Origin of the sequence: Pontibacter rufus, from assembly GCF_015694705.1 — a bacterium.
GTDB classification, from domain to species: domain Bacteria; phylum Bacteroidota; class Bacteroidia; order Cytophagales; family Hymenobacteraceae; genus Pontibacter; species Pontibacter rufus.
In genome coordinates this window covers 230687-288357 of the sequence record NZ_JADQDR010000005.1, presented here as the reverse complement: position 1 = coordinate 288357, position 57671 = coordinate 230687, and the positions used below count along the sequence as shown (strand labels likewise).

General features: G+C 49.4%; 45 protein-coding genes and 1 other RNA gene (2 of these 46 running past the window's edge). 19 read left to right on the top strand and 27 right to left on the bottom strand.

The features are described from left to right. From hemL to guaA, 3 genes are all read right to left on the bottom strand, one after another. Positions 1 to 982, bottom strand: partial view of a glutamate-1-semialdehyde 2,1-aminomutase gene (gene hemL, locus I2I11_RS10835; protein ID WP_196267721.1) — the 5' portion only. It extends 317 nt beyond the left edge of the window; 982 of the gene's 1299 nt are visible here — the first part of the coding sequence; it begins with the start codon at positions 980 to 982; its stop codon lies beyond the left edge, outside the window. 43 nt (positions 983 to 1025) lie between these two features. Then, a complete protein-coding gene (locus I2I11_RS10830) occupies positions 1026 to 2705 on the bottom strand; it encodes an ABC transporter substrate-binding protein (protein WP_196267720.1) in 1680 nt (559 codons plus the stop codon). Between the two features lie 101 nt (positions 2706 to 2806). Then, positions 2807 to 4336: a glutamine-hydrolyzing GMP synthase gene (guaA, locus tag I2I11_RS10825; protein ID WP_196267719.1), complete on the bottom strand. Its 1530-nt coding sequence runs from the start codon at positions 4334 to 4336 to the stop codon at positions 2807 to 2809. 250 nt (positions 4337 to 4586) lie between these two features. Here guaA and ffs point away from each other — a divergent pair. The 4 genes from ffs to I2I11_RS10805 all read left to right on the top strand — a co-directional run bounded on the left by ffs (position 4587) and on the right by I2I11_RS10805 (position 6559). Continuing rightward, positions 4587 to 4683: signal recognition particle sRNA small type (ffs, locus tag I2I11_RS10820), an RNA gene on the top strand. Between the two features lie 201 nt (positions 4684 to 4884). Further along, on the top strand, positions 4885 to 5541 hold the full coding sequence (fsa, locus tag I2I11_RS10815) for a fructose-6-phosphate aldolase (RefSeq protein WP_196267718.1): 657 nt from the start codon (positions 4885 to 4887) through the stop codon (positions 5539 to 5541). Positions 5542 to 5626: 85 nt separating this feature from the next. Next, entirely contained in the window at positions 5627 to 5830 is a 204-nt protein-coding gene (locus I2I11_RS10810) for a fructose-6-phosphate aldolase (RefSeq protein ID WP_196267717.1), read from the top strand. 6 nt (positions 5831 to 5836) lie between these two features. Next, on the top strand, positions 5837 to 6559 hold the full coding sequence (locus I2I11_RS10805) for a cell division ATP-binding protein FtsE (protein WP_196267716.1): 723 nt from the start codon (positions 5837 to 5839) through the stop codon (positions 6557 to 6559). A gap of 85 nt (positions 6560 to 6644) precedes the next feature. Here I2I11_RS10805 and I2I11_RS10800 read toward each other — a convergent pair whose 3' ends face one another. Further along, positions 6645 to 7301 carry a hypothetical protein gene (locus I2I11_RS10800; RefSeq protein WP_196267715.1) on the bottom strand — a complete coding sequence of 219 codons (657 nt, stop codon included), beginning with the start codon at positions 7299 to 7301 and terminating at the stop codon, positions 6645 to 6647. Positions 7302 to 7463: 162 nt separating this feature from the next. Here I2I11_RS10800 and I2I11_RS10795 point away from each other — a divergent pair, with 162 nt between their 5' ends. Continuing rightward, positions 7464 to 8579, top strand: a complete 1116-nt coding sequence (locus tag I2I11_RS10795; protein WP_196267714.1) for a DegT/DnrJ/EryC1/StrS family aminotransferase — start codon at positions 7464 to 7466, stop codon at positions 8577 to 8579. 125 nt (positions 8580 to 8704) lie between these two features. On the opposite strand, the gene I2I11_RS10790 is transcribed toward I2I11_RS10795, so the two are convergent. From I2I11_RS10790 to pseB, 10 genes are all read right to left on the bottom strand, one after another. After that, the gene (locus I2I11_RS10790) at positions 8705 to 10195 is read right to left on the bottom strand and encodes an oligosaccharide flippase family protein (RefSeq protein ID WP_196267713.1); all 1491 of its coding nucleotides are present in this window, start codon (positions 10193 to 10195) and stop codon (positions 8705 to 8707) included. A gap of 357 nt (positions 10196 to 10552) precedes the next feature. Further along, positions 10553 to 12490 (bottom strand): LamG-like jellyroll fold domain-containing protein, encoded by a 1938-nt coding sequence (locus I2I11_RS10785; protein WP_196267712.1) that lies wholly within the window; start codon positions 12488 to 12490, stop codon positions 10553 to 10555. A 99-nt stretch (positions 12491 to 12589) separates the two neighbouring features. Continuing rightward, positions 12590 to 13873: a hypothetical protein gene (locus I2I11_RS10780; protein ID WP_196267711.1), complete on the bottom strand. Its 1284-nt coding sequence runs from the start codon at positions 13871 to 13873 to the stop codon at positions 12590 to 12592. Between the two features lie 2 nt (positions 13874 to 13875). After that, the gene (pseI, locus tag I2I11_RS10775) at positions 13876 to 14919 is read right to left on the bottom strand and encodes a pseudaminic acid synthase (protein WP_196267710.1); all 1044 of its coding nucleotides are present in this window, start codon (positions 14917 to 14919) and stop codon (positions 13876 to 13878) included. Between the two features lie 13 nt (positions 14920 to 14932). After that, positions 14933 to 16402, bottom strand: a complete 1470-nt coding sequence (gene pseG / locus I2I11_RS10770; RefSeq protein ID WP_196267709.1) for a UDP-2,4-diacetamido-2,4,6-trideoxy-beta-L-altropyranose hydrolase — start codon at positions 16400 to 16402, stop codon at positions 14933 to 14935. Continuing rightward, positions 16399 to 17217: a cytidylyltransferase domain-containing protein gene (locus tag I2I11_RS10765; protein WP_196267708.1), complete on the bottom strand. Its 819-nt coding sequence runs from the start codon at positions 17215 to 17217 to the stop codon at positions 16399 to 16401. The genes pseG and I2I11_RS10765 overlap by 4 nt, the downstream gene beginning before the upstream one ends. Then, positions 17211 to 17990: an SDR family NAD(P)-dependent oxidoreductase gene (locus I2I11_RS10760; protein ID WP_230680066.1), complete on the bottom strand. Its 780-nt coding sequence runs from the start codon at positions 17988 to 17990 to the stop codon at positions 17211 to 17213. Before I2I11_RS10760 ends, I2I11_RS10765 begins: the two co-directional genes overlap by 7 nt. 8 nt (positions 17991 to 17998) lie before the next feature. Continuing rightward, positions 17999 to 18907 carry an aldo/keto reductase gene (locus I2I11_RS10755; RefSeq protein ID WP_196267706.1) on the bottom strand — a complete coding sequence of 303 codons (909 nt, stop codon included), beginning with the start codon at positions 18905 to 18907 and terminating at the stop codon, positions 17999 to 18001. After that, on the bottom strand, positions 18894 to 20096 hold the full coding sequence (gene pseC / locus I2I11_RS10750; RefSeq protein ID WP_230680064.1) for a UDP-4-amino-4,6-dideoxy-N-acetyl-beta-L-altrosamine transaminase: 1203 nt from the start codon (positions 20094 to 20096) through the stop codon (positions 18894 to 18896). The genes I2I11_RS10755 and pseC overlap by 14 nt, the downstream gene beginning before the upstream one ends. Positions 20097 to 20168: 72 nt before the next feature. After that, complete coding sequence (pseB, locus tag I2I11_RS10745) at positions 20169 to 21188, bottom strand: UDP-N-acetylglucosamine 4,6-dehydratase (inverting) (RefSeq protein WP_196267705.1); 1020 nt, start codon at positions 21186 to 21188, stop codon at positions 20169 to 20171. Between the two features lie 177 nt (positions 21189 to 21365). On the opposite strand from pseB, the gene I2I11_RS10740 reads away from it, so the two are divergent. From I2I11_RS10740 to I2I11_RS10730, 3 genes are all read left to right on the top strand, one after another. Beyond that, positions 21366 to 22469, top strand: a complete 1104-nt coding sequence (locus tag I2I11_RS10740; RefSeq protein ID WP_196267704.1) for a glycosyltransferase family 61 protein — start codon at positions 21366 to 21368, stop codon at positions 22467 to 22469. A 186-nt stretch (positions 22470 to 22655) separates the two neighbouring features. Further along, on the top strand, positions 22656 to 23120 hold the full coding sequence (locus I2I11_RS10735) for a DUF6680 family protein (RefSeq protein WP_196267703.1): 465 nt from the start codon (positions 22656 to 22658) through the stop codon (positions 23118 to 23120). A 444-nt stretch (positions 23121 to 23564) separates the two neighbouring features. Further along, complete coding sequence (locus I2I11_RS10730; RefSeq protein WP_196267702.1) at positions 23565 to 23933, top strand: DUF1622 domain-containing protein; 369 nt, start codon at positions 23565 to 23567, stop codon at positions 23931 to 23933. Positions 23934 to 24023: 90 nt separating this feature from the next. Here I2I11_RS10730 and I2I11_RS10725 read toward each other — a convergent pair whose 3' ends face one another. Then, positions 24024 to 24842 carry a murein L,D-transpeptidase catalytic domain family protein gene (locus I2I11_RS10725; RefSeq protein WP_230680062.1) on the bottom strand — a complete coding sequence of 273 codons (819 nt, stop codon included), beginning with the start codon at positions 24840 to 24842 and terminating at the stop codon, positions 24024 to 24026. Between the two features lie 158 nt (positions 24843 to 25000). Here I2I11_RS10725 and I2I11_RS10720 point away from each other — a divergent pair, with 158 nt between their 5' ends. The 3 genes from I2I11_RS10720 (at position 25001) to I2I11_RS10710 (ending at position 30004) form a co-directional block, all read left to right on the top strand. Continuing rightward, positions 25001 to 26350 (top strand): M23 family metallopeptidase, encoded by a 1350-nt coding sequence (locus tag I2I11_RS10720; RefSeq protein WP_196267701.1) that lies wholly within the window; start codon positions 25001 to 25003, stop codon positions 26348 to 26350. A gap of 229 nt (positions 26351 to 26579) precedes the next feature. Next, positions 26580 to 27479: a Ppx/GppA phosphatase family protein gene (locus tag I2I11_RS10715; protein ID WP_196267700.1), complete on the top strand. Its 900-nt coding sequence runs from the start codon at positions 26580 to 26582 to the stop codon at positions 27477 to 27479. 332 nt (positions 27480 to 27811) lie between these two features. Beyond that, a complete protein-coding gene (locus I2I11_RS10710; RefSeq protein ID WP_196267699.1) occupies positions 27812 to 30004 on the top strand; it encodes a glutamine synthetase III family protein in 2193 nt (730 codons plus the stop codon). Between the two features lie 215 nt (positions 30005 to 30219). Here I2I11_RS10710 and I2I11_RS10705 read toward each other — a convergent pair whose 3' ends face one another. The 7 genes from I2I11_RS10705 to I2I11_RS10675 all read right to left on the bottom strand — a co-directional run bounded on the left by I2I11_RS10705 (position 30220) and on the right by I2I11_RS10675 (position 39975). Next, positions 30220 to 31113, bottom strand: coding sequence for a Rieske (2Fe-2S) protein (locus tag I2I11_RS10705; RefSeq protein WP_196267698.1), 894 nt, complete (start codon positions 31111 to 31113; stop codon positions 30220 to 30222). Positions 31114 to 31337: 224 nt separating this feature from the next. Further along, complete coding sequence (locus tag I2I11_RS10700; protein ID WP_196267697.1) at positions 31338 to 31808, bottom strand: hypothetical protein; 471 nt, start codon at positions 31806 to 31808, stop codon at positions 31338 to 31340. Continuing rightward, positions 31805 to 33640 carry a glycoside hydrolase family 15 protein gene (locus I2I11_RS10695; RefSeq protein ID WP_196267696.1) on the bottom strand — a complete coding sequence of 612 codons (1836 nt, stop codon included), beginning with the start codon at positions 33638 to 33640 and terminating at the stop codon, positions 31805 to 31807. The genes I2I11_RS10700 and I2I11_RS10695 overlap by 4 nt, the downstream gene beginning before the upstream one ends. 383 nt (positions 33641 to 34023) lie before the next feature. Then, entirely contained in the window at positions 34024 to 34536 is a 513-nt protein-coding gene (locus tag I2I11_RS10690; protein WP_196267695.1) for an FKBP-type peptidyl-prolyl cis-trans isomerase, read from the bottom strand. A gap of 202 nt (positions 34537 to 34738) precedes the next feature. Next, positions 34739 to 36679 carry an AAA domain-containing protein gene (locus tag I2I11_RS10685; RefSeq protein ID WP_196267694.1) on the bottom strand — a complete coding sequence of 647 codons (1941 nt, stop codon included), beginning with the start codon at positions 36677 to 36679 and terminating at the stop codon, positions 34739 to 34741. Between the two features lie 414 nt (positions 36680 to 37093). Beyond that, positions 37094 to 37654 carry a hypothetical protein gene (locus I2I11_RS10680; protein ID WP_196267693.1) on the bottom strand — a complete coding sequence of 187 codons (561 nt, stop codon included), beginning with the start codon at positions 37652 to 37654 and terminating at the stop codon, positions 37094 to 37096. Between the two features lie 47 nt (positions 37655 to 37701). Next, positions 37702 to 39975: an efflux RND transporter permease subunit gene (locus I2I11_RS10675; protein ID WP_196267692.1), complete on the bottom strand. Its 2274-nt coding sequence runs from the start codon at positions 39973 to 39975 to the stop codon at positions 37702 to 37704. 177 nt (positions 39976 to 40152) lie between these two features. On the opposite strand from I2I11_RS10675, the gene I2I11_RS10670 reads away from it, so the two are divergent. From I2I11_RS10670 to thrC, 5 genes are all read left to right on the top strand, one after another. Next, positions 40153 to 40947: a thymidylate synthase gene (locus I2I11_RS10670; RefSeq protein ID WP_196267691.1), complete on the top strand. Its 795-nt coding sequence runs from the start codon at positions 40153 to 40155 to the stop codon at positions 40945 to 40947. A 331-nt stretch (positions 40948 to 41278) separates the two neighbouring features. Then, positions 41279 to 42043, top strand: coding sequence for an MBL fold metallo-hydrolase (locus tag I2I11_RS10665; RefSeq protein WP_196267690.1), 765 nt, complete (start codon positions 41279 to 41281; stop codon positions 42041 to 42043). Positions 42044 to 42484: 441 nt separating this feature from the next. Continuing rightward, positions 42485 to 44935: a bifunctional aspartate kinase/homoserine dehydrogenase I gene (gene thrA / locus I2I11_RS10660; RefSeq protein ID WP_196267689.1), complete on the top strand. Its 2451-nt coding sequence runs from the start codon at positions 42485 to 42487 to the stop codon at positions 44933 to 44935. A gap of 12 nt (positions 44936 to 44947) precedes the next feature. After that, positions 44948 to 45874 carry a homoserine kinase gene (locus I2I11_RS10655; RefSeq protein ID WP_196267688.1) on the top strand — a complete coding sequence of 309 codons (927 nt, stop codon included), beginning with the start codon at positions 44948 to 44950 and terminating at the stop codon, positions 45872 to 45874. A gap of 173 nt (positions 45875 to 46047) precedes the next feature. Continuing rightward, entirely contained in the window at positions 46048 to 47352 is a 1305-nt protein-coding gene (gene thrC, locus I2I11_RS10650) for a threonine synthase (protein ID WP_196267687.1), read from the top strand. A gap of 226 nt (positions 47353 to 47578) precedes the next feature. Here the strand turns inward: thrC and I2I11_RS10645 are convergent, their stop codons facing one another. From I2I11_RS10645 to I2I11_RS10635, 3 genes are all read right to left on the bottom strand, one after another. After that, entirely contained in the window at positions 47579 to 48739 is a 1161-nt protein-coding gene (locus tag I2I11_RS10645) for a Gfo/Idh/MocA family protein (RefSeq protein WP_196267686.1), read from the bottom strand. Positions 48740 to 48907: 168 nt separating this feature from the next. Beyond that, positions 48908 to 49750 carry a prephenate dehydrogenase gene (locus I2I11_RS10640; protein WP_196267685.1) on the bottom strand — a complete coding sequence of 281 codons (843 nt, stop codon included), beginning with the start codon at positions 49748 to 49750 and terminating at the stop codon, positions 48908 to 48910. Between the two features lie 98 nt (positions 49751 to 49848). Further along, positions 49849 to 50913: an oxidoreductase gene (locus tag I2I11_RS10635; RefSeq protein ID WP_196267684.1), complete on the bottom strand. Its 1065-nt coding sequence runs from the start codon at positions 50911 to 50913 to the stop codon at positions 49849 to 49851. Positions 50914 to 51169: 256 nt separating this feature from the next. Between I2I11_RS10635 and I2I11_RS10630 the strand changes: the two genes are divergently transcribed. The 3 genes from I2I11_RS10630 to I2I11_RS10620 all read left to right on the top strand — a co-directional run bounded on the left by I2I11_RS10630 (position 51170) and on the right by I2I11_RS10620 (position 55810). Then, positions 51170 to 52366 (top strand): MFS transporter, encoded by a 1197-nt coding sequence (locus tag I2I11_RS10630; protein WP_230680061.1) that lies wholly within the window; start codon positions 51170 to 51172, stop codon positions 52364 to 52366. Positions 52367 to 52479: 113 nt separating this feature from the next. After that, entirely contained in the window at positions 52480 to 55032 is a 2553-nt protein-coding gene (locus I2I11_RS10625) for a family 20 glycosylhydrolase (protein ID WP_230680059.1), read from the top strand. 187 nt (positions 55033 to 55219) lie between these two features. After that, positions 55220 to 55810 (top strand): hypothetical protein, encoded by a 591-nt coding sequence (locus I2I11_RS10620; protein ID WP_196267683.1) that lies wholly within the window; start codon positions 55220 to 55222, stop codon positions 55808 to 55810. A gap of 13 nt (positions 55811 to 55823) precedes the next feature. Here I2I11_RS10620 and I2I11_RS10615 read toward each other — a convergent pair whose 3' ends face one another. Together I2I11_RS10615 and I2I11_RS10610 are read right to left on the bottom strand one after the other, a co-directional pair. After that, positions 55824 to 56654 carry an aminotransferase class IV gene (locus tag I2I11_RS10615; RefSeq protein ID WP_196267682.1) on the bottom strand — a complete coding sequence of 277 codons (831 nt, stop codon included), beginning with the start codon at positions 56652 to 56654 and terminating at the stop codon, positions 55824 to 55826. A 198-nt stretch (positions 56655 to 56852) separates the two neighbouring features. After that, positions 56853 to 57671, bottom strand: partial view of a hypothetical protein gene (locus tag I2I11_RS10610; RefSeq protein WP_196267681.1) — the 3' portion only. It continues 45 nt past the right edge of the window; 819 of the gene's 864 nt are visible here — the last part of the coding sequence; its start codon lies off the right edge, out of view; the stop codon is at positions 56853 to 56855.

The following is a 57671-nucleotide window of genomic DNA, read 5'->3' as shown; positions in this document are numbered from 1 at the left end:
GCTGCGTGTATACTTCCGGGTGTTCCTGCAGGTAAGTCAGCATGGCCATACCTGCCGACATCGCAATCGGGTTGCCCGAAAGCGTGCCTGCCTGGTATACGGGCCCGGCGGGAGCCACATAATCCATCAGGTCCTTTTTGCCGCCGTAAGCACCAACGGGCATGCCGCCGCCGATTATTTTACCCAGTGTACTCATGTCGGGCGTTACGCCAAACAATTGCTGTGCACCGCCTGGCGCCAGCCGGAAACCCGTCATCACTTCATCAAAAATCAACACAATACCTTCTTTGTCGCAGAGGCTGCGAAGGCCCTGCAAAAAGCCTTCTTTGGGAACAACCAGCCCCATGTTTCCTGCCACCGGCTCCAGTATAATAGCTGCTACCTGGCCTTTGTTGGCATCTACCAATGTTTGCACCACCTCCAGGTTATTATAAGGAGCGGTCAGGGTATCTTTAGCGGTTCCTTCTGTTACGCCGGGGCTGTCGGGTACGCCCAGCGTGATGGCGCCACTGCCAGCCGCGATTAGAAAAGAGTCGCCATGGCCGTGATAGCAGCCTTCAAACTTAATAATCTTATCGCGCCCGGTATAACCACGCGCCACCCGTATGGCCGACATGGTAGCCTCCGTGCCCGAATTTACCATGCGCACCTTCTCTATACTCGGGACCATACTTACAATCAGCTCGGCCATTTCTATTTCTTTGCGGGTAGGGGCACCGAAAGAGAGCGAATCCGGAATTGCTTTCAGTACCGCCTCCTGCACCACCTCCGCGGCGTGGCCCAGCAGCATCGGACCCCAGGAGTTGATGAAGTCGATGTAGCGGTAGCCGTCTTCGTCGTACAGGTAAGGGCCGTTGGCTGATACCATAAAGCGCGGGTGGCCGCCCACAGCTCTGAAAGCACGGACAGGAGAGTTTACACCTCCCGGGATGCTGCTTTGTGCGCGCTGGAAAAGTTCGTTGCTGATAGGTGCCTGTAGCATAGTTTTAGTAGGTATGGGTTCGGATGAAATAGATTTTAAGCACTTAAAAAACAGGATTCACAACAGTCAGCTGCAGGTTTTCCAGTTTCGTGATGGGCACATATTGGTTGTCGGGCTGAGGCTCGTTACGCTTGTTGGTATAGCCGATACCGGGATAAAATACGCCATTGCTGATGCCTGATGCCGCAAGCTGCTGATTAAACTGCGGCCCATACTGCTGCAGCATGGTGCCAAAGTAATACAGCATTTCAAAGCCGGCATAAGCATATATGGATGGCGGCAGGTTATACCTGCTGATGTACTGCTGCCGGAACCAATCGTTTATAGGATTTTGCTTGTTTACATACTTGGGGCTGATGAAGTATACTTCCAGGTTGTCGAGCTGGCGCAGCGAAATCTGGTTGATGTCGAGCCAGTTTTCGTAGGTGATGAGCGGCAGGCTGAGCGCTTTGCCCTGCAGCAGGCTCACCGCGTTTACAGCAGCCGTCATCTTATCCGAAAAAACAGCCAGGTGGCCCACATCCAGCAGGTTAAGGCTGTTGAAAACGGTGGCAGTAGCAGTGGTTTGGCTGGAGCTGATTTTTTTATACACCTTTACCTTGCCACCCAGTTTGATAAACTGCCGGCGATAGTTGGACGCGAAAACGGTATCGTCTTTGGTGTTCTCGTAAAGTATAACGGCCGTTTTAGGGCTGAAATTCTGGTAAGCATATGTAGCCGCCTGCTTTGCCTGTGTCGCTACCGAGGGGGTAAACAAAAGCACATGATCGTTAGAAGCCATTTCCACGTCCTGCGACAGCGGATTGATAACGTTGATGTTATTTTGCGCCGCAAAGCGTGCTGCCACTTTAGCCGTCGATTTATAGATGGGACCAATCACCAGGTCCATGTGTTTCAGTTCGGGCATGTTCAGGATGCGGTTCACGCGCAGGGTGTCGGCACTGGCATCGTAGGTATACAGGTTAACGTGAATGCCCTGTTGCTGCAGCGAGTCCTGGGCCAGTTTCATGCCGGCATACATATCTGTTACAAACTGGTTTTTACGCGCTGCCTCAGACAGCGGCTGATCCAGCTGAAAGGGGAGGAGCAGGGCTACATCAAATCCCAGGTTGCTGAGCGCTTCTTCACTCAGGTAGCGGTTCCGGTCCAGGTGAAAGTGCGAAACAATATTTTCCAGTGCCTGCCGGTCTTCAGGGCGGTACCAGCCGCCAATCAGCTTGTCGGCATATACCTGTGCTACTGTTTTATCGGCACCGAAGCGCTTGAGTAGCTGTTCATAAGCTGTTCTGTCGTTCAGCTTTGTCAGGTAAAACCGCTTCAGCCCTTCCGCATCATTCGCTAGGGCGGTACCTTCCAGTTCCTTCAATTTGCCGAGTGCGCCTGGATAGTCGCCCTGCTCAAACAATACATTGGCCAGCAGGTAGTCCGCTTCGTCCATACCTGCCCAGTCCGGGTGCTGGTACTGCAGTTGCAGGAGCATCTGGTTCGCTTCGTCTGGCTTGTTGTTTTTTAAAGCTGCCAGGGCATACAGGTATGAGGCTTCCGGCGCATAGGCATTGTCTGAGCCGGTCAGGGGCAGCAGTTCTGCCATGGCCTGGTCGTACCGTTGCTGTTGCAGCAGCACTTTGCCATTGGTGTAGCTGGTGTCCTGCGCCTGCGCCGGTAAGGCCAGCATGCCAAGCAATGCCAGGGCTGCTATATTTTTCCAGAAGCTTCTGATCATACGTTGATTGGTTTTGAATTTTGAATGAGTGATTGAGTGAGTAGGTATAAAATTTTATTCACTCAATCACTCATTCAAAATTCACTCATTTATACTTATACTTATTCCCACTCAATAGTAGCGGGCGGCTTGGAGCTGATGTCGTACACCACGCGGTTTACGCCTTTTACCTTGTTGATGATTTCGTTCGAAACATCTGCCAGAAACTCATACGGCAGGCGGCTCCAGTCTGCTGTCATACCATCTACGCTGGTTACGGCCCGCAACGCCACCACGTTCTCGTACGTGCGCTCGTCGCCCATTACGCCCACCGACTGCACCGGCGTAAGGATGGCGCCGGCCTGCCACACGCCATCATACAAGCCAGTCTTTTTCAGGCTGCTGATGAAAATGTGATCCACCTGCTGCAAAACATGTACCTTTTCCGGCGTAATGTCGCTGAGGATGCGGATAGCCAGCCCGGGGCCCGGGAAAGGGTGGCGGCCAAGTATGGCATCATCAATTTTAAGCGTTTTGCCTACCAGGCGTACTTCATCTTTGAAGAGTGTTTTGAGCGGCTCCACAATTTTCAGTTTCATGTAATCCGGCAGGCCACCCACGTTGTGATGTGATTTTATGGTAGCAGACGGCCCTTTCACACTCATCGATTCGATTACGTCGGGGTAGATGGTGCCTTGGGCCAGCCATTTCACATCCTCAATCTGGTGCGCTTCGTCGTCAAATACTTCTATAAACACGCGGCCGATGGCTTTGCGCTTCAGTTCCGGGTCTGTTAAACCGGCCAGGGCCGTGTAAAACTTATTTTTGGCATCTACGCCCTTCACGTTCAGGCCCATGTGCTTGTAAGAGTCCAGCACCGTTTCAAACTCGTTCTGACGCAGCAAACCATTATCTACAAAAATGCAGTACAGGTTCTTGCCAATGGCATGGTGAATCAGCATGGCTGCCACGCTGGAATCCACACCACCCGAAAGGCCCAGTACTACTTTGTCATCGCCCAGTTGTTGCTGAAGTTCAGCTACCGTGGTTTCCACAAACTGCTCCGAGGTCCAGTCCTGCTGGCAGCCGCAAATGTGCACTACAAAGTTGCGGAGCAGCGTTTTTCCTTCATCCGAATGTGTTACTTCCGGATGAAACTGGATGCCGTATGTTTCCTGACCGCGCAGCTTATAGGCTGCCACGCGCACGGTTTCGGTGCTGGCAATTACTTCGATGTTTTCAGGTATTTCCCGGATGGTATCACCATGCGACATCCATACCACAGAACCCGGCGTGAGTTCTTTTAGCAGGCGATCGGCATTGTGCAGTTCGTTGAGGCGGGCACGGCCATACTCGCGGATGGTGGAAGGCGTTACCTCGCCGCCATGTTCCTGCGCGATGAGTTGGGCGCCGTAGCAAACGCCCAGTACCGGCAGCTTTCCGAGAAACTGATCCAGGGCAATGGTCGGATGTTCCGGATCACGCACAGAGCAGGGACTGCCCGAGAGAATGATACCCTTTACATCTTCTGTCAGGGCGGGAATGTTGTTGTAAGGGTATATTTCGCAATAAACGTTGAGTTCGCGCACCCGACGGGCAATAAGCTGGGTGTACTGCGATCCGAAATCGAGGATAAGAATTTTTTCTGGCATGTGCAAAGGTAAGGCGCTTTTCAGTTTTTGCCAATATTAATTAAGGATAAGGTAAAACATGGAAGAAAATGCAGGTAAGCTAAACGTTTGCAGCAGCTCATGCCGCAAGGGCTTTCACAGCAAAGGCGACTTTGCTGCCCGAAGATATTTTTATACTTCTGATAGTGAGTCAGCTACGTTTGCAGAGGCAAAATTTACCTTCTTGTGCTTTAAAAAATTTGCGCTTCCATTTAATCTTTATACCTTTGCAACGGCAAATCGGCACGGCCAGCTCCCGCCGAACTCCCCCAGGCACGGAAGTGAGCAAGGGTAGGCGGTTGAGCGGCGCGATGTTGGTTTGCCACTTTTTTTTGCCCTTTCCCCAAGTATAAATCTCTCCGGTTTTCTTTTCTTTTTTCCTTCAATCAAATAGCTGTATCACGTTCAGTTATACTTTGTTGGTTAACAACGATTAAGCAGTTCAACCACTAACTGCTAACCATTTTGCCGTACTTTCTTTTGTGTTAGTGCAGATTGCGTTAGCTTTGTGTATCAACATATCAGAAACTATGAAATTTTTTATTGATACCGCTAACCTGCAGGATATTCAGGAGGCACATGACCTTGGCGTACTGGACGGGGTAACTACCAACCCGTCGCTGATGGCCAAAGAAGGTATTTTTGGCCACGACAACGTGATTGCACATTATAAAAAGATATGCGACATTGTGGATGGCGACATCAGTGCAGAAGTTATTGCCGTTGATTTTGATGGTATGGTGCGCGAAGGAGAGTTTCTGGCAGAGCTGCACCCCAATATTGTCGTAAAAGTGCCGATGATTCGTGAGGGCGTAAAAGCTATCCGCCATTTTAGTGAGCGCGGCATCAAAACAAATTGCACACTGGTATTTTCGGCCGGACAGGCTTTGCTGGCTGCTAAAGCCGGCGCTACTTATGTGTCGCCGTTTGTGGGCCGCCTTGATGATGTGGGCACAGATGGTTTGCAGCTGATTGAACAGATTGTGCAGATATACGGCAACTATGGCTACCAGACACAGGTGCTGGCCGCTTCGGTGCGCCACGTAATGCACCTGATCCAGTGCGCCGAAATCGGAGCCGATGTGGTTACCTGTCCGCTTTCCGTAATCACAGGCCTGCTCCACCACCCGCTCACCGACAATGGCCTCCAGAAGTTTCTGTCAGACCACGCCAAGGGTAATGTGTAATTACGGATTTCGATTTAATCATGAAGTATGATTTCTTTCTTTTATCTATTCGTAATTCGGAATTATTAATTCATAATTGATAGAAATGTACATCATCAAAGTAAAGGGCAAGGCCAAAATTCCGGACTACATCCAGTTACGCGATGATAATTTTGTGCTGATTGCTTATTTTAGAGCCGACCGCCCGCTCAAGAACCTCGACCGCTATGGCCTGGAAGGCAAAGAAGAGGCCCTGGCTGCCCTGATTACGGCACTTGAGTTCGGCAAACTTCAGAAATTAGAGATTTAAGCTTTTATGGATTTTTCCTCTTCCCCCGTTGTTTCGCTGCGCGATGTTGCTGTTTACCAGGACGTAAATACAATCCTCAGCAATGTGAATTTTGATATTGAAAAAGGGGAGTTCGTCTACCTGGTGGGCCGTACCGGAAGCGGGAAAAGCTCGCTGCTGAAAACGCTTTATTCCGACCTGCCGCTGCTGTCGGGCAATGCCGCAGTAGCAGGTTTTAAGCTGACCAAGTTGCCACGCAGCCAGGTGCCCTACCTGCGCCGTAAAATCGGTATCATTTTCCAGGATTTCCAGTTACTCTTCGACAGAACCGTAGCCGAAAACCTGAGCTTTGTGCTGCGCGCTACCGGTTGGAAAGACAAATCCAAAATAAAGCAACGGATTTCGGAAGTGCTGATGCGCGTAGGCCTGGATGCAGCAGCCGGTAAAATGCCCCATCAACTGTCGGGTGGTGAGCAGCAACGCATTGTTGTGGCCCGCGCCCTGTTAAATGAGCCCGTTATACTTTTTGCCGATGAGCCGACCGGTAACCTCGATCCGGTGGTGGCAGACGGCATCATGCAGCTTTTCCTGGAAATCAACAACAGCGGAACAGCTGTGCTGATGGCCACGCATAATTACGAGATCATCAACCGCTACCCCAGGCGCGTGCTCAAATGCGAAAACGGAAAGGTGCTGGACTCACAGGTAGAGCAGTTTACGCTGATGAATGGCTTCGGGAACAACAGCTAAATAGCTTACCTGTAAGTATAAATTACGCGTTTTCAGCACACTCAAAAGCCTCTTTTCAGCCTAACGGCTTATGTCTTCCGGCTGGTTAGATGTGCGGCTTTATCAGCACCTGGTATTGTTGCGTCAGTTCTTCAATCGTTCTTTTATCTGCTACCGAAAGTGTATCCTCTACAGCGCGCCTGCGGTTGTTGAGTGTTACCCACCAGCCCTGCACCATTTCCCAGTCTCTGTTATCCAGCTGACTTTCCTGCTGCTGCAGTTGCTCTACAAACTGCCGGTAGGTTGAAGCTATATTTGCAGCCGTAATCTCACTCATATCGTCCTCGTTTACCTCCAGGCCCAGTAATTGGCGGCGCAGTTTATACCTGCGGCTCACCTCCGCATACTGCTGATCGCGTTTTTCAACTGTGGCTGCATAGCGTTGCTCCAGCCCCTGTATTTCCGCGCGCTGCGCCGGGCTGTAGCTTTCCTGGTTATCCTGGACATTGCTTTTCAGCTGTTCAAACTGCTGCTGCCTGTTCTGTTTCATTTTCGCCCAAGAAAGGCTGTCGCTTTCGGCTTGCTGCATGGCCCGCAGTTCCACTTCCGATAGCGAATCCTGCTCAAATTCTGTTACAAAATTTTCATAGTCCGTGAGCGCCTGATCGGGTTCCTGCTGCTGTGTTTCGCCGGAATCAGAACAGGAAGTAAAGGCACTTGCTGAGAAAAGGAGAAGGCAAACGTATAAAAAAGTATGTTTCATAGTAGGGTTGCGCTTGGTATACTATACTTTGTACTAGTGCTGTGCCGCATGGGTTACGAACAGGGCAGGAGGCTTATTTACCACATCAGGATGCCAATACCAGAACTTTGTGTAGGGTTGTGCTATATTTACCGGAAATAAAACAGGCTGTTACCTTAGCGTATGGAAGATATAAAAATGGCGGATCAGAAGGCGCAATATGCCTGGTTGAAATCCGAGCTGGATGCTGCCTTTCTCTCCGCAATGGGAAGTATGGGCACGGCTGAGGGTGAGGCCGCGCAGGTGCGGCGCTTTGCCGGGCGCCTGAAAGCAGACCTGCAGGTGAGCCGTGTTGTTGCGTGTGCCGGTGCTGCCGGTGCCCTGCAATTGGCTTTGCTGGCTTTGTATTTACCTGCCGGGGCCGAGGTAATACTGCCGGCCTTTGCAGATGCTCCCGCAACTGATTTGGTAAACAGATTGGGATTAAAGCCGGTTTTTGCAGATGTGCTTCCGGGAACTTTTACGCTGGACCCTGCGGCAACAGAGAAAGCCATTACAACAGCTACCGCGGCTGTTATGCCCGTACATTTATTTGGCCAGTGCGCCAACATGGAAGCGCTGCTGCAACTGGCCCGCAAGTATAAATTATGGGTGCTGGAGGACAATACGCAGGCCTTTGGAGCTGATTATATCCAAGCGGATGGGCACAGCCAAAAAGCCGGAACCATCGGCGACATAGGTATAACCTCTTTTTACCCGGCAAAGCCGCTGTATGATCAGGGAGAGGGAGCTGCCGTGCTGGTAAATGATCCGGCACTGGCGCTATCGCTGGAAAAAACTATGGCTGCACAGGTACAGGGTATCAAGGAGATAGATGTACTACAGGCGGCGATGCTGGAAGTAAAGGTGAAGCACATAGCTGAGTTTGTGGTGGCACGGCAGCGCATAGCTGCGTTTTATGACAGTGCTTTTGCTGATACGCCACAAGTGCAGACGCCAGAGCGGGCTCCCTACAGTTCACATACGTACCAGCAATATGCTATTACGGTGGCACCTGAAATCCGGGATGGTTTAAAAGAATATTTACGCGACAACCACATTCCCAGCATGGTGTATTATCCGCAGCCTTTGCACTTGCTGGAAGCTTTTTTATATCGTGGCTATGCACCCGGCGCCTTTCCGGTAGCCGAAAGCTTAAGCAAAAGTATCCTGTCGCTGCCGATGCATTCGGAACTGAAGGAGGACCAGCTCACTTATATATGCGGGCATGTGCTGGATTATGTGAGAAAGTATAGCTGATAAGTAGATTAGAAAATTTGAAGAGGTATAAGTGTGAAACGCTGGTATTCAGGGCTTCATCAAACAGGAGAATACCCTTTTAATTTAACTTCCTATGTAACAAATGTCATGTAAAAGCAGATGCCTCACCATTTTATACCTGTAAAGCTATAGAGAATCTTCTTCAGCCATACATTCATCTCCGGGAAAACCTTCAGTCCGAGTGCAAGGCTGCCATAAACGAGCACAATAAGGAATGAGCGCACCACGATATCGAGGTATAAATTACCCAGGTAAGGCAACAGGTACGACACGCCCAAAGCAACTGCAGCAATGACAGTAATGGTAACCGAACTCCAGGCGAAGGGCTGAATTTTATACACCCACTGCACAAAGAAAAGCCGCGCCAGGTTAATCAGCACGTACGACAGCATGGAGGCAAAAGCTGCTCCGTTGATGCCATAAAGCGGAATAAAATAATAGTTGGTAAAAACGGTGAGGCAGGCAAGCACGACATTAAACAGCAAATCCCACCTATATTTAGCAGAAGTGGCCAGAATGATGCCATTCAGGCCGGTAGCCAAATCCACGAGCCGTGCCATCGACAGGAATAGCACTACATACTTGCCGGCACGGTAGGTGTCCGGCATAAACGAGAAGAGGTTGTCGATGTTGGCCCAGATACCGATAAACAGCAGTAGCCCCACTATCAGGTTTACGAGGGTGATCTGCTTGTAGAGCTGCTCCATTTTGCCCATATCCTGATCTTTCCAGTATTCGGCCACCTGCGGAAAAGCAATTTTGAAGATGGACCGTGCCGGAATCATAATGGCACTCGTCATAAAAAAAGCCGTGGTATATACGCCATTGTCGCTGAGGCTGTAGGCACTGATCATCACCTGATCCACCGTCGCGATAATGGTAACCGAAATATTGCCCATAAACGTGAACAGGCCATATTGCATCATTTCGCGGAGAGGTATCATGCGCAGCCCGCTCCACGAAGGAAGTATAAATAACTGCCGCAGCCACAGCGTGTACACCACCAGCACCAGCGCGATAACGGAGTTGATAAAGATGTAAAGCAGCACAAATAAATGGAAATCCATCCAGCCGAGGGCATAAATGGCAATGAGCAGCGTGGTAAGCAGGCGCAGCAGGAAATCCTGTACAAAAGACGAGAAGATGGTTTTGAACAGCGAGCGCAGATAGGCGGTGAACAGGTTAAAGAGCAGCGTGAACAGCGACAGCGGGATAATGTAATAATAAAACTCCTGCAGCAGCGATGATTCCTCCGCGGCATAATACTGCATCACAAGCGGCTTAAACAGCAGAAAGAGCCCTGAAATAACGGCAAAGCCCAGCATTGGCACAGCCAGCAGCAGAAATAAGAAGCCATGGTGCCGTTTTTCCCTGTTGCGGAAGTATGGGAAGTAGCGCACGCTCATGTTCACGAAACCCAATGCCGAGAACTGCGCGAACATAGCCGAAATAGAAATCAGCAGGCGCGTGAGGCCCACCTGCTCGGGCTCCAGGATGTTGGGGAAAAGCAGGATGGTGTTTACGTAACCGATGACGATGCCGGCGTACGAAATGATGGTATTCCAGATACCTTCGCGCTGTAACTTTTTGCTCATAGGTTAAAATCGGAACGCAAAGGTAAGTTAAGTTAGAAAGTTAGATGGTTAAAAAATTAGAAAGTTGTGGCTTTATTAAGTAAAAGGACATAAGCATCAGGACACAAGGCTTTATTCTTTATACATGATAATCCGGCTCTTACGCCTGATAAGAAAATGCCTAAAATGCAGCATTTATTTTGCCCGGTTACGTATTTACGCATACTTTAACCAGCAGCACGCTCTGTTGCTGCGGTCCGTGTGAAGGAAATAATGCTCCCGGAGGCTAATAATGATTTATTCTCAGGCAGTAGGCTATTGCCGTACTTGTAACATGTCAGGGTAGTAGAAGCGATACAGGTTATAGTTGAATAAAGCTTATCTCAGGACTTCCAGCCAGCCTTTGTATACTTTATCGGTACGGCTGCTGGTTAACTGATAATAGTAAACACCTGCTGCCATCCCTGCAGCCGACCAGTTGTTGTCATAGTGCCCGTGTTGATATACAGGTTTGCCCCAACGGTTCATAATCTCTATGGATAAGGTACCCGGCTCTACGCCCAGCACTACAAACGTATCGTTTTTACCATCGCCGTTTGGCGTAATGATGTTCGGAATTTCAGGACACTCATCTGCGATTACTTCCACAGCTTTGCTGTAGCTGCAGCCATTTAGAGTATAAACCACTTCATAAATGCCTGGTGTGCCAACGCGAATAGTGGCGGTGGTCTGCCCGGAACTCCATTTGTAAGCAGCGCCCGCTACGGCAGTGCCAATCTCGACAGGCTGGCCGTAGCAAACTGCCACCTGGGCTGGCAGGTTTATGTCTGGTTCAGGCCTTACTGTCAGCGTCATCTCATCTCTGGAAACACAGCCGGCAGTGTTCGTAACTTCTACCCAATAAGTACCTGCAGCTGTTGCGCTGATGGTGGGAGAGGTAGCGCCGGTACTCCACTTGTAAGCAGCCATACCTGCCGGAACTGTTAATGTTAGCACCTCGCCTGCACAAACCACCTTATCTTCACCCAGATTGACTACAGCCGGTGCAGCTTCTGCTACATCTATAAAACCTGCTGAAGTGCAGCCCCCGGCAGTTACACTTACACTGTACCTGCCGCCTGTGGTTATCGGTATACTTTTGCCTGTAGCGCCATTACTCCAGACTATCTGCCCATCAGCTGCCGGTATACTTAGTGTTGCCTGTGAGCCGGTACAAAGTGTAGCCGGACCCGTTATGACGACAGCGCCAATGCCCTGACTTGTAGCAGCAAACTCACCATAATTCTGGCTGGCAGTATACTTTAGCACAGCAGCCTGTGCAGTATCAGCTATTGGTATCCAGGGCAGAGATGCATTATCCAGTCGATTGTAAAGTGTACTGGTACACGAAGCCTCTTTTTGCGTTAGCGCCAGTTTATATTCGTTGCCTTCGTCTCCTACCTTAAAAATGCCATAATATTCTTTAACCTGGCTCGGGTCACTTATTCCGGCTACAGCATTTGGGGCGGATGAGGTATGATAGATGTGGAATCCCTGGGTGGTGTTGTTCAGGCCGGATGCGGCAAAAACACTGTTGCTGCCATCTAATTCCACCTTCTTGCCTTGCCAGTTATTTGTATAGATGTATGTACTTTTATCACCGATAGGAGCTCCGGAGGTTGTCCAGGCTGTAGCCGGATTCATGTTACGGAAAGTACCGCTTATGCCAATGGAGCTATGGTCTTTTACCACGCTGCCGGCACCTTCATCAAATTTAAGATATACCACCAGATCTGTTGAAGTGGGTTTCGCGAACTGGCACATGCCCTGGCGTATCTCCTCCGCGGAAAGGGCGCGTTTCCATACTTTGATTTCTTCCACTTGCCCGTTATAGTTTTCATTGTCAGCCAGGTAATCTTTGCCAATAGCCATCATGGCGTTGCTTTTCAGGTCTGTATTAGTGTAACCCGTCGCTAATTGATTTTGTAGCACACCATCCACGTAAATTTGCCAAATGCCATTGTTACAGATACCAGCCAGATGATGCCAGTTATTGTCATTCACATTCGTTGTCGAATAGCCGGAGTTTCTGTAATTACCGGAGCCATCTCTACCTGCAAAGGCGGCCTTCCCATATTTTATAATGAGGTGATAACCACTCTCATTATATCGGTCATACTTCCCAAGTACCCAATGATATTTTGTTGAGCTTGTTTTAATCCAGGCTTCTACTGTTATGTTTTGGCTTACGCCCCGGTCAGAAGTTGACAATTCTACATAATCATCATAGCCATCCAGCTTTAGTGCATAGCGCGGCCCCTGTGCATAGGCATGCAATGTTGATAAAAGAATGAAAAGAAAGAAAAAGCACGGGAGCAGGGTTGTTTTCAAACAGGCGGATGAGGAGGTTAATTAATGATCCAAATATATATAATATCATGTATATAATACAACAAAATCATTGATAAGTTTGAGTGCCAGCTCACCGCTCTTCCCATCAAAAGCTGTTCCTACAGTGGCGTTATAGTATTTTGCCAGTAGAAATACATCCGGCTTGTGTTGCAGGTGCTGCCGGAGCCGCATTACCAGGGAGGCTGCGTCTGGAGCCGCATCTACCAGCCCTTGTTCTACAAAGCCATAGTAATCATGCAGTTTTTCCTGCGGATTAAAATTATAATAGATCGACCATACGTTGAGCAGCACGGCCTCCAGGTGGATGCCGGAGTTGCCGCTGATTTGCACATCCAGCCGCTTCAGGTATTCAAAAACGGGCTCGTCAACTCCTGTGGAAAAGCTTATGCGAGAGGAAATATTTTGCAGAAAGGTGAAATCGCGCTTGTCGCGGGGGTGGGGGCGAAGTATAAAATAAAGATCCGGAAAACTGCTCGCCAACTCCCGCAAAAGCTGCTCGATGGCTGCCAGATCGTCCATTAGGTTACAACCTAAACCTATGGTTTGGATGCTGCTGTTATGATTACGAAATGGTACAAAAGCATCCGCTTTGGGCATTCCCACCAGTTCAACTTTTCCTGTTATGGGGCCGCATAATTTATACTTATCCAGCGTGTCCTGGCCTTCCAGCAAGCTCAAATCAAAAGAAAGCGGCGGAAAAATAGGGCTGACACTGGCATGCTGGATATAAGCTGTTTTGATGCCCAGGGTTTTGGCTGCCAGCAACATCGCCCGGGCGTCGGCATTATGGTCGTTGGCAAAAACAATGGCTGCGGGTTTATACTTCTGCAGCTTCCGCAGGTATACTTCATAAAAGCCCACGGCATCATACAGCACATCAGAAAAGCGCAGTGTGCTTTGCCTGTTATGTTTCAGAAACTGAAAGTATAGCGGCAGAAACTTATAGTAGTATAATATCTTTCGCCGTAGCGAAAGTCTCCTGACCATCCCATTATACCTGCCAATGTCTTTGCTTTGACCAGCCACAAAAACAGCATCTGGCAGGCCTTCCTGTATAAATTTAAGGCTGTCGTAGTTGTTCTGGCTCACCACATACAGCCATACTTTGCTCCGCAGTTTATGAGGATGTTCTACGGATGCAAAGAGGTTACCAAGCAGCCGGACTATGGTATAACCGGCTACTTTCAGCAGGCGTTTCCAAGGACTTGTGGGCGATACAGCATTTTTGGCGCTTTCCGGGAGCTGGTAAAAGCCCTCCGAAAAGTGCAGGTATACAATATTGCTGTAGAGCTTGTACCACTGCTTCATACTTACACCAAATCCCAGTTAAGCGGTGTGCCAGCTTTGATGTCCTGTTTGGCGGCTTTGCCCAGCAGTTCTTCGTAGTGTTTCGGAGCGAGTCCCAGCCCCGGGCGAATGACGCGGATGTTCTCTTTGGAGAAAGTCTCGCCGGCTTTTATATCCTGCGCTGCAAACACAGAGCGCTTGAACAGGCGGCTCTTTTCCTCGGCCCGCTGCACACCATACTGTACCTGCCCCAGCGCCAACTGCGCTCTTTGGGATTCGATGACCAGCGATTGCAGTTCCGCAGGTTCCAGCGAGAAGGCCGAATCCACACCGCCATCGGCGCGGCTCAGGGTAAAATGCTTTTCTATCACCGTTGCACCCAGCGCCACGGCAGCCACCGAAGCCCCTACGCCCATGGTATGATCAGAGAGCCCCACCTGCGCCTGAAACAAATCGCGCATGTGCGGAATAGTGGCTAGGTTGGTGTTTTCGGGCGAAGCGGGATACGTGCTGGTGCATTTAAGCAGTATAAGTTCGCGGCAGCCTGCCTGCCGCAATACGCGCACCGCTTCATCCAGTTCTGCAATGGTGGCAGCGCCGGTACTCATAATCACAGGTTTGCCGGTGGCAGCTACTTTGCGCAGCAGCGGATGATCAGTGTTCTCAAACGATGCAATTTTATATACGGGCGCGCCCAGCTCTTCCAGGAAATCTACAGCCGTTTCATCAAAAGGAGAGGAGAAAGCAATAAGTCCCTGCTCGCTGGCCCGTTCAAATATGGCTTTGTGCCACTCCCAGGGCGTATAAGCTTCTTTATACAAGTCGTAGAGTTCGCGGCCTTTCCAGAGTGATTTGTCGTCGGCAATGGTGAAAGCGCCGGGCAGTGTCATGGTATCGGCGGTGTAGGTCTGCAGCTTAATAGCGTCGGCACCGGCAGCGGCGGCGGCGTCTACAATGGCCAGCGCCCGCTCCAGCGACTGGTTGTGGTTGCCCGACATTTCGGCAATGATGAAGGGTTTGTGGTCTGGCCCAACCAGCCGGCCGGCAATATTTATATCCTGTATCATGAGGTAATAAGTGTTAAAGCGCGAGCACAAAACGATGTGCCTGCGGATGTTGGGGGTCTGGTGCGGCATAGGCAAAACCTGCTTTTTCAAACGCCCGTACAGAGGCGATATTTTCCGGCTGCACCAAACCATGCACCTGCCGAATCTCAGGTTGCTCGTCTTTTAATTTATTTACACCTTTGAGCAGCACTTTGTGGCCCAGGCCTTTCCCTCTGTAGGCTTCCGCGATAAGGTAGCTGATGGTGGCCTGCTTCTCTTTCACTTCGAACCTGATTTGGGCAGCCGGTTCACCGGCCACTTCTGCAATATAAAATTTACAGGCTGCATCAGCAAGTTTGGCCTGAAACCAGCGGGTGTGGTGCTCCGGCTTTATGGGTTCCGGGTTAAAAGAATGGCGGCGCACTTCCGGGTCATTGTTCCACTTATATACCAGCAGCAGGTCAGTTTCTGTGGCTTCGCGGAGGCTCAGGCTGGCAGCCAGGCTAAGTTGCCCGAATACCTGGCGAAGCCTTATATCACTTTGTCCGTCAAAATACTGCCGCTGCGCCTGCAGGTATTCCTGAAAGGCCTGATTTATACTTTGTTTTAAGCATTTTTGTCCCGGCTCATACTTTCCGGCGATACCGCTATCGGTCAGAAACTCAAATAAAGCCTGCTGGTTATCTGCCGTTTTTAGCACAAATAAGGCACCGCCTACTGCGGCATATTCATAAGCCACGCCACTGGCGGATGTTACCGCTATGGCGCATTCCTGCATTAGCTGGCACATCTGTGTGGCATCGAGGTTCTGGTACAGTTTATACTTTGGCTTGTATGTCAGCCATCTCTCCAGCGCCTGCTGGTGCTTGTATGCCCCGCCGGTTACAATTTCGATATGATTTATACTTTCAACTCCGGCCAATTCTGTTGCTACCTGCAAGGTATAATTTTCTGGGTCAGCGCCGCCCATATTCAGCAGCAGTTTCAGAGGACTCGCCGGCATACTTCTTCCGGATTTAGAAGCCTGCAGAAAAGGTGGGCGGAGCAAAGCATAGGCCGGACCTAAAAGCAGTTTGGTATATGGGGCTGTTTTATACTTTTCAGGTGCCACGCCGCCAGCCTGATTCAGCACCGCATCGGCTATAAAAGTATAGCGGTGGATATCGTCGATGCAGAAAAACGGGCAGCCTTTCGCTTTGATACTTTCCTGGTAAGCTGTTTCAAAATGGTAGCCGTCCAGCACAACGATTTCTTTTTCTGAAAGGTAAGCGTCCAGTTCATGTCGGAAGCGTTCTGCTTCCGGCGTGCAGAAAGGCAGCAGAATAAGGCCATGGCATACCTGCTTTATTTGCTCCTGCAGGTTCTTGTCTGGCGACTGTATGGCAAATACGCATTCAAACTCTTCGCGCAGCATACTGGCCAGCGCCAGTGACCGCACCACATGGCCCAGTCCTATTTTGCTGTTGCCATCGGCACGGAAGATGATGCGTGTTTTATTGGTCATAAGTTTTCCTCCAGCTTTTGCAGCACACGGCTAAATCCTCCTGCCTTCAGCATTTGCTTTGCTCTTTCCAGTTCTTCAGCCTCACTGGCAAAAGCTTTGCGCTGCGTATTATCGGCATTTATGGCTGACAGCCACCTGTTCTCCTGCAATACCTGTGCTATTTCTGCAAAATCAAAAAGACTGTTTTGGTGGTACAGCCGGCCATATAACAGCGAAGCTAAAGCATAATCAGTCGGGTAATCGACCGTCAGGCGCAGGAATTTAACGGGAGAGGCAAGCAATAAAGCCTGTGTTTTAAAACCTTCTACGCGGCGGATATAGGGCGTAACGTGCTCCCGGTCGGTTAACTCGGTTGCCGACGAAGCTGCTTTTTGCAAGGCAGCAAAAGAAACAACCTCCACATTGGTTCCCAGCGGCAAACCCTCGGTAATGCTGTAATCAACACGGGCTTCAGAGTGCTTCTGTACCGCATAGTCAATCGTTTCAGGCATGATGAAAGGATTATCGCCGGTTAACCTGACCACCACATCCAGCCTATACTTGTTTGCCGCCTGAAAAAACCTGTCCAAAACATCTTCTGCTGCGCCGCGGAAACAGGGCAGTCCTTTACGTTGGCAAAATGCAGCAATGGCATCATCTGAAGGCTGATCGGTAGTGGCAACAATTACCTGCTGAATAGCTTTTGCTTGTTGCGCCCGGGCAACTACATGCTCCAGCATACTTGGGCCGCTGCTGAAGGGGAGCGGCAGGAGCGCTTTGCCTGGCAATCGTTCCGAGCCGGAGCGTACCTGGATAACAGCTCCTGCATTTACCATGCTGTCCAGCCTCCGTCCAGCACTAAATTCTGACCTGTCATGTAAGCCGAAGCATCAGAAGCCAGGTATACAAACGCCCCTTTCAAGTCTGCAGGGGAACCGATTCTGTTGAGCGCAGTTTTCTTTTTCAGGCGTTCTATAAAGCCTTCATCCTGCTGCACCTCTTCATTTGGGAAAGGTCCGGGCGTAACAGTATTTACATGAATGCCATACTTGCCCAGGTAGCAGGCAAAATATCGCGTTAGTTGCAGTACGCCGGCTTTAGCTGCGCCATAGTGTGGCGGGTTAAGGGAAGCAGGGCTTTCGTCGTAAATGCTGAAATCAGGCGAAACCATTCCATACATTGAAGATACGTTGATGATTTTGCCACTTTCCTGCTGTTTCATATAGGGAATGGCTTCCCGGATGCAGCGGTACACACTGTTCAGGTTACCATCTATACCGAGTGCCCATTGTTCATCTGTGAGCTGCTCCGGGTCCTGACCGGCAGAGTAATAAGCATTGTTTACCAACACATCCAGCCGGTTGTGCCGGGCATGTATATACTTAAAGGCTTCAGCTATACTTTCTGTGCTGGAAATGTCGGCTTGCTGAAAGTATAAGTTTGGTAATTTATCCTGCCCGAAAGCCTCCCGGAACTTTGCTTCGCTTCTGCCCAGCACATATGTTTCAGCGCCGGCCTGCGCAAGTGCGACAGAAATGGCGCTGCCCAGGTATCCATAGCCACCCGAGACCAGCGCTACTTTGTCCTGCAGGGAAAATAAACTATTCAAAGCTTCATTCATGAAGTTTTCCATTTATAAGGCAGCAGGATATCTTCGTCTGTAACCTCATACCTTTTAAGCTCCGGCAACAGATACTGTATAGCTGCCTGGTATTCGCTAGTTGCTAAGTTAGCCTTTAATGCCTTCAAACTATTCACACCAATTACCAAATTATTAATTCCGGGTACCTGCAGCACAAAATGCATCAACAGGGCCTCTAAGGGTATGTTCGCTTTTTGGGCTAATTGCTGCAGCGCAGCGATTTTGCCGGCTACTTTGCTGAAATACGGCGGAAGCTGAGCAGCTTCAATAAAAAAGAGGCCTTGTAAAAAAACAGAGCGCACATGGGTTTCTATACCGGCTGCCTGCAATTTATCCAGCACCAAATCAAACCTTCTGTCAAAAATATTATAGGGAAATTGTGTGAGTCCGAAGGTAATATTTTTATCAAGTAGTTCCAGGGCTTCAGCAGGATGATAAAGCGAAAAACCTACTTGCGCAATCAGGCCTTCTTCCTGTAGCAAGCATAATTGCTCCAGAACCGCGGGATGTTCTTTGTAAGAGTTAAAGCTGTGAAACAAATAACCGTATAGCTTATCAGCTCCCAGCTTTTCGAGCGAGGCTTCTACTGTCCGGCGCACGTCCCTGGCAGTAACAGTGGGTGGAAGTTTGGAGATAATCTGGAAACTTAATCCGGTTTCTTGAAGCGACTTACCCAGCACCGTTTCGCTGTCGCCATAAGCTGCGGCCGTGTCCAGCATAGTTACGCCCTTCGCGTGAGCATAAGCCAGTATACGGCATACTTCCTCCAGTGGTACTTTCCCGGCTGTATTGCTGATACCGTAGTCCAGCCCGAACTGCACTGTACCAAGCACTACACGGTTGGTAGCAAAGCCTGAGGCTATATTGGATTTAGCGGCTGACAAACTCCTTCACTTTTGCTATTACAAATTCCTGTTCTTCCTGCGTCAGGCTTGGGAACATGGGCAGGCTCAGGCATTGGCTGTAATAATTTTCGGCCTCCGGGAAATCGCCCTGGTTGTAGCCAAGGTTGCGGTAATACGGCATGGTGTGGGCCGGAATGTAATGCACCTGCGCGAAGATATTGTGCTGACGCAGGAAATCGTACAATCCTATTCTGTCCTGTACTTTGATAACATACAGGTGGTAAGCATGGCCGGTTTCTTTGTCAGGACCAAGCGCAGCCGGGTTGGTTTGCAGCACTTCTATACCTTCTGCCTCTGCAAAAGCCTTGTCGTATATTTTAGCGATTCCTCTGCGGCGCGCTAGGCCGGCATCGGCGCGCTGCAGCTGCGAAAGGCCGAGGGCGCAGAGCATGTCCGGAATACGGTAGTTGTAGCCTAATTCCTGCATCTCCATGTACCAGCCGCCATGGTTTTCTTCCAGCAGTTCCGGTTCGCGCGTAATGCCATGGGTGCGCAGTTTCAGCAGCTTCTGATAAAGCTCCTCGTTGTTGGTGGTTATCATGCCGCCTTCGCTGGTGGCGATGTGCTTAACCGGATGAAAAGAAAAGATGGCCAAATCAGCAAATACCCCGTTCCCGCAAAGCTGTTTGTTGCCCTGGCTGTCGTAGAAGTAGCCGCCGGGCGCATGGGCTGCATCTTCCATTATCCAGAGGTTATATTCGTCGGCCAGCTTCCGGAACTCCTCCAGGTTTACCGGGTTTCCGGCAAAATCAACAGGTATGATACCGCTGTAGTACCCTTGCGGCTTACGCTCCAGCAGCTGCCGTACCTTGTCGATGTCCAGCAAAGCCGTAGCAGGGTTGATGTCCGCAAACTCTACCGTGCCGCCGCAATAACGCACGCAATTGGCCGACGCTACGAAGGTAATGGGCGTGGTAATGACGCGCGAAGTTTCGTTTACATCCAGCGCCAGCGCGCCCAGGTGCAGGGCCGCGGTGCCGTTGCTTACCGCGACGGCATATTTGGCTCCCACATAGTTGGCAAATGCCTGCTCAAATGCCGCTACCTTTGGTCCCTGCGTCAGAAAATCAGATTGCAGGGTTTCTATCACCGCGTCAATATCGTCCTGCGTAATGTGCTGGCGGCCGTAGGGTATAGGTTTCTGAGGACTGAAGGCTGCGTTCATCATGGATTAGAAATGAGAAATTACAAATTGTTCAACTACCTGTAATACTACCGGCTTCTGATTTCTAATTTTAATTTAAACAGTAAAATCAGCGTCTACGTGCCGGCGGATTTGTTCGCGCAGCTGCGCTGCATCCAGCCACTTGGAGTTGGTACCGGAATTATACTTAAAACCCATTTCCACCATTTTTCCATCATGCGCCTTCAGGAATTCTTCAGTTGTCCAGGTGGGGGTGGAGGGTAGGATGACGTAATACTTGTCCAGTTCCACAGTGTTGAGCGAGTCGGTTTCGGTAATCATTTCCTCGTGCAGTTTCTCGCCCGGGCGAATGCCTACAATTTCCTGTTTGCAGTCGGGGCAGATAGCTTCAGCCAAATCCGTAATCACGTATGAGGGAATCTTGGGCACAAAAATCTCGCCGCCCCAGTGATTTGCCAGTGCATGAAAGACCAGTTCCACACCTTCTTCCAGTGAGATATTAAAGCGCGTCATTTCCGGATGCGTAATCGGCAGAACGCCTTCTGCACGCTTCTTTAAAAAGAACGGCACCACCGAACCACGCGAGCCGATGACGTTGCCATAGCGCACCACCGAAAAGCGGATGTCGCGCTTGCCCTTCATGTTGTTAGCGGCTACAAAGAGCTTGTCGGAGCAGAGCTTGGTAGCGCCGTACAGGTTAATGGGGGCAGCAGCTTTGTCGGTTGAGAGCGCCACCACATCCTTTACGCCACAATCCAGCGCCGCATTGATGACGTTTTCGGCGCCCAGCACATTGGTTTTGATGCACTCCATCGGGTTATACTCGGCGGCAGGCACCTGCTTCATGGCGGCGGCATGCACAATAATATCGATGCCCTCGCAGGCACGCTTAAAACGGTCGCCATCACGCACATCGCCGATAAAGTAGCGGATGGATTTATACCTGCTGTGTGGAAAAACCTGCGACATTTCGAACTGCTTGAGCTCATCGCGCGAGTAAATCACCAGGCGTTTTACATCGGGAAAACGTGCGTACACCATCTCCACGAACTTTTTGCCGAACGAGCCGGTGCCGCCCGTTATCAATATAGATTTATGATTAAGATCTAATGCCATGCTTTATTTTATACTTTAACGCCGGGCTAATTGAGCCTGCCCGCCTGTTTGGTGTGCAAGTTAATTATTTAATTGCTGATTGTTGGACGGTTGATTTGCTAAATTGCTGGGGGTTATATGCATCACTCATAACTCTCAACTATAAATACGTACCTTTCGGTTTATACTTGTTCCTGTATGTTAAAGAAAGCGATCTTCCGGCTGATGCACCTGGCCGGCTATTATTTCCGCTATACGTCGGTGCTGCACCATCCTGCCAAAAAAGCAATGCTGCCAGGCTATGTGGTAACATTCGATGCGGCAGAAACGGCTTTCCTGGAGCAGTCGGCGGCCAGCTTTAATTATAGTATAGATTATAGTTTAGGCTACCGGCAGAAAGCGCTGTACCTGGTGCGGCTTAAAGACGTGGAATTCTTGGGCAACTCCGGTGCGGTGGTACAACAGGGAAACGTGGTTGTGGAATCGGTATTTGATATAAGCCGGCTGGCCAAATCGCATGCCTTTAAAACGCCTGCGCTCTTGCTGCCGAAGTATAAACGCGGGCTTTATACCTCCGTGCTGCACCTGCCCTGGGCCGGAAACAACACCTATCACTGGTTTTTCGACAGCCTGCCGCGGCTATACTTTGTGCTGCAAACGGTGCAGGAACCCATTCAAGTTATCATGCGCCGCGATTTGCCGGCATACCAACTCCAGACGCTGCAATTTATACTTGAGAATTATCCGAATGCCACCATCGTGTTTATTGGCAGGTATGAAAAGTGGCAGGCAGAGGAGTTTATACTTCCCACGTTCGTCTCGAATGCGCAAAGCGGCTATTTGCCTGCCGACATCAGCGTCTGGCTGCGGGAGAAAGTATGGCACGGCTACAAGGTGCAGCGCAGTAGCCGGAAAAGAAGAATTTACATCAGCAGGGCCAATGCCAGAATCCGTCGCGTACTGAACGAGCCGGAGCTGTTGCCCATACTTGCCCGGTATAATTTTGAAGTGGTGCATGCCGAAGAACTAAGCTACGAGCAACAGGTACAATTATTCTATGAGGCCGAAGCCGTGATTGCCCCACATGGCGCCGGTTTGACAAATCTGCTATTTTCGGAACAGTGCCGGGTGCTGGAATTTCATCCTGCTAACCGCATCAAAACGCATTACTTCCTGCTCTGCAAAGGTCTTGGATTTGCATATTCGGCTGTAATCGGCTCACCAGGAGATGCGCAGGAGAATTATGTCGTGGATGCGCGTGAAGTAGAGGAGTGGCTGGAGCACAATATAGGAGTTTCGTAATAAATGCTTATCTTGAAAAGCTATCAAATCATTAATGAAAATCGGAAGACTGCTATCCTGTTTAACGTGCAGAGAAGCCGAATAAAATTCCGGTTATCTGTTATATTTAGCGTATAGACGGAATAATTCCGTTTATACTTTAGTGTAAGCACCATAAAATACTCGATATATTTCAAATCAAGCTCAATGACCATTTTAGATTTATTAGAAAAAATAGTTATTCCATTAATTGCTGCTTGTATTGGAGCGATTTTGGCTTTTAGATATCAGCACAATTTCGAACTTAATAGAGACAAACGAGCGATTATTCAAAATCTAATGATATATCGAAACGTCGGAGCATACGAACTTGATTGGATAAAAGCTTTGAATGCAATAGACATCGTTTTTAGTAATGACCAAAGGGTAAGAGAGCTTTACCATACTTTTTTAGCTCAAACAAAACCACCAACGTTTAACAACCTTCAATATATAGAAACATTTTATCAATTAGTTCACGAGATGGCTCAATGTAGTGGTTATAAAAAATTAACTATGCATGATATCAGAGATTTTTATTCTCCAGGAGCGTTAGTGCAACATTATCCTAATATGAATGTAGGAAGCGAACCCATTCCTCCTACAACAATCACTGAGTCCGAGAAGAATTAAAATGGCTTCTTATAACACTATATTTGAATGGTAGGTTTAAAGAAGTAATACTACCGTTTAAATTATGTCTAGGCGACGCGTTTCTCGAACTTTCTACTTTAAAGTACTTTAGTGCAGCCCGACATGGCAGTGCTTTTAATCGGGTATAATATAAACACCAACCGTTTGTAAATCAATAAAGCTCTTCAGCATAAATTTTTTGTACATTTATTCCATAAACCTGATAGACCAGACAAATTGTTAAAAATCCTGTGCTGCACAAGTAAATCGATAAGCACAAAAACTTGATCTATGGACGAGCAGGTAGGAAAGTCCAGCATTTGTGTGAGATGCTGTAACAGCACAATTTCTCTGCCTTAGAGTATAAATAAGCAGATGCAGACTTATCGGGCAGGTTTCTCGTAGAATACCAGGATTGTAAAACAGAAAAGAACAACTACTACAATGGAGAACACCAGGGTATACATTGAGTATATTGCCCGCAGCTTAGAGGCAATAGGGGTTATCACCATTGCCATCGGTGCGCTCATTGCTCTGGTAAGGTTTCTTTTCTCGGTGCAGAACATCACCCCCCGATCTTACAAGATCCTGCGGCAGGAATTAGGCAAAGCCATCCTGCTGGGGCTGGAAATACTGGTTGCCGCCGACATTATCGCAACGGTGGTTACGCAGCCCACCATGGAGCAGGTGCTGATATTAGGGGTGGTTGTGCTGATACGCACCTTTCTGAGCCTCTCGCTGGAAGTGGAGCTGGATGGGAAGTTTCCGTGGCAGGCAAAAAAGGTAAATGAGCAAAGCCCTGCTATAAAATAAAAGATGCCTGCAGCTATCCGGCTGCAGGCATCTTTTATACTTGCTGTACTGCTTTAATGGGAAGGCGCCTCAAGGCCTGGCGCTATACTTCTAAATGCTTGCTATAGCTTTGTTTTCTTTCACAAGTTCGGAGAGTGCGGAAATGTGGTCGAGGTAATGCGATGTATAGGCATCGTTGGCAGCATGTATGTAAAGTGTAGTACCGCCCTCCACGGCATTGATGATTTCCTCGTGATGCTCCATCGGGATGGCCGGGCAACCGAGGCTGCGGCCCAGGCGTCCTGCCTGTGCGATAAACTCCTGCGAGGCATACTCCGCACCGTGCATCACAATACACCGGTCGCGGGCATTGGTGTTAAACCCTTCGTCCAACCCATCCAGCCGCAGCGACAGGCCATGCTTGCCGGTATATGTGCTGTTGGTTACATAAAAACCGATGCTGCTCATGTATGATTCGTTCTGGTTGGAGAAATGCTCCGCATAATCTTCACCCGATCCGCGGCCGTGGGCCACATATGTGTTAAACAGCACTTCTTTTTTCTCCAAATCCAGCACCCACAGCCTTTTCTGCACCGATGATTTAGAGAAATCCACGATGGTGATAACGGGTTTTTCAGACACTACACCATCCCGGCGCATGTTGTAGAAACCTGCCAGCGCCTTATCGAATACATCAAAGCGCAGGCCCTGCTGCTGCAGCCCCATTTGCTGGTATAAACTATAGGCTACCTGGTTGAATTGCATTATTTTTAAATCAGATATGCGCTCCTGCAACTGCTTGCTGCTGGGCTTAGCCGTAATATGCGTCATAGGCGTAACAACCGGCAGCAACACAAGTGGCGCGAAAACCGGCAACAGCTTTCGCGTCATCTTTTTCCTTCTCCGGCGGCTCAGAACTGGCTTTCTCATAGGTACACACTTTAAGTTGTATCAGCTTATTGTACGTGCTGCGCTGTGCCTTGTTCAGAAAGACATCTTGTTAAGGTTAAATTTCTCCGCAGGGCATCATTTTTAAATAAAATACTGTTATACCTTCAGAACCTGCTTTTTATAACCTTTATACTTGTATGAAACAATCCAGCATTCTTTCTATTATACTTTATACAGGCCTTGTCCTGCTGCTGGCCGGTTGCGGCGGCCGGCAAACCCTGCGCGGCGTATTCCAGAAGCAGACACCTTACGAGCGGTATGTTGCCAGGCTGAAAGATGCGAAACTTGACAATACCGCCCTGGGGCAGGACTGGCTGGAAGCCGGTCAGAAAGCCCTTACAGATTCTATCAGGGTAACCTTGCCGTTCAGGGAAATAGGTTACTTTTCGGCGGACGCGCCCAAAGCGCTGGGTTATCGGATAGAAGCTAAAAGGGGCGAGCGCCTGGTGGTGAACCTGGAAATGAAAGCACGCGAAACGGCACAGGTTTTTATGGATTTGTTTGAAGTGCCGGACAACCCTGCGGATGCGCCGGAACTGGTGGCCTCGGCAGATACAGCCGCTACTTCACTTACCTACGAAGTAGAAGATGACCAACAGCATTTGTTGCGCGTGCAGCCTGAATTGTTGCGCAGCGGGCAGTATACCATCACCATTCAGGCGGAGCCCACACTGGCTTTCCCGGTGCCGGGCAAAACGAGCCGCAACATTGCCAGCGTTTGGGGAGATGAGCGTGATGGCGGTGCGCGGCGGCATGAAGGCGTGGATATTTTTGCAAAGCGTGGCACACCGGCACTGGCCGCCTCCGATGGCTTTATCACACGCGTCAGTACAACCCCGATTGGCGGGAAAGTGGTCTGGCTGTCGGATATGGATCACCGGCAAAGCTTATACTATGCGCACCTCGACAGCCAGCTGGTAGCGCCGGGACAGCGTGTGCAGACAGGCGACACGCTGGGCCTGATTGGCAATACCGGCAATGCCATCACCACCAATCCGCACCTGCATTTCGGTATTTACCGCGCCGGCCGGGGCGCTACCAATCCTTATCCTTACCTGCACGAAGACACTGCGCCTGTGCCTCCCCTAAAAATAGACGCTGCCAACATCGGCAACTGGATCAGGGTATCTGCAAAGGTGGCCAATGTACGCTGGCAGCCTTCCACAAAATCCGGCGTATACCTTACCTTGCCCCGTTACACGCCGCTGCAGGTAACAGGCGGCACCTCCGATTGGTACCGCGTGGCTTTGCCCGACGGCGCCGAAGCCTACATTGCCGCTGCCGTAGTAGAAGCTGCCACCAAGCCTGTAAAGTATGCGAAGCTGAAAGCTGATACAGATTTGCTGGACGAAGCACAACCCGGCGCCGCAGCCAAAGACAGCCTTGCCTCCGGCAGCAGTGTAGCCGTGCTGGGCATATACAGCCAGTTTAACCTGGTGCGGAACGATGCCGGCGCTATCGGCTGGATAAACACAGACGCCCGTTGAAAACAGCTGCCGGTAAGTATAAACAAGATGGAGAAGTATAAACAAAGTTTGAAAGGATAAGCTGCCAGGCTCCATAGTTGGAGCCTGAAAATCATTTTTTATACTTTCTTTCACTTGCTTATGGATTCTGTCAAAGCGTTTCCCTTGGCTGCCGTAGGTATGTAAACCATGTGGTTTGCGCTATTTGTTTATCTTTACGCGTATTAGCAACCTGTTAACCACTAAAAATTTGAAGTTAGCTGCCATAGATATTGGTTCTAACGCGGCCCGGTGCCAGATATCCACCGCACTGAACCAGAACGGGAAAGTAATCTTTAAGCGTTTGGAATATATCCGCTATCCTATGCGCCTGGGCGACGACGTGTTCAGCCAGGGCTACATCAGCGAAAAAAAAGTACAGAAGTTTATCAAGCTGATGCATGCCTTCAAGTTGCTGCTGGAGGTGCATGAGGTAGACCACTACATGATCTGCGCAACGTCGGCCATGCGTTCCTCCCGGAATGCGCCGGAAGTGTTGCAGCAGGTGCAGGACACCTTAGGTATGGAAATACAGGTGATTGACGGTGATACAGAAGCAGATCTGGTGAACCGCGTGATTGTCAGCTTCCTGGATGAGCGCAATTATCTGCACATTGATGTGGGCGGCGGCAGCACAGAGTTTAACATTTATGTAAACCGCGAAAAAGTGGCTTGTCAGTCATTTGAGCAGGGATCTATCCGGCACATGCAGGGCCGCGATTCCAAAGTGCTCTGGGACAGCATGCGCCGGTGGACAGAAGAGAATGCCAGGAAGTTTAACCTGACCCGCGCTATTGGTACGGGCGGTAACATCAACAAGATTTTTGAAATGGCGGGTAAAACTACCGGCAAACCTATCTTCCGGAAGCAGATAGAGGAGGTATCCGCCCGCATAGCCGCCATGAGTATGGAACAGCGCCTGACCGAGCTGTTGCTGAATCCCGATAGGGCTGATGTCATTCTGCCAGCGGCCGAAATATATTTATCAGCTATGAAATGGGCCAGACTGGAAAGTATGCTGGTGCCCAATGTAGGCCTGAAAGACGGCATGCTGCACGCCCTTTATGAGCGCAACCATCCTGATCGCTTTACCATCAGCAGTATAAATTGATGATTGCTCATAGTATGCATGTATGAATGCTTGCTTCAGGCTTTCCAAAACCCCGGCCTCTCACGTAAAGCCAGGATTTTTGTAGGGGTTTAAACTATTTTTCTGATGGTAAAGCAATTTAGACAGGCACAAAAGTGTAGGGCCTGATAAAAACAGGGGTATTATCGGTTTTTATAGTTGATGATAACTGTTATGGTGGTTTATGATAGGGGGTGTTTATGAAATTTATATATTTTTTTTACATGACCCCACATAAAAATAGCTTATTTAGTTTGTAAATGAATTTTCATCTCTATATTTGCTGCAGTTAAACCTAACTCTTTCCAGCATATATGGCTATACTTCGTTTTAAAGCGCTTGAATTCGCAAATCAGCGTAAAGTCGGGGAGGTGACGCTGCCTTCTTGCAAAATTTCTGATTTTTTTGGCGAAAACGTATTTGGCGAAGAGGCCATGCGTGCCACCATGTCGTCTGATTATTTCAAGCGCCTGCGCAAGACGGTTGTATCCGGCGAGAAAGTAGATCGCAACCTGGCTGATGCGGTGGCGGCTGCCATGAAGACCTGGGCCATGAGCAAAGGCGCCACGCATTATACGCACTGGTTTCAGCCCCTGACCGGCTCTACTGCTGAAAAGCATGACTCCTTTTTTGATCTGACATCTGACGGCGATGCCATTGAAAGCTTTAAAGGAAGCTCGCTGGTGCAGCAGGAACCTGATGCCTCTTCTTTCCCGAGCGGCGGTATCCGCAACACCTTCGAAGCCCGCGGCTATAGCGCCTGGGACCCCTCATCACCTGCTTTTATCATTGAGAATGCCGGTACCAACACGCTCTGTATCCCGACCATATTTGTGTCTTATACAGGTGAGGCACTGGATTATAAAACACCGTTGCTAAAATCTTTAAAGTTACTGAATGATGCGGCGGTGCCTGTTTCGCAGTATTTCGACAAAGATGTAACCAAGGTAAACACCACACTGGGCATCGAGCAGGAGTATTTTCTGGTAGACCGTGCTTTGTTTGAGGCGCGTCCTGACCTGGTATTTACGGGCCGTACGGTGTTTGGCCATGCACCCGCCAAAGGGCAGCAGCTGGAAGATCATTACTTCGGCAGCATTCCGGCACGTGTGCATGCTTTTATGGTAGATTTTGAAAAAAATGCACTTCGTTTAGGTATTCCGCTGCGAACGCGCCATAACGAGGTAGCACCGAACCAGTTTGAATGCGCACCAACTTTTGAGGACGCCAACCTGGCCGTTGATCATAACCAGTTGCTCATGGATATTATGGATCGGGTAGCTGAGCGCCATGACTTTAAGGTGCTGTTACACGAAAAGCCTTTTAAAGGAGTAAACGGTAGCGGCAAGCACAACAACTGGGCAATGAGCACCAGTACGGGCACCAACCTGCTATCGCCGGGCAAAAAGCCAAAAGAGAACCTGCAGTTCCTGACCTTTTTCATCAACACCATTAAGGCCGTATACACGCACGCTGATTTGCTGCGCGCCAGCATTGCCTCTGCCAGCAACGATCACCGCCTGGGCGCCAACGAAGCGCCGCCGGCTATTATGTCTGTGTTTGTTGGCCAGCAACTCACGGCTGTGCTCGATGAACTGGAGCGCACCGCCAAAATACCCATGGAGAAGGGCGACAACATGTACCTGAAGCTGGGCATTGATAAAATCCCGGAAATCCTGCGCGACAACACCGACCGTAACCGCACCTCGCCTTTTGCTTTTACCGGCAATAAGTTTGAATTCCGCGCTGTGGGTTCGTCTGCCAACACCTCCTCACCAATGACCGTGCTGAACACGATTGTAGCTGACCAACTGATTCAGTTCCGCACAACGGTGGATGAGTTGATCGATGAGAAAGGGATGAAGAAAGAGCTAGCCATTATACAGGTGCTGCGCGAATATGTGGGCGACTCTAAAGCAATCCGGTTTGAAGGCAACGGTTACTCTCAGGAGTGGGAGGATGAGGCAGCGCGTCGCGGCCTGTCAAATGTTAAAGCCACGCCGTTGGCACTGGATGTGTATAACCGGCAGGAGGTAAAGGATTTGTTTACCCGGCACGGCATTTTCACAGAGGTGGAGCTGCATGCACGCCACGAGATTTTGCTGGAGGAATACATCAAAAAGATTCAGATCGAGTCGCGCATCATGGGTGACCTGGCTGTGAACCACGTTATACCAACGGCCATTGCATACCAGAACAAGCTCATCCAGAATATCCGCGGCCTCAAAGATTTAGGTCTGGAAGAAACTTACACGCAGCCTACCCTGGATAGTATCAAGAAAATGTCGCACCACATTGCTACCATCCAGAAGAATGTGGATGAGATGATAGAAGCCCGCAAAGTAGCCAACAAAGTGCAGGACGTGCGGGAGTGCGCCATTATGTACAACGAGCAGGTATTAAGCTTTTTTGATACCATCCGCTACAGCGTGGATAAGCTGGAACTGATGGTAGACGATGAAGACTGGCCGTTGATAAAATACCGCGAGCTCCTGTTCCACAAGTAAGAGCTTATGTATTTAAGCTTATGCAAATAAGGGTGCTTCGGTAAAAGAAGTTCTAAGCCTGCCCTTGTTCAAGTGTTTTCGCCAGCAATTCCCTGGTTAAAGCGCTTGAGCAGGGGCGGCTTTGCTTAAGCTTGGATTTGAACTTTTAGCTGACGTTTTCTCCAGGGAAGACGGGTTGTCTCTGAGAGAAGAGTATGGCGAAGCAAAAATTACTATTATTTACTTCCTGTTTGCTGCAGCTTGACTTCAATCTGCCCATTATTCACCCGCACGTCAAACTTTGGCTCCGGCTCTGTTGCCGGGCCATCTATAACGCTGCCATCTTTTAAAGAAAAAACAGAACCATGCCACGGGCAACGTACGCTGCCATCGTCCAGTAACTCGCCTTCGGAAAGCGGCCCGCCCAGGTGTGAACAAGTATGCGCGATAGCGAAAATCTCGCCGTTCTTTCGCGCCAGTAGAACCGCAACTTCCCCGGCTTCTACACGCTGCATTGTGTTTTCCGCTAATTTGTTTTCCGCCAGCACCGCTACGAAGTCCTTCGGATACACCGCTGCTGTTGCTGTGTGGTCAACACCGATTTGCTTTCCGAAAACCAAATGCCCACCAAGATACGCCGAGGCACTCGCCACGCCATAGCCAAGCATGGACAGCCCGATGGCCGTTCCGCGTGATTTTTCGAGCCGGCGAAGGAAAAACGAGGTGGCGTAAAGTGCTGTTGCGCCGACATTCAGCAGGCCATGTATTAAGCCCAACTTGCGTCTTTCCCTGGTTGTTCCGGTCCAGTCAGTCAGTCCTGTAACCGCTGCTCCAACTGCTCCCACAAGCCCAACAGCGATGGCGGCATCCGCGCCGGGCGCATATTTTTCTTCACCGAGCAGTTCCATCCCGTCTAAGACAGCAGCAGTTGTCCAGGCGCCAATCGGAACATCTGTTATGGCCGGATGCAGTGGGTGGCCGAGCCAGGTGCCATGTAAAAAGTTCTTAATATCATTGCCGGTTTCGCCGCCCGCCTCAAAAGCCTTGAGGATGGCGGGCTGAATCGCGTTACCTGCCGTGCCAAGCCATTTCTGCTGTTCAATTATGTCAATCGTAGTTTTCTGGTTCATGCTTTTCTCCATTTAGTTGGTTTTACGCTTGATTAATGGTATTTGCGGTGTGACTGATAAGTCTCTCTGCTAAATTATTTTGCCTTTCTTACCGGTTAGGAACTATCATACATAGCTGTTGCCCATGCAGTAAACTTCTAAGTAATTATATAGTTCTAATATTAAGTTATACTTTATATAAGCGCAAATTAAAAGAAATTGTTACGGTTAAGGGCTGTGTTATCTTAATTGTAAAACGTACCTAAAACTCCGCCATAAATCAAGTGCCCAAGTAGGGTTACGACGGGCGTTCCTTTCCCATAGTTGAGGGCCAGAAAGCCGGGTGGCTCCAGTTGCCTGGTCGGCGTTGGCCCCTGCGAGGGATTAGCCATTCTCGGATGCACAAAGTTTAAAATCTCCAGACCTACTGATAAGACAAAGGCCCCATGAACAAAACCGATAGCCATTCCAAACCACCAGGTATGCAGGCCCGAGCTTTCAAAGGCAGCGCCATAGATAAAAGCAAAAAACCAGCCCATAGTTAAATGAGCCAGGAAACCAATCCATGGGGCTTTATTGCGGTTCGACGTAAACATCGTTCCCAACATAAAAGGAAGGTCCATTCGTGTAAAGCCAAGCGGCCTGGAACCAGCCATCAAAGTCGTCAGAATTAAAGTTGCCGCAAATCCCCACAATATAAGATTGTCAATGTTCATCTCATCATCTCCTCTTTTTGATGCGCTTCATTAATAGAAAGTGCTGCATTTATTAAACCAATGTGCGTGAAACCCTGTGGGTAATTGCCGAGAAGCTCACCAGATTCAGGATCAATTTCTTCCGACAATAATCCTGTGGGGCTGGCATGATGTAACATTGTTTCGAAGACTGTAATTGCATTTTGCAGCTGCCCTGATTTCGCCAGATTCTCGGCAAGCCAAAAACTGCAAATCCCAAACGAGCCTTCATCGCCTTCCAGTCCGTCGTTTGTGCCCCGGTAGCGGTAAACAAGGTTGTTTTTTGATAAGCGCTCGTAGATCAGCCGGATTGTAGAGATCATCCTGGGCGAGAGAGAACTACAGTAGCCAACAAGTGACAGGATCAGCAGGCTTGCATCTAAGGTGTTTCCTCCTAATTCGCGGGTATAGGATTTTAAAGCACTGTTGTAGCCAAGGTTTTCTATTTCGTTATGAATACAGGATGCTACCTGGTAGTATTTTTCCAGCGGCGCTTCTTTCCACTGGTATTTTTCAGAAAGCTTGATGAGGCGGTCCAGGCCCACCCAGGCCATTACTTTTGAATGGGTGTGGTGGATACAGGTTGTACGCACTTCCCATATTCCGTTATCCGGCTGATTCCAGCGCTTGCAGATTATTTCGCCAAGTCCCAGGACGAACTTCCGGGTATTTCGGTCAAAGTCTTCAACTAGGGGTGCATAAGTATAAACGGCATCCAGCACTTCCCCATACACGTCCAGCTGAAACTGCCCGTCGGCGCCATTTCCAATACGCACCGGCCGGGAGCCTTTATAACCAGCCAGCCAATCGAGCTTTTCTTCTTTCAGAGAGGCATTACCAAAAACTGAATAGACTACTTGCAGTTCCGGGCGTGTTAGCTGCGTAGCATGCAGAATCCAGTTCATGTAGGCATGCGCCTCATCCTCAAATCCCAGACTTACCAGCACCCGGGTGGTGAAAGATGCGTCTCTGAGCCAGCAGTAACGATAATCCCAGTTTCGCTCACCGCCAAGTTTTTCAGGTAATGAAGTGGTGGGGGCTGCAATGATTGCTCCTGAAGGCGCATACGCCAGAAGTTTGAGAACAAGGGCACTTCGCTTTACCTGTTCTTTGTAAAGACCCTGGTAATGGCATTTCCCAACCCAGTTTCTCCAATAGCTAATCGTTTGCTGAAACCGTTTCCAGCCCGTTATCTTTAACTCGGGAAGAACAGCGGGACTTTGCCCGGAGTAGCTCAAAGAGAAAATGATGTGCTCTCCCGGCTTTACAAGGAATCCGGCTTCGGCGAGACCGTGCGCATCGGGCGTAACCTTTATTTCTTCAGGGTTAAGTGTGCTGAGCAGGGTATAAATGTTTTCCTTCCAGGAGAAGCGGATTCCTAACTTTCCATAGTTAGCCAGGTGCGGGGCATTTTTCCCGTAATTTGTTCTGGGTGCAAATACCAGCCTCATCTGCACGGTGCCAGAAATGCCTTCAACTATACGAAGGATCTCATGGTCCGGGAAGAGTGCAGCTGCCTTTTCTTCTTCAGACATGGCTGTAAACGCATCAAGTAACCGGATCTCACCATCTTCTGTACGAAAACAGGTTTCTAACACATTGGTGTCAGGCAAATATTTCTGATCTGACTTATATGGTTTACTTGGAGCGACAGAAAAAGAGCCGCCCTGCTTGCTGTCTAAAAGCGCGGCAAATATGCTCGACGAATCAAATCTGGGAAGGCAGCACCAGTCGATAGAGCCTTTGTTACTTACTAAGGCTGCTGCACGGGAATTGCCGATCAGCGCATAATCTGAGAGTCTGACAGCTGTCATATCCGGATATTAGTGCAAGTTTCACAATTGGCGGTTGCCAGGCCTATTCCAGAACCTCCTGTAATCACTACCGCCTGGAAGCAGTTTTATCAAAGCTGTTTAGAGTGTAGTACGGCATTACCATAAGGTTTATCTATACTTAAATTAAAATAATCATACCAAAGTATACTGCATCACCTATAGGTTATTTCCTTCGGGTTGGCAAATCCCGATCTTCCGGCTAATACTGCTTCTGCAAAAAATGAAACGGCTATGATTCAATTTACGGAATATTACCTGATACTCTCCTGAATTAGTCTGTTTCTCTAAATCCCTTCAAGCTGTTAAACAGAAAAGAGCAGCTGTATCGCTGCTCTTTTCTGTTTAACGAGTATAAAAACGGCTTAGTGGTGATGACCGCCTTCGCCGTGTACATGTCCATGCTCCAATTCCTGCTGGCTGGCTACACGCACTTCCACTACTTTTCCTTTAAATGACAACTCTTTTCCGGCAAGCGGATGATTGAAGTCCATTTTAACGGTATTGTCAGTAACTTCCACCACACGGCCCTGCAGCTGGTTGCCTTCACTGTCGGCCATCGGGATAAAATTACCTTGTTCCAGCATGTTGTCGGGCACAGCGCCTTCTACTTCGAATACAGTAAGGGGCAGATCTACCAGTGCATTTTCATCAAACTCGCCGTAGCCATCTTCCGAATTCAGCTTAAAATCAAACGTATCGCCGGTGCTAAGTCCTTCCAGTTTTTCTTCAAATGGCTCCGGCAGGCCGCTCATGCCATAGATAAACACCATTGGATGTTCCTCATTTGCTGTTTCTACTAAACTCGGCTCCCCGTTTTCGTCAGTAATGCGCAATTCATAGGTGAGTGTAACCACCCGGTTTTTTTCAATTTTCATGTTTTACAGGTTATAATTTCACAAGTCTATAGAGGTACGTAAGTAAATGTGCACATGATTAATGTACTAATTATTAACTACTATACTTAATCGTACAGGTTTGATTTTGTGCAAAATTTTGTGATTGCCGGCAATTCTGAAAAGGCTAAATACAACTGTATCCTCCTTATTCATACTATGTAATTTTTAAATCAATAATTGCTTACGGCATACATTCTGTCAGTTCCCAGGCGCTGCGGTAAGCGTTTATACTTTCTACATACGCTAAAAAGGCAGCATAGAACGGATGATGGCTTAAAGTAGCGCTGTCGCCTACAATGACGAGTTTCTTTTTGGCGCGCGTCATGGCTACATTCATTCGCCGCATATCGCTCAGAAAGCCAATTTCGCCTTTGTCGTTGCTGCGCGTCATACTGATGTAAATAATGTCGCGTTCCTGCCCCTGAAAGCTATCCACAGTCCCCACCGACAGCCGGCGTTTCTGGCGCAGTTCGTGCAGCAGTGGCATGTGCTCTACCCGATCCTGCAGGTAATTGATTTGTGCCCGGTACGGGGCTATCACGCCTATCTGCAGGTGCCCGGCTTCTTCGGCAGGAGCATAATCTTTCAGCAGGAGCAGCAAATGGTTGAGCAGCAGGTTAGCCTCTTCGGGGTTTGCAGCGCTGGAGCTTTCAGGCGTATCCACCTCGTTGTAGCCACAACCGGCAGTATCTATAAATTCCACAGCAAGGCCGGGCGCAAAGTTAATATCAAACTGGTGCAGGTCGCTGCTGTGTACGCTCTCGTGGGCGTTGAGTTCGCCTTTGTAAAATTGCCGGTTCGAGAACTCCATAATATGGTGGTGCATCCGGTACTGGGTTTTCAGCATCACGGCCACATCCGGTTGCCGTTCGATGCACTTTTCAAACAGTGTTTTGCCCAGGCCGCCTTTCTCCGCCTCAAAAGATTTAACGGTAGGAGGCAGTTGGCAGTGGTCGCCGGCCAGCACTACGCGCTTAGCCCTGGAAATCGGAATCCAGCAGGCAGGCTCCAGTGCCTGTGCCGCCTCATCTATAAACACCGTATCATACTCCAGGTGCCTGATGGCTTTGTTGGCTGCGCCTACCAGGGTGCACGTAATCACCTGCACGTTGTTCAGCAGATCATCGGTAATATACTCCTCCAGCCGATCGGCCTCTTCCAGCAGGCGGCGACTTTCGGATTTAAACAGCTGGCGCTGGGCGCGCTCTTCGTGGCCGAACTTGCGTTTGTACTGGAAAGCCAGCCGCCTGTATTCCTCAGCCGTTTTGCGGTATTCTTTCAGATTTTTATACGAATGATGGCTCATAATCCGTGCATCCAAAGTGTGCTCCAGCAGCACATCCGAAACGCGCGAAGGATTGCCGATGCGGATTACGTTCATGCCTTCGTTTGCCAGCTTCTCAGTCAATAAATCAACAGCGGTGTTTGAAGGAGCTGTTACCAGAAGGCGCTTTTGGGTTTCAGCTGTTTTCAGGATGGCCTGCACCAGTGTGGTGGTCTTGCCCGTGCCGGGAGGGCCGTGTATAATCGCTACATCTTTGGCCTGCATAATTTTGCGCACGGCCTCGTTCTGCGACTCATTCAGGGCCGGAATATCTGCTGTTTGCTCGTTAGTAAATTGAGCGGGAACATCTCCCAGCAAAATATCCCGAAGTTCGGCCAGCCGCGTTTTATAGGCTTCCATTACCTTTTTCATGGCAATTTCCATCTCGCGGTAGCTCATCTCATCAAAAGTGAGGTCAATGCCGAGGCGTCCTTCCTCCACCCAATCCGGCAGGTCTTCCTTGTTGGTGGCCAGCAGCACTTTGTTGCGCTTCAGGCCCACAATTACGCCGCTCAGGTTCTGGCGCTCGCCGTTGTTGCTGAACAGGGCCGCGGCCTTGCCCGTCTGGAACAGGTGCAGCTGGTCGCGGTCTTTGGTGCGCTCCAGTTCCAGCACTACCTTATTGCCAAAGCCGATTTCCTCTTTCGAGATAGTAACCGGATACCAGCAAAAGCCCATTGCCTTCCGTTCGGCAATGGTGCTTTTCTGGCTCTTAATTTTATATTGTTGACGATCTTCTTCCTGTTCGATTTTAAGCAGTTCCTGTACCTGCTTCAGTTCATACAAAATTTCGCTCATGTATATCAAAAAGAAGGGCCGGGTTTGTGTGCCAGCCCTTGTATGTATTTATGGTTAGCTGTTTAAGTAAGCGACACAAGTATCAGGTAGCATTAACCGTTTTAATTGGCAAATAGTGCGTTAAAGCTGCCAGGTATAAAGTTTGATGTTGTGCCAGCTAAGTATAACAGATATTCTGCCAGAATAACTCCGTTGGCTATAGATAAATGTAAATAGTTAAATCGCCGGCGAGGCGGAACAGGTATAATTGCCAGTGCTATACAAGTATAATATCGCGTGTTTGATGTGGGTGAGGCATAGCCAGAACCTAGCTCATGCGGGAAGCTGCAAGAACCGCAAATGTATGTCCCAACCTGAGTTAACTAACGCATTAAAATCATGCCACCTGGTACGTACAACGTAATACTTAACCGGCTAAGCTCTTTTCTTTTTAGCCTTGGGCGCTTTGCTCAGGCGGATTTGCAGGAACACGGCGTAAAGCAGTAACAGGAAAGATACCACAGCCAGCACAGCAATTACACGGTCCTTGCCATAGCGCACGTTATCAGCGGCATCCAGCTGATCCTGCAGGTCTTTTATACTTCGTTCGCGCTTTTTGATGTTGCTCTGCAGTATTTTGATCTGGCTTTGCAGGTCAGCAATGCGAGCATTAACGATGCGTTGATCCTCCAGCGTCATTTTTCCTTCCCGCTGGTTCTCTACGGTACTTTCGGCAATTTTTTTGATGCTCGCTACTTTGATGGCGCCAATCAGTTCCGAATCCTTATTGATGATTTTCTTCAGCGTTTCGATGATGGCGATTAGGTCATTTTTAGACTTCTTGCCCCAGAAATTACTATTCTGCTGGTTATAAAACTGGTACTCCATCACCAACTGCTCCCGCTCACTCATCAGCGTGGTCAGCTTATCGTCCTGCGCCTGCACCCTGAAAATGGTAAAGCCCGCCAGTACCAGTGCCAATACTATAGTTCTCATCTCTTCTTCCGGTTTGTATATTCGAACAACGCACAAAGATGGCTAACCTATTTGAAAAGCGCTTGAGTTTTTTTGCGTGGCCTGTAAAAAAGCAGTACCAGCACCGGCAGCAGGTATAAATCTCCTATAACGGCAAAAAATAGCGTAAGGCTTACAAACAGTCCCACATAAAAGGTAGCATCGAAAGTTGAGAAAACAAGCGTCAGGAAGCCGGCCACCAGGATGCAGGAGGTAATGATAATGGCTTTGCCTGTAAAAATAAAAGTGCGTTTTACCGCATAAGGTATCGATTTGCCCGCACGCAGTTCCAGCCGCAGCTTGCTTAGAAAATGGATGGTGTCATCTACCGCAATGCCAAAGGCGATGGTAAAGATAATGGATATCGAAACAGTCATGTTGATGCCCAGAAAGCCCATAATGCCGCCCATCATCAGCAACGGAATAATGTTAGGAATAAGCGAAATTACAACCATGCGGAGGGATCTGTAAATCATCCCGACTATCACGGCAATCACCACAAAGGCAATCAGGAGGCCCTGCATCATGTTAGACACCACATACTCGTTATTCTTGTCCAGTAGCAGGGCGCTTCCTGTCAGTCGGGTTGTAAGATATTCCGGGTTGATGTGCTGGTGGATAAAAGCACGTAATGAATCGTTCTTTACAGCTGCGGCCGCGCTGCCTATGTCCGGCATTTTGCCACTCAGGCGGCCTTCGCGGCCATCAGGCGTTACCACGGCGCGCAACTCGCTGCGTTTGCGGAAGGCCTGCAGTCGTTTCTGTATCTGTTGCAGTTGTTGTTTATTGTCCGGCAGTTTATAGTAGTCATTCAGACCGCCGTTCAGGGCATGGTTCATGGTTTTGACCACACCGGCAGGCGAGGAGATAAAATTGAGGCCATACTTCCGGTACAGGTAATTTTCCAGCTGATCAATTTCCTGCAGTACTTCCGCATCATACATGGTATGGCCCGGTGCTGCCTGCAAATGCAGCTCAAAAGGCCTGACGCCGGAGAACTTATGTTCAAAAAACTGAAAATCCAGAACAATCGGATCATCATCGCCCAGATCTTCCAGCATAGTAGTATCAACTTTAATCTGCGTTATTCCTGCAAGCGAAATAATCGTGATGAGAGCGCTGCAGCCAAGTATAGCTTTGGGCCGCTTGAAAACAAAACGGAGCATGCGGCGCAACAGTACAGGCCAGGAACGCCGCACATTTTTTGCAGGAACAGGTTTCGGTTCTTTGACGAGCACCAGGAGCGCCGGCAGCAGCGTAAATGCCAGCACATACGCCAGCCCCACCGACACTGCAGTAAACAAACCAAACTTGCGGATGGGCTCAATGTCCGTGGTGAGCAGTGTCAGGAAGCCGACCGCAGTGGTGAGCGAGGTAAGAAAAGTGGCCAGCCCCACTTCGCGCAAGGTAATTTTGAGGGCTTTTATTTTCTCCGTGCCATACCCGATTTCGGTAAGATAGCGCGACATAATATGAATGACATCTGACATACCCACAACAAACATAATCGTCGGCAGCAGCACCATCATCACATCAATAGGTTTGTTGAAAAGCCCCATCACACCCAACGCCCATGCTACCGACAGCACTACAACCACGAGCGGCACCAGCATACCCCAAAGCGTCCGGAAAGTTATCCAAAGCACCAGTATAACCAGCAGGATGGAGGCCGACATAAAAATCGCCAGCTCCACTTTCATCTTATCTACGAACACCGCCTGCGCCAGCGCCTTGCCGGCTATATGGTGGTCAGTGAGCTCCAGTTCCGCAAGTTTGGTATTGATTGCGGCAACCAAGGAATCGCTGGCGGGCTTCAGTAGGTTGTCGGAGGTCTGCACAAACAGCGACACCGCGGTAGCATCCTCTGAAAACAGCGTGCCCACCAGCTCGCGGGTATTATAAATCAGCACAGAATCCTGCGTGTAATGCGCCGGTTCGTCGGGGTGCAGGTACGGAATCTCAAAATAGCCAAACGTTTCGATAACGGGGCTTTTAACGGTGGTAGGAGAGAGCACCGCTTCTACATGCGGCTGCCGCTGTAAGAAACGGGTGAGGCTGTCCACACGCGTAAGAAAGATTTTGTCGAATAGACTCTTGCTGTTGTCCAAACCGATGAGCAGGTAATCGTTGTCGTTGCCAAATTTATCACGGTACCGGAAATAGTACTCCAGATCAGGATCGCCTTTTGGGAAAAAGTTATCAAAATTATAATCAAAACGGAGGCGTGAGGCATAGTACAGGCTCATCACCGAGAGTAGTGCAATCAGCAGGAGCACCAGGTAACTTGTTTTGCGGTAGTTCAAGGAAATCGGAAAAGCTGTTTATGTATGCTGAACCAGGTCGGAGTTTATACTTGCATGCAGCTTACAACTGCTAAACGCCGGATTTGTTTGTTGCTGATGATAACGTGCGTCAGAATTAAAATACTATCTTTAAATTTGATTTTAAACTACAGCCGACGACAAAGAAACGATAAAGAGATGAAGCAATATTTAGACTTGATGCAGCACATCCTCGACAATGGGGCAAAGAAGGAAGACAGAACCGGCACAGGCACTCTAAGTGTATTTGGCTACCAGATGCGCTTTGATTTGCAGGCGGGATTCCCGCTGGTAACCACCAAAAAGGTGCACCTGCGGTCGATTATACATGAGCTGCTCTGGTTTCTGAAAGGCGACACCAATATTGCCTACCTGAAAGAAAACGGTGTAAGTATCTGGGATGAGTGGGCGGACGAGGATGGCAATCTGGGTCCTGTGTATGGCTCGCAATGGCGCAGCTGGCCCACACCCGACGGCCGCCACATTGACCAGATAACGCAGGTTGTGAACCAACTGAAAAACAACCCCGATTCGCGCCGCATCATTGTAAGTGCCTGGAATGTGGCTGAAATTGAAAACATGAAACTGCCGCCCTGCCATGCTTTTTACCAGTTTTATGTAGCGGAGGGCAAACTCTCGTGCCAGCTTTACCAGCGCTCCGCCGACGTGTTTCTGGGTGTGCCTTTTAATATTGCTTCTTATGCGCTGCTGGTGCTGATGATGGCGCAGGTAACAGGCCTGGAGCCCGGCGAGTTTATCTGGACAGGCGGCGACACGCATTTATACTTAAACCACCTGGAGCAGGCGCAAAAGCAACTCAGCCGCACACCGCGCGAATTACCGGAAATGAAGCTGAACCCCGAGGTGAAAGATATTTTCGATTTTACGTATGAAGATTTTGAACTGGTAAATTATAACCCGCATCCGGGTATAAAGGCCCCGGTGGCAGTATAGTTTGCTGGCTTAACCATCCTTTCAAGGCTTTCCAAAGAGATTATTTATACTTAAAACAGGGTTGCTTAAAAGCAGGGAAGCTTGGCAGCTATTAAAACGCATAAAATGCTCAAAACGTTAGGATATCTGTTTGCTGCTGCCGGGTTAATATACCTTTTATTTTATCCGTGGCTGAGGCATTCCGTTGTCCGGAAGAAAATTTTTAAGTGGTTCATCATCCTGTATATTATTGCTACGCTTGCTTCTTCGGCAGTAACTTATTTTGGGTAGCAGTAAAGCTGTTCTAAAAACCATCGTGCCACTTTAATGTTATACTTCAAAACCGAAAACTATGAAACTAAAACTAATTTTCGCCGCGCTCTTTGGCCTTACATTCTTACCATCTTATGCCCAACAGCAGGCAGCGCCGGACCAGATTGAAACTAAAAAGGGACCGCTCCTTATACAGCCGGTGCAGCATGCCTCACTGGTACTGACCTGGGATGGTAAAACCATTTATGTAGATCCTACCGGCGGCGCCACAGCTTATGCGGGTATAGCCGAACCGGACCTGATCCTGATTACGGACATTCACGGCGACCACATGGACCCGAAAACACTGGATGCGCTGAAAACGGATGACGCTGTGCTGGTAGCGCCGCAGGCAGTGGCTGATCAGCTGCCAGCCAAGTATAAAAAACAGGTAGTCGTGCTGGACAACGGCAAAAGCGCTACGCAACTGGGCATTCCGATTTCAGCCATACCCATGTATAACCTGCCCGAGACAACAGATGCCATGCACCCCAAAGGCCGCGGAAACGGCTACATTCTGGACCTGGGCGGTAAAAGGATTTACATTGCCGGCGACACGGAAGGCACACCCGAAATGCGCAACCTAAAAAACATTGATGTTGCCTTTGTTCCGATGAACCTGCCTTATACCATGGACGTAGAGCAGGCCGCCAGCGCCGTGCTCGATTTCAAACCTAAGGTGGTTTACCCTTACCACTACCGCGGGCAGAGCGGCCTGAGCGATATCGCCACCTTTAAGAAGCTGGTAAACGACAAAAATAAAAGTATAGATGTGCGGCTGAGAGCCTGGTATCCTGAGCAATAATTTTCGGAGGAGGGGAGTAGCGCATCATACCTGTAAAAGCAAGTATAAAAATGCTTTATACCTGGAATCCGGATTTGATTTGCCTGCGGGTTCTTTCTTATGAACCACCACCTGAGTTAAGTATAAATCCTGCAAAGAGCGTGATTATTATGTTTTTCTGAAATTCAGAACAGCCTGTATAAATACGAGTTTATTAAAAATTTCGTATTATTTTTTGATTCTTGTTATAAAATGTTGAAATAGCGGAAGCAAATACAACTTATGCACCTCAACCTGTTTTCCACAGCCATTATTATTACCACCGGTATCATCACGATAACCGGGATTACGGGCTATGGTTCATAGGGAAAGGCAATCAGAAACAACATCAGAATACAACTGATAATAATAACTAAGGCCTTCCCCGGAAATCGTGGAAGGCTTTTATTTTAACCTGCAATCATGAAGATATTAAAATTCGGAGGCACATCAGTAGGGTCAGCGCCGGCCATTCGTATGCTGCTGCAAATTGTAAACGATACACAGCGCAGCGGCGAAACCGTGGCTATTGTTTGCTCTGCTATGGGAGGCGTTACCGACAGCCTGCTCCGGCTGGTGGCTGATGCAGCTGCAGGCGGCTATAATACCGAAGAGCTGAAAGCCATCCAGCAACGCCACTACGACACAGTGAGAAGCCTGCTGGAGGTCAGGTTGCATAACCAGGTGCTGGTGGGCCTGAAAATTTTATTCAATGAACTCGAAGCGCTGCTCTCCGGTGTTCAGGCGATTGGAGAAGTATCTGCGCGCACAAGAGACAGGGTGGTGGCTTACGGCGAGCTTTGTTCTAATTTTATGATTGCCCACATTCTGGCGCAGCAATGTGGCAAAGCGGTTTTTGCCGATGCACGCCAGTTTATAAAAACGGACAGCAACTATGGCCGGGCTACGGTAAACGAGGCCCTCACCACACAATTAGTTCGTGATTACTTTAGCCGGTTGGATGGCGCAGTTCCGGTTATCACAGGGTTTATTGCTTCTGACGGGCACGGCGGCACTACCACCCTGGGCAGGGGCGGATCAGACTATACGGCGGCCATTGTTGGCGCAGCCATAGATGCTTCCGAGATCCAGATTTGGACAGATGTGGACGGATTTATGACAGCTGACCCGCGGTTGGTGAAAAAAGCCTTTACCCTGCATGAGCTTTCTTATAACGAAGCGATTGAGCTTTCATACTTCGGCGCCAAGGTAATTCATCCGCCCACCATGCTGCCTGCTATTGCCAAGGCCATTCCGATTGTCATCAAAAATACCTTTAACCCGGCTTTTAACGGTACAACTATCGGCCCTGTCACAGCGCCAAACGGGTCTTTGGTGAAAGGGATATCCTCCATTGCCGATATCAGCCTGATAAACGTGCAGGGTGGGGGCATGGTCGGCCAGAAAGGCATCAGCGCACGCCTGTTCAGTACCATGGCACAGTGCGGTGTCAATGTTATACTTATCACGCAGGCCAGTTCGGAGCACAGCATTACGCTTGCCGTAAGTCCGCAGGATGTAGCGGTGGCCAGCCGCGCAATAGAAGCCGAATTCGAATATGAACTGCTGACAGGTAAGCTGGAGAAACCGGCTACCGAATACGATTTGAGCGTGATTGCCGTGGTCGGCGAAAACATGCGGCAGGCAAAAGGCCTTTCCGGAAAGCTGTTCAGCGCCCTGGGGCGTAGCGGCGTGAACGTGGTTGCCATTGCCCAGGGCTCTTCCGAACTCAATATTTCTATTGTTATCGAGAAGCAGGATTTGCCCAAAGCGCTTAACTCCGTGCACGATGCCCTGTTCCTGTCGCACGTCAAAACACTGCATGTTTTTTCCTGCGGCACCGGCAACATTGGCGCCACCCTGCTCAAGCAACTGGAGCAGCACCAGGGCTACCTGGCGTCGCAGCGGCATCTGAAAATAAACCTGGTGGGCATTTGTAACACTACCAGAATGCTGCTGAACAAGGAAGGTATCGATCTGACGCAATGGAAACAGGAACTGGTAAATGAAGGTGATCGCAGCCAGCTCGATGCCTTTATACAACAGGCGGTATCGCTTAACCTGCCTAACTCCGTCTTCATCGACAATACCGGCAGCGCCGATGTGGCTGGTCGCTACGACCAGCTTTTCCGGCACAGCTTCTCGGTGGTAACCTGCAATAAAATCGGTAACAGTGGGTCTTTGGCCAACTACCAGCTTCATAGAAACCTGGCCCAAAAATTTGGGGTGGATTACCTGTTTGAGACGAATGTAGGTGCCGGGCTGCCCATCATCACGACCTTACATGACCTGCTGATCAGCGGTGATGAAGTGCTGCAGATTGAAGCCATACTTTCAGGTACAATTTCTTACATTTTTAATGAGTATAAGGGAGCGCGCACATTTGCCGAAGTGGTAAAAGAGGCGCAGGAAAAAGGCTTTACAGAACCTGATCCGCGCGATGATCTGAGCGGCCTTGATTTTGCCCGGAAGATGCTGATCCTGGCCCGCGAAACCGGTTTGCCGCTTGAACTGCAAGATGTTGCTATACAGCCTATACTTCCGGAGAACTGCCTTGCAGCGCCATCAGTAGCGGCTTTTTATGAAGAACTGGAACAATCGGAGGGCTTTTTTCAGCAGCTGAAAAATAAGGCTGCTGCGGCAAACCAGGTACTGCGCTATGTAGGTACGCTATCAGACGGAGAAGTAAAAGTGGAACTGCTCATGGTAGGCCCGGAGCATCCGTTTTATAATTTGTCGGGCAGCGATAACATTATCTCTTTTACCACGAGCCGGTATCGCTACAATCCAATGGTCATCAAAGGGCCTGGCGCCGGTGCCGAGGTAACAGCCGCCGGGGTACTGGCAGATTTGGTAAGGGTAGCAGCTCAATAAGAAACTTAGCTGATGAAATCAATTAAAGTATTTGCACCCGCCACAGTGGCCAATGTTAGTTGCGGGTATGATGTACTGGGCTTTGCGGTAAGCCAGCCCGGCGATGAAGTGGTGATGCATTTAAACAGCAGCGGAAAAGTAAGCCTGGATGTGATAATGGGCGATGAAGGACGCCTGCCTCGCGATCCGGCGCAGAACACGGCCAGCGCTGTGGTCATCAATTACCTGAAGCATATCGGGGTGGCCCAGGGATTAAGTATAGAGTTGTACAAGAAAATGCCTTTCGGCAGCGGGCTCGGCTCCAGTTCGGCCAGCGCCGTAGCAGGGCTCGTAGCTGTAAATGAGCTAATGGGGCGGCCGCTTACGCGGGAGCAGCTGCTGCCTTTTGCGATGGAAGGCGAGCGCCTGGCCTGTGGCTATGCCCATGCCGATAATGTGGCGCCTGCGCTGCTGGGTGGCCTGGTGCTGGTACGCAGTTACCATCCGCTGGACGTGGTAAAACTGCCGGTACCCGAAGGGCTGGCCTGCGCCCTGCTTTACCCGCACGTAGAAATTCCGACAAAGGAGGCCAGAAGTATCATCAAAAGCCAGGTGCCTATCGAAGATGCTGTAACGCAGTGGGGAAATGTGGCCGGCCTGGTGGCTGGCTTCTGCACCGGCAATCTGGACTTAATCGGGCGCAGCATGCAGGATGTCATTATAGAGCCTGTCAGGGCCATGCTGATTCCGTACTTTTATGAGATGCGCCAGCTGGCTTTGGATCACCAGGCGCTGGGCTTTGGCATTTCCGGATCGGGGCCGTCTGTATTTGCCTTGTGCAGAAACGAGGACGCAGCGAAGCAGGTAACACAGGTGCTGTCCGGAATGCTCTCCGAGAAAAATATCGGGTGCGATACTTTTGTTTCCAGTATAAATCTGGAAGGTGCTATTATGTGCTAAGAGGCACAGGTATCAAGACGTTGGAGAGAAGAACTTTATGGGCCGGAATTTACGAATACCTTGTTGTCTCGTCTTCTGAATACAAGATACTTATGTTTATACTTCATTATGCGGGATAAACATGGCGTTTTATTTTGTTTGCTCACCTAAAACAATCCTGAAGTAAATTAACAATGAACTACTATAGTACAAATAAGCATTCCGGTGAGGCAACATTGCCTGATGCAGTAATAAAGGGGCTGGCCGGTGATGGCGGCCTGTACATGCCGAAACAAATCCCACAACTGCCGGCTTCATTTATAGAATCACTGCCTGCCAAATCTTTGCAGGAAATTGCCTTTACTGTGGCTGCTGCTTTTGTGCAGGATGAAGTGCCCGCCAGTATACTGAAGGAGCTGGTAGAAGAGGCGCTGGATTTCCCCATTCCGTTGCAGGAAGTGGAAAAAGGAATCTATGCACTGGAGCTGTTTCATGGCCCGACCATGGCTTTTAAAGATGTGGGGGCACGCTTTATGTCGCGCCTGATGGCTTACTTTACCCGCAACGAAAGCCGGGAGCTAAAAGTGATTGTAGCCACCTCAGGCGACACGGGCAGTGCCGTGGCAGCAGGCTTTTATAATGTGCCGGGCATACAGGTATACATTCTGTTCCCGAAAGGAAAGGTGAGCCCGCTGCAGCAAAAGCAACTGACTACCTGGGGCGGCAATATTACGGCAATAGAGGTGGAGGGTACTTTTGACGACTGTCAGCGTTTGGCCAAACAGGCGCTTGCTGACGAGAAGCTAAATAAAACATGCCTGCTTACCTCCGCCAACAGCATCAATATTGCCAGACTCATCCCGCAGTCTTTTTACTATTTTTATGCTTACGGGCAGCTGCAGCAGCAGGGCAGGCCGGTTGTGTTTTCTGTGCCCAGCGGCAACTTCGGTAACCTGACGGGCGGCCTGCTGGCTGCCGCTATGGGCTTGCCGGTGCATCATTTTGTAGCTGCTACCAATGCCAACGACGTGGTGCCGCATTACCTCCGTACAGGAAATTATGAGCCGCGTGCCTCTGTACCCACAATCAGCAATGCCATGGATGTGGGGAACCCGAGCAATTATGCCCGCATGCAGGAGCTTTTTGAGGCGGATCACCAGCAATTCAGCGCCGCTGTTTCCGGCTATACTTATACCGATGATCAAACCCGCAGCGCTATCAGGGAGGTATACCGGCAGCATCAGTACCTGCTGGATCCGCACGGGGCCATTGCATACCTGGGGCTCAGGGATTACCTAGCTGAAAGTAAAAGCGGCGCCATCGGCGTTTTCCTGGAAACGGCACATCCGGCCAAGTTCCGCGAAGTGATGGAAAGCACGTTGGAACATGCTATCGAAATTCCGCCACAGCTTCAGGTATTCCTGAACAAGCACGAGCAGTTTCTCCCGATAAAGAATGATTTTGAACAACTAAGCATGTTGCTGGAAAGCAGTATCTAAGGTTGTTTATACTTTGTACGCCAGGTTTTGCGTAGTTTATAACTAATTCTTTGCTGGTGCGAGCTTGCAGCTCGTACCTTCACTATAGCATGGCCTACAGTATGGTTGCAGTGGCTGCTGGTGCGAGCTTGCAGCTCGTACCTTTACCTATAGGAAAGTACGAGCTGCAAGCTCGCACTAGCGGGAGAAGTCGCACCAGCAAAAGATAGCTGCATACTTATACTTGCTAAACCTTTACGCTTTTGCCGGTTCTCGCCGCTTCATAGATAGCCATCAGGATGCGGACATCCCGGAGGCCCATTTCGCCGGGCACGATGCTTTCCTTGTTGTGCAGCACACAGTTAGCAAAAGCATCCATTTGCAGGGCCTGCTGGTTTACATTGGGCAGGTTCATCGGGCCTTTGCTGGTTTCTCCTTTTATGCCGCCGTAGCCATAAGCCGGTTCCAGGCGCCACCAGCCATTTTGCGCTTCTCCATATAGGTAACCTACATTCTGGTTATAGCTGGTGTTGCAGTCGGCGATAACGCCATTCGGAAACTGCATTTGCCAGCTAATAGATTGCTCTACCTCATCGAAAACCTCGGGGCGCGTGACCTCTCCGAACTTAGCGGTTACGGCTACTGGCGTTTGCCCTAACGTATAGCAGGCACCCTGCACGCAATAGATGCCCATATCCATCAAAGGGCCGCCGCCCGCCAGTTCTTTGTCCAGCCGCCACATGTTGGCGTTGTTGGCCACAAAGCCATTTTCGGTTTTTACCTGTTTTACCTTTCCGAAGACCTGCTTTTGCCCCAGCTCCATCACGCGCAGGTTGTGCGGCTCGAAATGCAGGCGGTAACCGATGGAAAGTTTTACGTTGTTCTGCCTGCACGCGTCAATCATGCGCTGGCAGTCTTCCACAGAAGTAGCCATTGGCTTTTCGCAAATCACATCTTTCTTCGCATTGGCCGCCCGGATGGTATATTCGGCATGCAGGGCATTGGGCAGCACAATGTAGATGATGTCAATATCCGGATTGTCCTTTATCTGGTCGAAGGTCTCATAGTTGTAGATGTTCTTGTCCGGAATGTTATACTTGCTTTTCCATTCTTCAGCCTTAGAGGGCGTGCCCGTTACAATACCGGCCAGGTAACAATCATTGGTTTCCTGCAGGGCCGGGGCCAGCTGATTGGTGCTGTAGTAGCCGAGTCCCACCAGCGCTACGCCCAGCTTTTTGCTTTGCCTGTTGCTCTGTTCAGCCTGGTTGTGCGTGTTTTCTGCACTACCCGGCTGGCAGGAGCCAAGTGAAAGCAGCGGTACGCCAAGAGCTGTGGTGCCCAGAACCAGAGAGAAACCTTTCATGAAATCGCGGCGGCTGTGGCCTGGTAATTTGTCGTCTTTTTTCATCCTGGATGGCTGTTAATCATGAAACAAAAAGAATTATACTTACTATAACCAGAGCAAAGTATAAACCGCCTGCAAGTATAAAGCATGTATATGTGCAGGAGGCGAAAAGGTTTAATTCTCGTTAGCCTGCCTTTTACTTCCAATGCTGCATTCACCTGATTGCGGTGTTTATCCCAGAATCCGGCGGATGTTGTTGGCTTCTGCCATCAGGGCGCTGGCCTGTGCTTCGTCTTCGGCATCGATAGCTGCTTTGAAGCGCTGCAGCTGCGCAATGTAACTGTCGAGCGCCTGCGATACGTTTTTTTTGTTTTGCGAAAAGATTGGCGCCCACATCTGCGGAGAGCTTTTCGCCAGCCGCACCGTGGAAGAGAAACCGCTGCCTGCCATGTCAAAAATATTTTTCTCGTCCTGCTCTTTCTCCAGAACCGTAATACCCAACGCAAAAGAACTGATGTGGCTCAGGTGCGAAACATAAGCCAGATGTAAATCATGTTCGGCTGCCTGCATGTAGCGGAGCGGCATATTCAGGCTGCGGCACAGCTGCTCTGCCAGCGCCAAAGCGGCCGGAGCGCTTTTCTCCTTTTCGCAGATAATCATGGTCTTTTCATAAAGCAGGGCAGCGAAAGCAGCTTCCGGCCCCGAGTATTCTGTTCCGGCAATAGGGTGAGCGGCCACAAACTGCTTCCGCCTGGGATGATTTTCAGCTATACTGCAAATCTGTTCTTTGGTGGAGCCAAAGTCTATGAGCATTGCATTTTCAGGAAGTTTATCAAGTACCGGCAGGATAAGCCGAGCAATAGCGCTGACGGGCACAGCCAATACAACTACGTCGGATTTTAAAATGGCCTCTTCCAGCGGCAGCACCTCGTCTGCCAGGCCCAGGCGGAGTGCCTGGGCTGCATGCGTGGCGCTGTTATCCACCCCGATAATATGGATGCCGGTGTGTTTTGCTTTTAAGCCCAAGGCAAATGAGCCGCCCAGAAGGCCGAGCCCAATCACTGTTATGATCATTTATGGAAATGTTTTAATTCATACTTTCGCAACCGCACGTTATACTGCAGGCGGTTGCCGTCAGAAATTCTTTCAGCTTTAAAGAGGTAGTTTGTGGTTTAGGAAGTATAAGCAACTGTTCGTTTTTCTGCGCTGCTTTGCATGGCCAGTTCAATCACCCGGATGGTGTTGCGCGCCTGCTCCGGCTTTACTTCAAGTTCTGCTTCACCAAGTATAGCTTTGTACACGTTCTCGTAAAGGCCCCTGTAATTACCCGTTTCGCTTTCTATTTTGCCCTGCACATGTAAGTCGCGGTAGGTGGTGTTCAGGTTGCCCCAGAGTTCCTGTGGCTCTATGCCCCAGTCCGGTACATCGTTTGGCGATAAACCGGCTTTTAAAGCAGCTTCCTGCACGTCCATACCATACTTTATAAAAGAACCCTGGTCGCCATGCAGTATAAAATGCGGGCCGGCTTCGCGCACCAGCATGCCGGCTTTCAGCGTAACTTTCAGGCCCTCGTAATGCAGGCGCAGGTCAAAGTTATCTACTATTTTAGAATGCTGCCTTTGCGTACCTATCTCCGCCGTAATTTCCCGGGGGAGGCCAAAGAGCAGCAGCGCCTGGTCTATCAGGTGCGAACCCAAATCATAGAGCAAGCCCGAGCCGGGCAAAGCTTCCTCTTTCCAGGTATTGGGTCTGATTTCGTTGCGGAACCTGTCATAATGCGCTTCATACGTCACTAAATTCCCCAGTAGCCCGCTGTCCACCACCTTTTTCACTGTTTTAAAATCACTGTCCCAGCGGCGGCTCTGGTATACTGTCAGAACTTTGTTTTGCTGTTTGGCCAGATCCAGCAAGGCATCGGCCTCTGCTGTTGTAACTGTAAAGGGCTTCTCGACCAGCACGTGCTTGCCGGCCAGCAGTGCCTCCTTTGCCAGCGGGGCATGCGAGGTGTTGGAGCTGGCAACAACCACCAGATCGATGCTGTCATCCGAAAAGATTGCTTTTACATCGTCTACAACAACAGCTTCGGGGTATAAAACCTGCGCGGCAGCGATATTCTCTTTACGCGTTTCACGTATTTTTTTCAGTTTCAGGCCGGGCACCCCCGCAATGATGGGCGAATGAAATGTTTTGCCGGCCATGCCGAAGCCTATCAGGCCAATGTTAATAGTTTTGCTCATAAGTATAGAAATCAGACAGCAGGCGCAAGTCCTGCCTTTTTATAGCTGTAATGATAAAATTCTGGTACTGCAGCGACAATATGCAAAGTATAAAATTAAACCGCATCTTTTATTTGCCTGATTATACTTTAACATTTGTTTCCAGCTGGTAAGAGATGCCGTTGCAGGCAGCAATACCAGATAAATAAAATCTATAAACATTCATAGGACGCTGGCTGTACAGGTTACGTACTATTGCAGGTTGAATGAAATTGATATGATAACGAATACTGCTTCCGCTACAGTCCCGCCGCCCCTCACCAGGCTTAACCTTTGGGTAATGACCATTGCCACGGGGATGGTAGTAGCAAATTTATACTATAACCAGCCGCTGCTGGGCATGATTGCCGACGATTTTGGAACGACGGAGGCGAAAGCTGGCGCCATTGCAATGCTCACCCAGATTGGGTATGCCGTGGGGATGCTGTTTATTATTCCGCTGGGCGATATGCTTAAGCGCAAGAAACTCATCATGGTCGATTTTGTGCTGATTACGGCAAGCCTGCTGCTTACTGCATTTTCTACTGACATCAATATGCTCCTGCTGGCCAGTTTCCTGATTGGCGCTACCTCGGTGGTACCGCAACTGCTGATCCCGATGGCCGCACATTTAGCCAAGCCCGAGGAGCGGGGCCGCACCGTAGGTTTTGTGATGAGCGGCTTACTGGTGGGGATACTGCTTTCGCGGACGCTGAGTGGTTTTGTGGGAGAGCACCTTGGCTGGCGCGCCGTGTTCATCATCGGTGCCGGCATGATGGTTTTGTTGTGGCTGGCCCTCTATTTCCTGTTGCCCGAAGTATACCCCGATTACAAAGGCTCTTACAAAAGCCTGATGAGATCTTTGCTGCAACTTATCCGGGAAGAGCCGCTGCTGCGCCTGGCATCCATTCGCGGCGCCCTATGCTACGCCTGCTTTGGCGCCTTCTGGACAACGCTGGTGTTTCTGCTAGAGGAGCCCCAATTTAATGCGGGCAGCGATGTGGCCGGTGCTTTTGGCTTGGTAGGCGCATTTGGCGCCCTGGCAGCATCTTACATGGGCAAGCTGAGCGACAGGGGCGATGCTTTCCGCATCACGACCATCAGCATCAGCATGGTAGTGGTTTCTTACCTGATATTCGGTGCCTCGAGCCATAGTATGCTTGGGCTGGTACTAGGTGTAATCATACTGGATATGGGCCTGCAAGCATCGCATATCGCTAACCAGACGCTTATTTTTTCGCTCCGGCCCGAGGCCCGCAACCGCCTGAACACGGTGTATATGGTTACTTACTTTATGGGCGGCGCTGCAGGCACTTACCTGGCCAGTCAGGCCTGGCTTACCTGGAAGTGGAACGGCGTGGTGGCCGTGGGCCTGGTGCTTTCGGGGCTGGCTTTGCTGGTGCATCTGCGCTTCCTGAAAAGGAACAGATCGTAGTACAAGTATAAACACCATTCCTATACCCGGAAGCGTGAACTCAAATTTGCAAAGTAAATACGACAACTGTATCTTAGGGAGATAAACAGATCAGTTCACCTATGCATCAACACATGAAACACCTTTTATCCATAATGCTGCTGCTCCTTGGGTCGCTCACCGCCGGCTGTGCGCAGACAAAGAACACGGGCACCGGCTTTGACTCCGAAAATCTGAAAATCACCTGGGAGTTAATCGGAAACAACACCCCCGATGATCGGCATTCGCTTTCGGCGCTCACGCTCACCAACACAGGCCAGCAGCCACTACCGGCCAGCGGCTGGAGCCTCTACTTTAACTCTTCGCCTTCTTTCCAGCCAAAAGATACCAGTGCGCCAGTAAAAGTAGAGCATATCAATGGCAACCTGCTGCGCCTGACGCCCACCAAAAACTTTAAAAGTATACCAGCCGGCGGATCGCTGCGCCTGGAATTCGTTTCGCGCGGACAAGTCATTAATGCAACAGATGCACCCGAGGGCTTTTACCTGGTCTGGAACAATAACCCCACCAAAGGGTTGCCCGTGCAGGAGGTAACCTATACTACCCCTGACCGTGATAAAAACGAGACGTTGTGGGTAGCTGCAAAAAAAATATATAATCAGAACAAATCCATACAGGACATCCCATTCGATAAACTGCCGGAAATATTTCCGACACCTGTTAAGTATGAAGAAACGGGAAAGTCTTTCACGTTGACCCCGGCAATACCCCTGGTAACCGATGCCGCCTTTAAAAGTGAAGCAGAATTACTGGCCACATACCTTTCCTCTGTTTTTGGAGAAAAGCCTTCCATACAGGCTTCAGGCCAGGGAAAAGCCATCAGATTGCAGCAGCAGGATGGTTTCGCCCCGGAAGGATATGCCTTACAGGTATCGCCGGACGGAATTGCAATTTCAGCTTCAACACCGGCAGGAATTTTTTACGGCATTCAGTCCCTCAAAACCATGATCCCGCCTGCTGCGCTGGCCGGTATGCCCTCTTCTGTTTCCATCACAGGCGTACAGGTTACAGATGAGCCGCGGTTTGGCCACAGAGCCTTTATGGTAGATGTGGCCCGGAATTTTCAGCCCAAGCAGCAGTTGCTGAAAGTGCTTGATTTAATGGCCCTTTACAAGCTCAACGTGCTCCACTTCCACATGAGCGACGACGAAGGCTGGCGGCTGGAAATACCGGCCCTGCCGGAACTGACAGAGGTAGGCAGCAAGCGCGGTCATACCCTGGACAACAAAAAGAACCTGCAACCGTCGTATGCTTCCGGGCCGTCTGTAGAGAATACCACCGGCTCCGGCTATTACAGCAAAGCTGATTTTATTGAGATTCTGAAGTATGCCGACGAGCGCCACATCCGGGTGATACCGGAGATAGAAACACCGGGCCATGCCAGGGCCGCTATCAAAGCGATGGATGCCCGTTACGAGCGCCTGATGAAGGAAGGCAAAGAGGCGGAGGCAAAGCAATACCTGCTCCGCGATCTGAATGATAAATCAGTATACCAGTCGGTGCAGAACTGGAATGATAACGTGATAGACGTGGCGCTGCCCTCCACCTACAACTTCCTGGAAACTGTGGTGGACGAAATCCTGAAGATGTATAAAGAGGCCGGCGCGCCCATCGAAACCATCCATTTTGGAGGCGATGAGGTGCCGAAGGGTGTATGGGAAAAGTCACCTGCGGCGCTGGCTGTCATCAAAAACAACCCGGAAGTAGAAAACACAGATGATCTGTGGTACTACTACTTCGGCAAGATAAACGACATGCTGAAAGAACGAAACTTATACTTATCAGGATGGGAGGAAATCGGCCTGAAAAAGGTAAAGGAAAACGGCAGAACGGTGTATGTCCCTAACCCGGAATTTGCAGATGAGAATTTTCATGTGGATGTATGGAACAACCTGACAGGGGCAGAGGATCTGGCTTATAAACTGGCCAATGCCGGGTATAAAGTAGTGCTCACCAATGTAACCAACTTATACCTTGATTTGGCTTACCAGAAAGATTATGACGAGCCCGGCCTGTACTGGGGCGGCTTTCTGGATGTAGACAAGCCCTTCTATTTCATTCCTTACGACTACCTAAAAAACACCAAAGAAGACAGCAGGGGAGAGCCGGTAGACAGGTCGATCTTCAAAAACAAAGTGCGCCTTACAGAAGAAGGAAAAGAGAACATTGTTGGCTTGCAGGCCCCTTTGTGGAGCGAAATGGTCAGGAGCCCGGAACGGATGGAATACATGCTGCTGCCTAAGCTGCTGGCGGTGGCCGAACGGGCCTGGGCAAAAAATCCGGCCTGGGCAACCGAAGCAGATCCGGCCAAAAGCGAGGCCATGTACAACGAGGCTTGGTCGGAGTTTGCGAATGTGCTGGGCAAACGGGAGCTTCCGCGCCTGGATGTGTACGCGCGTGGCTTCCTTTACCGCATCCCGTCACCGGGAGCGGTGGTAGAAAATGGCAAAGTATACGCTAATATTCAGCTGCCCGGCCTTGTGATCCGCTATACCACCGACGGCTCAGAGCCAACAGCCAGCAGCCAGATTTACAAATCACCGATTACGGCAAAAGGAACCATCAAGCTAAAGGCTTTTACCACCACCGGGCGCTCCGGCAGGGTAACTACCGTGCAAAACCCGTAAAAGCTGTATAGGAAGTTTAACCTTCCGGAAGCAAGGCGATATGTTAAAGCATTAATAGACCCGGAGGCGCTGTACTTCGGGTCTTTTTGCTTTTATGTATAAAATGTCGGTTGTTTCATGATTTAGAAGCAGCTTATGGTGGTATTAGTATGTTTTTACACCGTATAAGTAAATAAAGGAGGTAGCTATGGAGACAGAATTTAAGAAACGGTTTTTGCTGCTGGGCCTTTGTGAGCGGAAGTATGATGGAAAGTATTACGACGCAGCGGGCCTCTTTGCCGCAAACCGGATAAGCGCTACACCGGCAGAATTGAAGGAAATATTAGAGATGCTGGGCAATGACCACCTTGTAAAGTACTTCTATATTGGCGAGCGGTACCTGGTACAGATCACAATGGATGGAGTAGAGTTTTTAGAAGAAAGCAATTTCTTTGAAGAAAAAAGCTATGTGGTGTACGATATGATTAAACCCCTGCAGCGCGAAATACTCCGCTACCGGCTGGATGACTTTACTGCCAGGATCTGTCAGTCAGACATTGGGGCAATGCTGAATCGTGATGAATTTATGAAGGAAGCGGAAGAATTAAAGGTGCTGCTCAACGTACTGGGCAGGAAACATTGGATGCAGATGCTGAAAGGCAAATTTTATGAGCTTTGCCAGGGCAACGTGCCCCTGCGAAGGCTGAAGAAGATACTGGATGCTTTTGAAAACAGCCAGGAAGCAGAAGCAACCCACCCGGATAATCATGCCAGGGAGGCAACCAACCTTGCCAGCTAGAAGGTTAAGGCCTTTACAAAGGTACTACCGGAAATAGTGCTTGCCGTAGTTTCTCCAGTTGCGGATGTGCATCTGGCAACTGCCAGGAGGCAAGCAAATTTAAAATCCTGATGCCGGTTACGTTGGCAGAAAAAACAACGGAGGCATCCTGAAGCACCGCAGGCGCCAAACAGCATTCCACCACTGGTACAGCTTGTGCCGCAGCCCAACGCAGTATGTTCCGTCGTACAATTCCGTTGATGCATCCGTTTTCCAGCGCCGGCGTGAACAAGGTGTTCTCTCTGAACCAGAAAATATTAGACGAAATCAGCTCCGCCACAGCTCCTCCCGGCGACAGCAACAGCATGTCATCATACTGCGCCTGCGCTTTTTCGTGTGCGGCCATTACATAAACCAGCGCATTAGGCCCTTTAAAAGCGGAGAAAGGGGAGGGCTGGGTGGTAACCGTCTTACAGATACCAACCTGAAGTGGTAAATCATGAGGAGGTGCCGCCTGCTGTGCCGTTGCCAGCCAGGCGGCGGCATTTGTCTGGGGTGTGTACAAGCCCGCACCGTCGCGCCATACTTTCACTTTAATGCGGCCATAGTTGCTGGCATTGTTTTGCTCACTCAGTTGCAGCAGTTGCGCCAGTAATTTGTCAGCATTTATACTTTGGAACAGCTCAATCTTAAGTGCTGCCGCAGCTTCCGCCATGCGTGCCAGGTGATCCTGCCAGAACCGGATGCGGCCATGCTCCATGATCATTGTTTCGAAAAAGCCGTCGTTGTACTGAAAAGCCCGGTTAGTAAGCGGCAGACGCAGTTCCTCTTCCTTCAGCGGTATGCTATTGTAAAGTATAAACATGTGCTAAATAATAAAGCTGCCAAAAATAACAGATACAGCTCCTGCTGGGCTCGTGAAGCAGACATAGACGCCTCAACTGGCTAATCTTTAGCTTTGACTATTTGCTCGGCAGTACAATTTAAAATAATGCTATTTTCTTAGATCGCTGCTAATGGACTTTGCTATGCGGCGGCGAAGATGCCATATAGGTGGATTAACTTATGTTTCCTTCAGAGATATTTCAATTTTTCTCGAATACTCTTCAAGTATCTTGGTGCTTCTGTTATCCATGATCTCACAAGTAATTTCATTGGGAGTAATACATTTAAAATCTTTTAATTGCTGTCTAAAGCAGAATTCAAATACACAATATTGTATGTCTAATACTGCAAGTAGATAAATAGATGCCCCTAATGAAAATTCTATAGAATTATGAAGGGTGTAAACTTTACCATCTTCAATTTTGATATATTTATGCACTTCACTCTTATCAATATGCGTTTTCTTACTTAATATTCCATACAATTTTCCAGCCTGGGTATGAAATTTTGCCAACTGAGAAATTGACTTAGTTGGAGATTGAAAGCTTCCTTTGCCATCTTCTACCATGGAAGCAGTATAGACATAAGCTAATTGTTCGAGTACTAATCTTATCAAAGCAAAACTCTCAAAATAGTAACCTAAGCTTATCAAAGAGTGGACACTACAAAAGGTCGCTTGTAGTCTAGAAAAAGCTGTTAAACAGGCAATACTTGCTGTTGTATCAGGTAGTGTGTTTAACTCTGTTAAAATCCTGTTAAGTTCTTTCTGCTGAACTTTAGATAGTTCAAGAGCTCCATCGAGTAGCTTTTCTTTTTCATTTGATTCATTCAAAGTTTTGGTTTTTTCAAAATCTGCTAAATCTTTCTTCAAGATGTTATCAACAGACTTATTTCCGAAGGCTATAGTTAGTTGAGAAGCTATTAGATACTTTTCTTCTTCAATAGTTAAATCTTTAGGAACCAAAAAAGGAGTGCCAAATCCAATTCTGATAATTTT

Coding starts and splice junctions, on each gene's coding strand:
- I2I11_RS10830 (WP_196267720.1), bottom strand. CDS start 2,705: ATGATCAGAAGCTTCTGGAAAAATATAGCAGCCCTGGCATTGCTTGGC.
- guaA (WP_196267719.1), bottom strand. CDS start 4,336: ATGCCAGAAAAAATTCTTATCCTCGATTTCGGATCGCAGTACACCCAG.
- fsa (WP_196267718.1), top strand. CDS start 4,885: ATGAAATTTTTTATTGATACCGCTAACCTGCAGGATATTCAGGAGGCA.
- I2I11_RS10810 (WP_196267717.1), top strand. CDS start 5,627: ATGTACATCATCAAAGTAAAGGGCAAGGCCAAAATTCCGGACTACATC.
- I2I11_RS10805 (WP_196267716.1), top strand. CDS start 5,837: ATGGATTTTTCCTCTTCCCCCGTTGTTTCGCTGCGCGATGTTGCTGTT.
- I2I11_RS10800 (WP_196267715.1), bottom strand. CDS start 7,301: ATGAAACATACTTTTTTATACGTTTGCCTTCTCCTTTTCTCAGCAAGT.
- I2I11_RS10795 (WP_196267714.1), top strand. CDS start 7,464: ATGGAAGATATAAAAATGGCGGATCAGAAGGCGCAATATGCCTGGTTG.
- I2I11_RS10790 (WP_196267713.1), bottom strand. CDS start 10,195: ATGAGCAAAAAGTTACAGCGCGAAGGTATCTGGAATACCATCATTTCG.
- I2I11_RS10780 (WP_196267711.1), bottom strand. CDS start 13,873: ATGAAGCAGTGGTACAAGCTCTACAGCAATATTGTATACCTGCACTTT.
- pseI (WP_196267710.1), bottom strand. CDS start 14,919: ATGATACAGGATATAAATATTGCCGGCCGGCTGGTTGGGCCAGACCAC.
- pseG (WP_196267709.1), bottom strand. CDS start 16,402: ATGACCAATAAAACACGCATCATCTTCCGTGCCGATGGCAACAGCAAA.
- I2I11_RS10765 (WP_196267708.1), bottom strand. CDS start 17,217: ATGGTAAATGCAGGAGCTGTTATCCAGGTACGCTCCGGCTCGGAACGA.
- pseC (WP_230680064.1), bottom strand. CDS start 20,096: ATGATGAACGCAGCCTTCAGTCCTCAGAAACCTATACCCTACGGCCGC.
- pseB (WP_196267705.1), bottom strand. CDS start 21,188: ATGGCATTAGATCTTAATCATAAATCTATATTGATAACGGGCGGCACC.
- I2I11_RS10740 (WP_196267704.1), top strand. CDS start 21,366: ATGTTAAAGAAAGCGATCTTCCGGCTGATGCACCTGGCCGGCTATTAT.
- I2I11_RS10735 (WP_196267703.1), top strand. CDS start 22,656: ATGACCATTTTAGATTTATTAGAAAAAATAGTTATTCCATTAATTGCT.
- I2I11_RS10730 (WP_196267702.1), top strand. CDS start 23,565: ATGGAGAACACCAGGGTATACATTGAGTATATTGCCCGCAGCTTAGAG.
- I2I11_RS10725 (WP_230680062.1), bottom strand. CDS start 24,842: ATGAGAAAGCCAGTTCTGAGCCGCCGGAGAAGGAAAAAGATGACGCGA.
- I2I11_RS10720 (WP_196267701.1), top strand. CDS start 25,001: ATGAAACAATCCAGCATTCTTTCTATTATACTTTATACAGGCCTTGTC.
- I2I11_RS10710 (WP_196267699.1), top strand. CDS start 27,812: ATGGCTATACTTCGTTTTAAAGCGCTTGAATTCGCAAATCAGCGTAAA.
- I2I11_RS10705 (WP_196267698.1), bottom strand. CDS start 31,113: ATGAACCAGAAAACTACGATTGACATAATTGAACAGCAGAAATGGCTT.
- I2I11_RS10700 (WP_196267697.1), bottom strand. CDS start 31,808: ATGAACATTGACAATCTTATATTGTGGGGATTTGCGGCAACTTTAATT.
- I2I11_RS10695 (WP_196267696.1), bottom strand. CDS start 33,640: ATGACAGCTGTCAGACTCTCAGATTATGCGCTGATCGGCAATTCCCGT.
- I2I11_RS10690 (WP_196267695.1), bottom strand. CDS start 34,536: ATGAAAATTGAAAAAAACCGGGTGGTTACACTCACCTATGAATTGCGC.
- I2I11_RS10685 (WP_196267694.1), bottom strand. CDS start 36,679: ATGAGCGAAATTTTGTATGAACTGAAGCAGGTACAGGAACTGCTTAAA.
- I2I11_RS10680 (WP_196267693.1), bottom strand. CDS start 37,654: ATGAGAACTATAGTATTGGCACTGGTACTGGCGGGCTTTACCATTTTC.
- I2I11_RS10670 (WP_196267691.1), top strand. CDS start 40,153: ATGAAGCAATATTTAGACTTGATGCAGCACATCCTCGACAATGGGGCA.
- I2I11_RS10665 (WP_196267690.1), top strand. CDS start 41,279: ATGAAACTAAAACTAATTTTCGCCGCGCTCTTTGGCCTTACATTCTTA.
- thrA (WP_196267689.1), top strand. CDS start 42,485: ATGAAGATATTAAAATTCGGAGGCACATCAGTAGGGTCAGCGCCGGCC.
- I2I11_RS10655 (WP_196267688.1), top strand. CDS start 44,948: ATGAAATCAATTAAAGTATTTGCACCCGCCACAGTGGCCAATGTTAGT.
- thrC (WP_196267687.1), top strand. CDS start 46,048: ATGAACTACTATAGTACAAATAAGCATTCCGGTGAGGCAACATTGCCT.
- I2I11_RS10645 (WP_196267686.1), bottom strand. CDS start 48,739: ATGAAAAAAGACGACAAATTACCAGGCCACAGCCGCCGCGATTTCATG.
- I2I11_RS10640 (WP_196267685.1), bottom strand. CDS start 49,750: ATGATCATAACAGTGATTGGGCTCGGCCTTCTGGGCGGCTCATTTGCC.
- I2I11_RS10635 (WP_196267684.1), bottom strand. CDS start 50,913: ATGAGCAAAACTATTAACATTGGCCTGATAGGCTTCGGCATGGCCGGC.
- I2I11_RS10630 (WP_230680061.1), top strand. CDS start 51,170: ATGATAACGAATACTGCTTCCGCTACAGTCCCGCCGCCCCTCACCAGG.
- I2I11_RS10625 (WP_230680059.1), top strand. CDS start 52,480: ATGAAACACCTTTTATCCATAATGCTGCTGCTCCTTGGGTCGCTCACC.
- I2I11_RS10620 (WP_196267683.1), top strand. CDS start 55,220: ATGGAGACAGAATTTAAGAAACGGTTTTTGCTGCTGGGCCTTTGTGAG.
- I2I11_RS10615 (WP_196267682.1), bottom strand. CDS start 56,654: ATGTTTATACTTTACAATAGCATACCGCTGAAGGAAGAGGAACTGCGT.